Consider the following 57,671-nt stretch of genomic DNA (forward strand, 5'->3'; position numbering starts at 1 on the left):
TTTTGATGTTGTGATCACTTTATGCGATAAAGCTAATAAAGAATGTGCCCTTTTTCCAGATTCTGATGCATTAATTCATTGGGATTTTAAAGATCCTAAGCCACTATCTGGCTCTCAAGGATTTTATGATGTCTTTGATGGTTTAAAAGCCAAGATAGCGTTATTTTTAATGCTTAATGGTGATAATCAATCTGACACGATTGGCGCAGTAGAATTATTTAAAATTATGAGTGATCCACTACGGTTACGAATTTTAATGTTGATTCATGATGAACGTGCTTTATCTGTTGGAGATTTAACCAAAGCATTACAAGTTAGTCAGCCTAAAGTTTCTCGTCATTTAGCATTGTTACGAGATAGTGGTGTATTGCATGATCAGCGAGAGGGTGTTTGGATTTTTTACCATTTTCCAGCTGATCTACCCCAGTGGATTCAGCATACACTTGATACAGTCCGTAATGGGCAGCCAGCATTGATTAATCAAGAGAAAATACGTTTAAGTGCAATAAAAAATAGAAAGAAACCACAATCAATTAATTAACGTTATAGCAGAGTAGGAATTGTGACTGTTATGGATAATCAACATCCCGTTTGGACTTTACCATTAAATGAAGCCGCACCTAAAAAAGGCGGTTTACTTTTAACGCCATGCCCAGGAACTAAAGGCGTAAATGCCATTACGAGTTTGCGTCAGCTAAAAGCAGCTGGTGCAACAGTGGTGCTAACAGCTTTAGAAAAAAATGATTTACCGGATCAAGGCGTTGAATTATTAGCCGAAGCATGCAAATTATTGGGAATGCAATGGTTTCATGTGCCGATTGAAGATGATTGCGCACCTTCTGCTGACTTTGAGTCGACATGGCAACGCGCCAATGATGCAGCACAAATCGCGCTTAATAATGGTGAATATGTTGTTGCACATTGTAAAGGTGGTTCAGGTCGTACAGGGTTATTAGCTGCCCGTATTTTACTTGCTCGTGGTAAGCCTTTTGAAGAGACAATCGCTGCAATTCAGGCACAACGCCCAGGTGCATTTACGCGTCAACCACACATTGACTATATCGCTCAGTGGAATAGTGAGATTGCGCGCTAATTACTAATAGGAATTTGATATTAAACCTCGCTTATGCGAGGTTTTTTCGTTTTAGGTCTGCTTAACAATATTTACCTGCAAAAGGTTTATTTTATTTACCATTGTTGTTATATTTGAATTTCCATATATATGGAAATTCAAATATAAATCAAGTAAAAGGAAACAATGATGACAATAAAAGTAGGCATTAATGGTTTTGGGCGTATTGGACGTTTAGCATTGCGGGCTGCGTTTGATTGGCCGGAGGTTGAGTTTGTATTAATTAATGATATTGCTGGTGATGTTAATACATTGGCACATTTACTTGAGTTTGATTCAATTCAAGGCCGCTGGGAACATGCGGTGACGACTGATAATGACCAAATAGTGATTAATGGCCAATCTATTAATTATTGTCAGCAAGCGAAAATCGAAGATGTTGATTGGTCGGGCTGTGATGTTGTATTAGAAGCCACCGGTGTGCATCGTGATACTCAGTACCTTAACCAATATTTACATCAAGGCGTAAAGCGTGTTGTTGTGTCTGCGCCAGTAAAAGAAGAGGGTGTATTAAATGTGGTTGTAGGCGTTAATGATCATTTATTTGATGCTGAAAAACACCGAATTGTTACTGCAGCATCTTGCACAACTAACTGTATTGCACCAGTTGTTAAAGTTATTCACCAACACCTTGGTATCAAACAAGCATCATTTACAACTATTCATAATTTAACCAATACCCAAACTATTTTAGACGCACCGCATAAAGACTTGCGTCGTGCTCGTGCGTGTGGAATGAGTTTAATTCCAACGACGACAGGATCGGCAAAAGCCATTGTTGAAATTTTTCCAGAATTAGCCGGTAAAATTGATGGTCATGCGGTACGTGTGCCACTCGCTAACGCATCATTAACAGATATTATTTTTGATGTTGAACGTGACACCTCTATTGAGGAAGTTAATCAATTATTAAAAGCAGCATCAGAAAATGAATTGGATGGCATTTTAGGTTTTGAAGCAAGACCATTAGTTTCTATTGATTATCGTGGCGACCAACGTTCAACTATTATTGATGGGCTATCTACCATGGTGGTAAACCAACGCATGGTGAAAATTTATGCTTGGTACGATAATGAAATGGGTTATGCCACTCGAACTGCGGAGCTTATCCGTAAAGTTGGTTGTTAATCAGTTAACAATAAATAGTGTTAGTTAGTAAGAGAGTATTTTTATGTTAGCAAAGCTAAGTCAGCTGCCTAATGGTGTACGTCAATATATGCTAGTGACGTTTAACTATTGGAACTTCACTTTAACAGATGGCGCATTACGCATGTTAGTGGTGCTACATTTTCACCAACTAGGTTATAGCCCATTAGAAATCGCATCGCTATTTTTGTTTTATGAATTCTTTGGTGTGGTGACTAATCTTATTGGTGGTTGGCTTGGTGCGCAGTTAGGTCTAAATCGTACCATGAATATTGGTTTATTTATGCAGGTAGTGGCGTTGTTAATGCTTGCTGTTCCATCTGCAAATTTAACCGTTATATGGGTAATGTTTGCTCAAGCGCTATCTGGTATTGCAAAAGACTTAAATAAAATGAGCGCGAAAAGCGCGATAAAAACCTTAGTGCCAAATGATCAACAGGGTGCATTGTATAAATGGATAGCCTTACTGACGGGGTCAAAAAATGCGCTTAAAGGTGTTGGCTTTTTCTTAGGTGGTGCGTTGTTGGCATTAATTGGGTTTCAAGGTGCAGTTATTGCAATGGCATGTGTGTTAGCAGCCGTGTTTATTTGCAGTTTATTGTGGCTTGATAAAGATTTAGGTAAAGCAAAAAATAAAATTAAATTTAGTCAGATCTTTTCAAAAAGTCGCAGTATTAACATATTATCAGCGGCTAGAATGTTTTTGTTTGGTGCGCGTGATGTATGGTTTGTGATTGCATTACCGTTATATTTGGGCCAAGTTTTTGGTTGGGATCATGTCTTAGTTGGTAGCTTTCTTGCTATTTGGGTTATTGGCTATGGTTTGGTTCAAAGTATTGCTCCACGCATAACAGGAAAAGCATCGGGTATTGTGCCTGATGGTCGAGCAGCTTTAGCGTGGGCGAGTGTATTAGCACTTGTTACTGCGGCGATTGCATTAGCGATACAAATTAATTGGTACCCTCAATTTGTTATTGTGATTGGTCTAATGATCTTTGGTGCTATTTTTGCGATTAATTCTTCATTACATTCTTACCTAATTGTGAGTTATGCCAAGGATGATGGTGTGAGTTTAGATGTTGGGTTTTATTATATGGCTAATGCAATGGGGCGTTTAATTGGTACACTACTTTCTGGTGCGATTTATCAACTTTACGGGCTATCGATGTGTCTTTGGGTTGCGTTTGCTTTTATCGCCATCACAACAGTAATTTCATTATGGCTACCTCGTAATCATCCAAATTCTGTCGCGATTTAAACGCATTTAAAAACGGCTTTTAATCGTAAAGTGATATTTATCAAAAGATATTAAATAATAACTATGATTAATAGTTGTCATCTTTAACTAGGCAGGTCTATACGGTATATTAGGCTAATTATTATTATACATAGTATCAAAGATAATTATTTGTCCGATATATTGCGTAGGCCGCTGATTACTTATGGTTACAACACTAAAAGCCTTAAAACGAAATAGTTATGGCGGTGAGTTTATACAAGAAGCACTTGCTAGTGTTTATGAAATGTTTAAACCAGTGCATTGCTATATTGCTTACTTTGATAAAGTACATCAAAAAGCGATTTCATTAGCCTATTATGTGGATGGCCACCTTTCAAATACAGTATTTAGCTATTCGATAGAGAATGCACCTTGTATAAAGTTGATATCAGAAGGAAGTTCCCTTCACTTATCGCATAATATATCGCAGACATATCCATTTAATCAGATTATAACCTCCCATGTTTTTCATTCTTATTTAGGATTACCGGTATTTTCTCGCCAAGGGGAAGTGATAGGTGTGATTGGGTGTTTATTTGACACGGATTTTTTATTTTCTGAAGCATTACACCAAGAATGGTGTGATGTGATTGGTCATATCCTTGGTTCCGATGTTGAGTATCTTGCTTTATTGTCATCACAAAAAAAATTACTTCGAGAAATGGAACAATGCCAACAAGAAGCGAAACTTGGTAATTGGCAACTTGATTTGGTGACAAAAAGTTATTATTGGAGTAAAGAAATCTATCGTATTTTTCAATGTGAGATAAACAATTTTATACCAAATGAAAAAACGATTAATGATTTTATTCATACTGATGATCGAGTTAGAGTAAATGAATTAAAAGATGCAATGCTAAATAGTAGTAATGTTAGTTATTGTATTATATATCGTATTGTATTAGCGAGTGGAAAAACAAAATACTTACGAGAAAATTGTAATATTTTAAGGAACATAAATGGTGTTGCAACTGTAATAAAAGGGATACTGCAAGATATTACTGATTTTTACCATATTAATGATAAATTAAATCAGGCGTCTAATAAATTAACAATGACCTATAATGCCGTAGTTGAAGGTATTTGGGAATATGATTTAAAAACAAAAAAATTAGTCACATCACCAAAGTTTTGGGATATTTTATCCATTAATCAAAACCACGCTAAAAATATTAGTGATTATTTAGCAATGGTTCACAAAGATGATCGACCAGCCGTTATTGAGGCATTCTCAAAATTACGTAATGGTGATGCGATATCTATTGACGTAGAATTCAGATTACAGTTAAAAAATAAGCAATCAGAATATCGCTGGCTTAATTGTAAAGGTAATGTGATTGAATCAAACAACAATCACAGTAGTGACAGTATTGTTGGTGTATTAATTGATATCACTGATACTATAGTTGCCGCACAACAATCAACGCTGGCAAAAACTGTTTTTGATAATACTTCTGAATGTATCGTTATTACCGATCAAGATAATAATATTATATCAGTGAATAAAGCTTTTGAAACAGTAACGGGTTATAGTAAAAACTATGTAATTGGTAAAAACCCACGCATATTAGCATCTGGTTATCATGATTTAGCGTTTTATGAAAAGATGTGGGATAGTCTTGAAACAACTGGAACATGGCAAGGACAATTGCATAATCGTCGTAGTGATGGTGCTATCTATCCAGAAGAAATGACGATAAATAAAATTGAAGATGATCATAAAGTCGTCAATTATGTCGGTGTTTTTCATGATATCAGCTCGCGGAAACAAACTGAGAAAAAGTTGAGGTTATTGGCTGATAACGATATGTTGACGGGATTAATGAATCGCCGACGATTTGTTGAGAAAGTTGAAAAGCAAATAAATAAAATGACTCATCCAGAGAAAGGGGGCACAACGACTGGCGTTTGTTCTTTATTATTTATTGATCTTGATGATTTTAAAATATTTAATGATCTTTATGGTCACGATTTTGGTGATGATATTTTAAAACGTGTTGCAGATATTCTCAGATCTACAGTATGTGAGAATAGTATTATTTGCCGTTATGGTGGTGATGAATATGCGGTATTAATCAAAGATAAAGATATTGATTATGCAAAATATATTGCACGTCAACTCATCGATATTATATCAAATCCTATTATCTGTAATGATATTGAAATAAATCTTACTATTAGTATTGGAATATCGGCATATCCAGAAAGTGGTACGACCCATCAAGCATTATTAAAAAATGCTGATTATGCAATGTATGAACAAAAATGGCTGGGACGTAATGGCCTTTGTGTTTATGACCAACAATTACAATCTGAATATATTGGTAAGTTGAAATTACGCGATAAACTAAAATATGCAATCGATGCTAATAAAATTAAAGTATATTATCAACCGATTGTCGACTGTAGAACAGGTAAAGTCTGCAAATTTGAAGCGTTAGCACGTTGGTATGATGATGTTGATGGATTTATTTCTCCAGGAGTATTTATACCTATCGCTGAACGCTATGGCTTAATTGGTCAGTTAGGTCAACAAGTGTTTGAGCAAGCTTGCGCTGATTTAGATCGTATTCATCGATGTGGATTTGATGACATTATTTTTTCCATTAATCACTCGGTAAAAGAATTCTCACAGCATAATCAACAATACATTTTTGATACTATTAATAATTATCATTTACCTTACAGCGCGATTATGATTGAAATAACAGAATCGACGGCATTGGATGACGGTAAAAATATCATTGATACACTTGCGGCATTTCGTTCTCGCGGTATTGCTATTTCGTTGGATGATTTTGGTACTGGTTATTCATCACTTGCCGCTATTATTGATATAAAACCGGATATTATTAAAATTGACCGTAGTTTTATTATTGATATTGAACACTGTAAAGAAAGTAAGATGTTGGTATCACTGGTACTTGATTTGAGCCATAAGTTAAATGTTGAAGTTGTTGCTGAAGGTGTTGAGACTCAAGCGCAGTTAGATATTCTATCTTCGATGGCTTGTCGCTATATTCAAGGTTATTATTATAGTCCGGCTGTGGCTATTGATGATGCGATTGCGATACTAAAAGTGCGTAACCATAATGTGATCGATAGAAATATACAGTAAGCAGCACCATGACTATTATTTGTAAAACTGAAATGTTATAACAAGCATTCTTTTGATATATAGATTGTTATTTGGTAAGTAATGCAGACTCTTTTTTTTGATTTTGATGGTACTTTGGTTGATTCGGAAACATTCCATGCTGAAAATTGGAGTGCCTATTTAGCAACGTATGGTGTAACTCTTACCGCCGATGATTTTATTGCCTATTATGCCGGTGTGACTTGGCCTAAGATTGCCAAACATTTTATTGAACATTACCAATTGAATGTTGATATCGTGACAATTACCACTGAAATGGAAGCATTAACAGAGGCTAAAATTCGCGAGCAAGGAATTCCTGCGTTACCAGGTGTTGATGCCATACTCAACACATTTGCGGGTAAAGTGCCAATGGCTGTGGTTACCGGTGCACCACGAGATTATGTTGAAGGTGTATTAAAGCAACATGGTTGGTTCGATCTCTTTGAGCATGTGTTTAGTGGCTATGAAGTTGCTAATAATAAACCATCCCCCGATGTTTATTTGCACGCTTGTCAAATAATGAAAGTTGAATCGCATCAAACTGTCGCAGTAGAAGATAGCCGAACTGGCTTACAAGCAGCGAAAAGTGCGAATATTTGTTGTTTATTAATTAACCCCCATTCGTCATTAATCGAGATTGAGGCTGATCATAAATTCACTTCTATGGTAGCTGCAACACCGTTATTAGATTCGTTATTTAAAGCTAAATTAGCATTGAGTGCGATGTAAAATAGGCTATTGTTTTGCGGCAACAACTGGCTATGTTAAATTACTCAGGTTGAAATAATTCAAATAGGTTAATGATGGAAAACGAAGAAATAATGACTGGTGATATGCTGGTTGAAACAGTTGAAAACCAGTTGGCTGACGGTAATCCATTAGTGGTTAAAGAAACATTAATGCGTTTAATGATGACAGGCACGGCTCGAGATGAAGCAGTGCAGATGATTGCTTGTGCATTATCAATTGAAGTATTTGATGTGATGAAAAATGACGGTAAATTTGATTTAAAACGTTACCGTGAAAATCTTGTCGCTTTGCCTGATATGCCTTGGGAAGATGATCTGTAATAGAGACTTTCTGTTGCAAAAAAACCGTGAGTTAATATCACGGTTTTTTTGTATCTACTACTATTAGTTATTGTTGATAGCAGGTGATAATAGATAAATACGAACGATTAAATTTGAGTAAGGGTTTTTGCTTGGTGCAAAGTTGCGATCCTTGAAAGCATCGCCAGTGAACGTTGATGTTCTTGCTCTGTTGCTGAAGTACAAGCATCACTGACAATATGAACACAATAATCTCGATCATGGGCATCTCGAACTGCAGATTGAATTGCCCAACAGGTACTCACGCCACAAAAATAGACATCGGTAATGGCATTTGCGCGTAAAACACTATCAAGTGCAGTGTTATAAAAGGGGTTGACGCGTGATTTTATTACCACAGTATCATCTGCTGTTACTTGTAGATCTGGATGAAATTCAGTACCCCATTGACCTAGTTCTAAGGCGCGATATTGTTGTGCTTTACCAAACATTGGTGAGTGATGTGGCAATTCGAGGTAGTTAGATTGAAAGCCGACTTTGACAAAGATACAAGGTAGACTATTTTTCTTTGCCCATTGAATGGCAATATTTGCATTATTGATCACATGGTGAGTACTAACTTGTTCTGCACAGCTAGGTATTTTACCATTCTTATCGACAATATCATTAATGAAGTCAATGATAACTAAGGCTTTATTCATCTTATCACCTTTAAGATCAGAGTTTGGTTTTAGCGAATGCTAATAAGCATACGATCAAATCTTAAATTTTAATATTATGAAATCTTAGATATAAAAAAAGCTTTTAGTCTTACAACTAAAAGCTTTTTAGGCTAGTAGCGTTATTTAGCATAAGCAAAAATAACACTGCCACCTTTGATGGTATCAATAATTTTCTTGGTCAAATATGTTGGTATAGCAGGGCAGCCCCAACTACGACCAAGATAACCATTACGTTTTATGAATGACTCAGACACATACTTAGCGCCATGGATAACGATAAAACGTTTTAAAGCGTTATCATTTTCACCTCGTGTTAGCCCATTAAGCTTTAATGAGTAACCATTACCGCCATTGTATGTCCCTTCAGTTAAGAATGTACCTAATGACGTTTTATGTGAATTGACACGATTAGAAAATCTATCTGCCACTAAGCGACCACTGTTTTCGCCGTGTGACACATAGGTGCGATAAAGTAATTTATTTGACTTTAAGTCTATAACATAAAAACGCTTTTCAGTAGAAGGCATGCTGTAATCAATAATGGTTAGCAGCGATTTCTTTTTTCCACGTGTTTTGTTATAAGCAATAAATGCTTTTTTGAACACATTAAAATCAATTTTGCCTTCTAAGTCGGCTTTTTGGTAGACATAGTCAGCAACAATGTCTGCATTTTTACGTTCTGTATTGACAATATGCGCAGACGCACTTAATGGTAAAAGACACACCATTAATAGAAATAGGTAAATAACTTTTTTCATTTCATTCTTTCTATTCTTAAACAGGTTGCAGAGATTAGTAGCAATTAAGCGAGGTTGCACTTTATCATAAATAAGAATTAAAAAAGAATAATTAAATGTTAGGTTATAAGCGCTTTACTCATATTAATTGGATGATATTTGCTAATTTAATGATTAATTTAATTATTGATAACAAAGGCTTATTAATATGAACATCATTTAATTAATAACAGTTGGTTAAATGAATGCGAAGCTAAAAAAAGCTCGTTAATTTTAGCCGTTGATGATTTTAAGTTGCTGATTGTGAATGGTTTGTGTGTTTTTTATTTTGATTTTTTAATATTTAATAAAAATTGAAAATAATAATGCGTCGAGGTTTTTTTTAGGTGATTTTTTAAGTGAATTAAAACGACAATAAATAAACCTGAATATAAGATGAAGAAAAATAAATAATAGCTATTCATATTGTTCAGTATAAATAATAGCGCAGATATTGTTAATAATATCTGCGCTAATCTATAGATTAAATATTACAAACTTTACTCCAGCTACCATCACTTCCTGGAATAGAGGCTGTATACCAATTGGCTTTGAAAACTACGCCGTTATGGATAATTTGATCGCCTGAACCAGCATGACTTGGATTGCCTTGCCAATCAGTTTGAGGCCAGTTAGGGTAAGTATTTAGGCCATCTGAATCACAGTTGCCGTTATTACCACCTGTATCACCACCATTATTATCACCGCTACTGGCATTTAAATCACCGATAGGTAGACTTGGTTGCTCAAACTTAAACGCGTACTCATTACCATCAACATTGATTGAGTAGTTAGCAGGACCTGAGATTGGTAGGTAGTAAATGAAGTCTAGTTCGTAGCTTTCACCTGCTGGTAGTGCTTTCCACTTAGGCAAAGTAAAGGCAACACGGTGCATTGTTCCGTCTAAACCACCAACGTTATCATTACGTGTATGACCAGAAGAGATAACTTTCAAGCCACCACCAGATTGATCTTTCGCGTTATCTGGTGCTGAAACTGGAATATCAAACTGGAACTCTGTGCCACCCGGTAAATCACTGCCCGTGTTGTTGGTAAAGGTTACGGTTGGGTTGATAGGGTAGTTTTGGTCACCAACTTTGAAGCCGCTAACGTTAACTGCAATATCAATTGCTTGAGTTGGAATTGCACCAGTTGCGATTGTATTTCCATATGGGGTTGCAGACTTAAACTTATCGTAGATAGCTTTCGTCATAGCGTTACCCATGTGGTATTCACCGTTACCAGAAGCACATGCTTTTTCAGTTACGTCAATAGTGTTAGTACGCTTACCGTTAGCATCGAATAAATAACAGTTGTAGTCGCCAGCAAGCTCCCAGAACATGATACCACCGATTTCTTTATCGATGACGTAGTCAGCTTTCACACCAACAGAGGCTTTATCTTCCGTTGAGATAAATACGCTCTTCTCTGCGTTCCATAACCATGGTGCAACAGCAACATTATCGTAATTACGGGTGTACGAACCAACAAGTTTATCTTGTGGGTCATTTACAGGATCTAAGCCATAAGCGGCTGTATACGAACCGAAGATACCTTTTTCAAGGTTTTTCGCATGCCACATTGGGTTAGAGCCGGCACCCATTTCTTTACCATTTGGATCAAGATCGTGCCACATGTTGTCGATACCGATAGCACCGTAACCACAGTTGTTCTTCTCGCCTTCACCAGTACCTGCCTGACACTCAGACTGATTAGGTAGTGCTGCACGACCCCATAGACCGTTATCGCCACCTTTAACACCTTGCCAACCACGGGTGTAGTATGGAACACCGATATTGATACGACCAGCAGGCATTGAACCACGGAAGTAATGGTAAGCCCAATCAGTATTGAGGTAGCCAATACCACCGTATGCCGCAGTGCCGTAAACGTTCCACTGTGCTAACTCTGAATCTTTACCTGTATCGAATAGCGCAGCATTATGACCAACGTGGTCGTTCCAAGCACCGTGTAAATCGTAAGACATGATGTTTACATAATCTAAGTACTGTGTAACATCAAATGTTTCCATACCACGTAGTAGGTAACCAGATGATGGTGCTGCAATCGTTAGCATGTAGTGAATATCATCTTCAGCAGAAGCAACATCCAGTTTTTCACGAAGGACTTTCATCAGTTCTTGGTAAGAAGCCCATAGGTATGGACGACGTGGTTCCATGAATTCTTTATCGTATGGGTTACCCGCACCCGCCATAGATGTTGGGTATTCGTAATCAATATCAAGACCATCGAACTTGTACTTACGTAGCATTTCAACGGCAGATGTTGCGAATTTTTCAATGCCAGCATGGTTAATAGAACCATCAGCATTTGTCGTCATAGTGTAGAAGCCACCATCTGGTGCTCGACCACCATCAGTACCAAAGTGACCACCTGTTTCAGCCCAGCCACCGATAGAGATTAATGTTTTAACATCGTGTTTAGCTTTTGCTGTTGCAAGTGCACCGAAGTGACCTTTAAAGCCAAGTGCTGGATCGATTTCAACACCATCCCATTCCATACCAACTGCTGCATTGCTTGGATCTGATGTATCACCGATGTTAACTTTGCCATCAGCACCAATGCTTACGAATGCGTAGTTAATGTGTGTTAACTGTTCCCATGGGATATCATTAACTAAGTAGCTACTTTGAGGATCATCGCCTGCACGCCAGCTTGTGAAGTAACCAATAACACGGCGAGGGTGATCGGCACCCATCATTTCACGTCCATCTTCATCATAGATAGAACAGTAAGGCACATTTACGCCTTCAGTTTGGTATAAACCGTCAGGACGACAACCATTTGATACAACAGCGCCATTAACAGCAACAGAGCTTACGGCTGAATCAGATGTTTTGTTTTGGTCATCAGTTGCACGAGCAAAGATTTTTGCATTGCCAGCTTGAACCGTTGTGTATTCAAGAGCATAAGGGGCTGTAGCTGCGGTGCCAACCAGTGCGCCATTTACGTAGAAATCAACTTTTTCTACCGTACCATCAGTATCTGCTGCGTCAGCAGTAATAGTAATAACTTCACCTAACTCAACACTTGTCGCTGAAACAGCAACAGATACGGTAGGCGCTTCGTTAACTGGCCCTTCAGGTGCGACATCGACGCTAACACTTGCTTGACTACTTGCTGCATTTTTATCATCGTAAGCCATCGCTGAAAGGCTATGTACACCTTCTGTTGCTGTCCATGCAAACTCGTATGGTGCTGTTGCTGTCCATGCAAACTCGTATGGTGCTGTTGTTGTTGAGCCAACAACTTGTCCGTCGACTAGGAAGTCAACTTTAGCAATAGTACCGTCAGTATCGGTTGCATTTGCTTTGATTAGAACAGTTTCACCTGTTGTGATAGCAGACGTTGCTGTTGGTGCTGTAAGACTTGCTGTTGGTGCCGCATTTTCTACTGGATCAACAGGTGGGTCGATAGGTGGCTCGCCACCAGAACAAAGATCGAGTTGAACCCATTGTGAGTATTGACCGTTGTTGTCTTTTGGTGAGTTATTCTGTGTCCAGTAATTTGCTTTATAAGCAACACCCGCTTGTTGAACTTGATCGCCGCCCGTATAAACGCTGTCACTTTTCCATTCTGTAATGTCTGTACAATCAACAGCAGCTTGTGCGTTGAATGCAAATAAGCATGAGAGGCTAAGGGTACTGAGCGTAAACATTCCCTTTGTTGCTATTCCTTGTTTCCCGCGATTCATATGTGATCCTTTGGTTTTATTATTGATACAGCACCAGTAATAAATCTGAGTTTATTTACTTTTTACGTGCCATAAAAAAACTATAAGTGCAATTAGCATATTTGTACGAAGCAATGCTTGGATATTCATGTGAGATCGCGGAAAATGTTGCAATAATGTAAAATTTTACTGAGGTGTTGAATTAAGCGCACTGTAATTGAGTAGATTATTAACTGAGGCGATGGTGAATGCTTAATAGGGATGATGTTGATGGTTGCTATTAGGAAACAGATTTAGTTGTCTTGATGGGATTGGTTTCCCCTTTGTTATTGGTTTTGAGTATTTTTAACAAAGGGGGGAACTATTGATGTTGTTAACACCGCATGTGCTATTAATTGAAAATGTTAGTTGTTGATATTAGCTTTGAATTTTTCTTGGGTAGCAGTATCTGCTTTGCTATACCAGTAATTTAACATTTTGGCAATGTAGGCTTGATCGATATGCCCATCTTTTTCTGCTGGACTAACTTGCTGCTGCGCGCGTTGCATTTCATTGGCGGTAATTGCTGTTGCTAATGCTGCAGGGGCTTTACTTAAATTGTACTGCGCGATTTCTTGTTGGTAATCACGGTTAATTTGTAGACCTTCTTTGATCAAAACATCGTGTTTAAAAGGTACTTCACTGCCATTGGCAGCTAATAAATGTAGCGTTGGTTGACGGTTAAATTTTTGAGCTTGGTAAGCACTTGAAATTTTAGGTAACTGAAGGGTGTAGGTTGCATCATTACCAGAAAATGTCATAACAACGACTTCTGAACGAAATAAGTGAGTATCGCCATTTTCACGGTAGTTTTTATCGTAACGAAACGCGATTTGGTTACTACCATTATTTAAAGTTTGGGTTGCATTACCTTCCGTGTTAACACCATTGACGAGAACCAGTTCAGCAGATTGTGGTAAGTTAAGTGTTACATCAGCAAATGATGAGAAGCTAATGCTACACGCCGCTAAAGAGAGCAGGGCTGTACGTAGTTTCATGTCGATTCCTTTTGAGTGCGTAGAATGAATAATGTGTATTAGGTATAGTAATGCTATTGTATTCTGAACATCACTGTATTGACAAATAACTATCGAAATTAATAGTCAATAACGCTTTTAGTGGTATAAAAAAACCCAGCGCAGGCTGGGTTTGATGTGCATTTATATTCAGCGATCTGTTACTTTACGTAACAAGCAAAACCTTTAAGATAGAAACCTTCAGGGTAAGCACTGTCTAGAGGGTGATCAGCCGCTTGGCTGAAACGCTCAATGAACTGCACGTCACGGTGAGCATCAATGGCAGCATCAGCAATGATTTTTTGGAACAAACCGTTATCCATCAAGCCAGAGCAAGAGTACGTTAATAGCATACCGCCTGGTTTTAGAATTTGCATTGCTAACATATTGATGTCTTTGTAACCACGACAAGCACCGACTAGCTGAGATTTAGATTCAGCAAATTTAGGTGGATCCATGATAACGACATCAAATAGTTCGCCACGTTCACGGTATTCACGTAGTAGTTTAAATACATCAGCGTTTACAAACTGTGCATTCTCAATCGGATAGCCGTTAATTTCTGCGTTAAGTTGTGCGGTATCAAGTGCTGGTTGAGAAACGTCAACGTTAACCACTTCACTAGCGCCGCCTTTTAAAGCGTATAAACCAAAGCCACCAGTGTAGCAGAAGCAGTTTAGAACACGCTTACCATTAACATATTTAACCGATGCTTCACGGCTATCACGCTGATCAAGGTAGAAACCTGTTTTGTGGCCACCGACGATATCAACGTTAATCTTAACGCCATTTTCTTCGATAGTAACAAACTTAGGTGGCTCTTCGCCGTGTAGAACACCTGTACGTTGTTTTAAGCCTTCTTTTTTACGAACAGAGACATCTGAGCGCTCATAAATATTACAGCTTGGGTAGCATTGTTGTAATGCTTCAATCAGTACTTCACGCTGTGCTTCAGCACCAGCACTCAGTAACTGACACACTAAGTAATCTTGGTAGCGATCAATTGTGATACCTGGAAGGCCATCAGATTCAGCTGCAATTAAACGGTAGCCAGTAAGACCATCACGAGCCGCTAAGACATCACGCAGACTTTGTGCGGCATTTAGGCGGTTAACAAAGAAGTTAACGTCAATGGCTTCATTTTTGTTGAATGTCCATACGCGAACGCGAATTTGAGACTGTGGAGAATAAGCACCACGTGCTAGCCATTCGCCTTTGTTATCGTAAACATCAACGGTTTCGCCGAGTTCAGGTTTTCCTTCAACACGGTCAATACCGCGAGAAAAAATCCAAGGGTGGCGACGGCGTAGTGATTTTTCACGGCCTTTTACCAAATAAATAGAAGCTGTCATGACATGCCCAGTATGGAGTTCGAGTGGGGCGTATTATGTTGCTCTGGCTAGGTAAAATCAAATGAAAACGTCTAAGTCGGCATATAAACCCGCTATTGGGTGTTAAATAAACGATGGCGGTTGCTAATAACAACTCTTGCTTTTGTGAGTCAGAGAGCAGTTTGCTATGCAGGGTTAACTAAAATAATACAATAGGCAATATAAAAGATGTGGAGGTTATTATGGCTCGATGTTGTGTAAAAACGCGCGTGGTAGGGCATGTACAAGGTGTTGGCTTTCGGTTTCATACTGCTCATCAAGGGCTGATGCTTGATTTAACTGGGTATGCAAGAAACTTAGCGGATGGCAGTGTTGAAGTGCTTGCGTGTGGGGAACAAGTGAATATTGATAGTTTGTTGGCTTGGCTACAACATGGGCCTAAGACAGCGACGGTTGAAAACCTCACTAGTGAGGCATTAGCGTGGCAACATCTAACAGGATTTAAAATGAATTAATGGCGAATAAAAAAAGAAAACCAAACATAAAGCGTGTTTGAGGCTATGTTTGGTTTTTTAGCATACTAACTTAAATACACTTCACCGGTTTTGGTAACCCAGCAAGTTTTGTTGCTTGCTTTGCGGGACCTTTTGGAAATAAACGATACAGATAACGCGAGCTGCCTTTTTCTTCACCATATTGTTTTGCCATCGCTTTTACAAGCATACGCACCGCGGGTGAAGTATTAAATTCAAGGTAAAACTCTCGAACAAAGCGTACTACTTCCCAATGCGCTTCTGATAATTCAATCGCTTCTTCTGCTGCAAGTAATGCAACTAAATCTTCCGACCAATCATCAACATTTTTTAAATAACCTTGGGCATCAGTGTCGATTTGTACACCGTTAAATTCAAGCATAATAGACCTCTTTATTGCTAACGCAGCAAGAATAGTGATTCGTTGGTCAGGCTGCAAGTAAAAAACAAAAAGCCTGCATCAAGGCAGGCTTTTCAGTTTTTATGACTAAACAGGCTAATTAATAGCGAATGCTTAGTTATCGTTGCTGTTCACTACACCTAGGATCTGAAGCAAGCTTAAGAATAGGTTGTAGATAGAAACATACAAGGTAACGGTTGCTGAAATGTAGTTAGTTTCACCGCCACGAATGATTGACTGAGTTGTCAATAAAATCGCTGCTGATGAGAATAATACAAACATACCGCTAATCGCTAACGATAGCATTGGCATCTTTAGGAAGATGTTCGCAACAACGGCAACGATAATGGCAATAAAACCAGCCATTAGCATACCGTTAAGGAATGATAAATCACGCTTAGTTGTTAATGCATAAGCAGAACAAGCAAAGAATGTCAGTGCTGTACCGCCAAGAGCTGTCATTACAACGTGGCCCATGCCTGCGCCAACATACATATTTAGTATTGGACCAAGGGTATAGCCCATAAAGCCAGTTAATGCGAAGACAAAAACAAGCCCTAAGCTACTATCACGGTTACGTTCAGTTAAGAAAATTAAACCGTAGAAGCCAACAAGAAGAAAGATCCAGTGTACAGGTGGAACATTCATCACCATTGCTACGCCAGCCACACCAGCAGAGAACAACAATGTTAGCGATAGTAAGAAATAAGTGTTACGTAAAACCTTATTGGTTGACAATACGCCTGCGTAACCGCTGTCACGATTAACCATACGTTCGTTCATAAGTGCTCCCCTTAGGGTAGTGATGTTAATTCAATTAAAGCTATATATGAGGCTAAACAATATAAATTGCAAGTCTAAGCCAAGCTTTAGCGCCATTTGTTTGCCATGAAGCACATTATAAGTGTTTGAAGATTAAAATACTTACGGCAGCAGTGACTATTCATTGTTAAGTTGTAATCAAATGTTTCATTAATTATGCTTACATTAATGGTGGCATTTTCTGCAATTAGTGCAATATTTGTTGTAAAAAAAGTTGGGTGCGGTCAGATTTTGGATTATCAAAAAAGTCTTGTGGATTATTTTCTTCAATGATTTCGCCTTGATCCATAAAGATAACCCGATCGGCAACTTGACGAGCAAATCCCATTTCATGTGTGACACATAGCATTGTCATTCCCTCATTGGCAAGTTCAACCATCACATCTAATACTTCGCGTACCATTTCAGGATCTAACGCAGACGTTGGTTCATCAAATAACATCACTTGCGGGTTCATGCATAATGAACGTGCGATGGCTACTCGTTGCTGTTGCCCGCCTGAAAGTTGGCCGGGGTATTTATGGGCTTGATCAGGAATTTTTACTCGCTCTAAATACTGCATAGCGAGTGCATTCGCTTCTTTTTTGGGCATTTTTTTAACCCAAATTGGCGCTAAGGTGCAGTTTTCTAGCACTGTTAGGTGAGGGAATAGGTTGAAATGTTGAAAACACATACCGACTTCTTTACGGATCAATTCGATATTTTTTAAGTCTCCAGTAATATCTTGCCCCGCAACTGAAATTTTTCCTTGTTGGTGTTCTTCTAAGTAATTGATACAGCGGATCATGGTGGATTTTCCTGAACCAGAAGGTCCACAAATTACGATCTTTTCACCTTTGCGTACTTTTAGATTAATGTTTTTAAGCACGTGGAATTGACCATACCATTTATTTACGTCCGCTAATTCGATAACCCATGGTGTATCATCGTTATTGGCTGTGGTGTCATTAGTATTTTTCATTATGCAATCCTTGCTAATGTTAGTGTCCAGTATGTAGTTTATTTTCTAGATAGATACTGTATCTAGACATACTAAAGCAAAAAATCCAGAAAACGAAAGCGACAAAAACATAGCTTTCAGTGGCAAAGCCTAACCATTCAGGATCGCTGTTAGCAGCTTGCCCAACCCCTAAAACATCAAACATACCAATAATGAGTACGAGACTGGTGTCTTTAAATAACCCGATAAAGGTATTTACAATCGAAGGTATAGTGATTTTTAACGCTTGCGGTAAAACGATCAGATAAGTTTTACGCCAATAGCTTAATCCTAACGCATCTGCCGCTTCATATTGACCTTTAGGTATTGCTTGTAGCCCACCTCGAATCACTTCTGCCATATAAGCAGCACTAAATAGTACGACGCCAATTAAGGCTCTAATGAGCTTATTGGTTTCTAATTCAGAGCTTAAAAACAGCGGTAACATCACTGATGCCATAAACAAGACGGTAATTAATGGTACTCCACGCCAAATCTCAATATAAACCGTACAAATGCTGCGAATAATCGGCATTTCTGAACGGCGGCCAAGGGCTAATACAACCCCAATAGGTAGCGAGACCACAATACCAACAATGGCGATAACCAAAGTAATCAATAATCCGCCCCATAAATGGGTTTCAACGATAGGTAAGCCTGCAATACCGCCGTAGAGTAAAAATCCAGCAATAAACGGATAAATATTTACGAAAAATAGCCAAATCCAACCACGATAAGGGGTTTTCTCATAGGCGAGTAAAGTAATGAAAACAGCTAGGGTGGCGTAAAACAATTTTGGTCGCCATAATTCCGCGCTGGGGTAGAAGCCAAACATGAACTGATCAAAGCGTACCTTAATAAAAGTCCAGCATGCGCCACTTAATGTACAGGCTTCACGAGAATCTCCTTGCCAGTTTGCATTGATAAATGCCCAATCAACAATGCCCCAGACGCCAACAACTGCAAAATAGCCTAAAATAAGGGTAATAATCGTATTAAAAAATGAAGAAAAAAGATGTTGGCGTAACCATCCTATAATGCCCACCGTATTTGCTGGTGGGGGTAAATCGGGAAGAAATTGATGTTTACTCATGGTTACCTCTCAACCAGTGCCATTTTTTTGTTATAGATATTCATTAGCAGAGATGTGATTAAACTTAAGCTTAAATAAACTGCCATCGTCATTGCGATAATCTCAATTGCTTGTCCCGTTTGATTTAGGGTGGTACCTGCAAAAACAGACACTAAATCAGGGTAACCAATCGCCATCGCGAGTGAGGAATTTTTAGTTAGGTTTAAATATTGGCTAGTAAGCGGAGGGATAATGATCCGCATTGCTTGGGGGATCACAATTAATCGCAACGTTTTATTACGACTTAACCCTAATGCTTCTGCGGCTTCTGTTTGACCATGACTGACGGCATTAATACCTGAACGAACAATTTCGGCAATGAAAGCTGCGGTATAAATACTTAATGCTAGTAACAGTGCAGCAAGTTCAGGTAAAACGGTAATACCACCGCTAAAATTAAATCCTTTAAGCGCAGGGTAGTCGATACTGATTGGTTTGCCTGCGATAAAAAAGGCCAATAGTGGCAGTAAAATAATAATCGCGAGGCTTACGAGTAATACTGGCGATTGTTGACCAGTATTTTGCTGTTTTTTGTTGGCGTAATACTGGTAGCCCATCGCAATAATAAAAGCAGTAATGAGAGCGAATAATATAATACCGGAGCCTTGTTCAAAAATAGGACTTGGAATCGATAATCCGCGTACATTAAGAAAAATACTGTCGCCTAACTGTAAGCTCTGTCTTGGTGAGGGGAGAACCTGTAATACGGCAAAGTACCAAAAGAATATTTGTAGTAATAATGGAATATTACGGAAAATTTCAATATAGAAAGCAGCAAACCGGCTGACTAACCAGTTAGGAGATAGACGGGCAATACCGATAATAAAACCTAAGATCGTTGCTAGAATCACACCGAGAACGGCAATTAACGCAGTGTTAAGCAAGCCAACAAAAAATGTGCGGCCATAGGTGAATGTTTCATCGTAATCGATAAGGGTTAAACCAATACCAAATCCAGCTTCTTGATTAAGAAAATCAAAACCTGTCGCAATACCACGGGTTTCAAGATTGGTTAAGGCATTATTGATGATGCTATAAAAGAAAAAAGCCAGCGCCGCAATCGCAATAACTTGAAATATGACGGCACGAAAAGTGGGATTATAAAAAATATTTTGATGGGGAGATCTTGTTTGTGATCTCTTTGTGGGTGTTTCCATACAACATCCTCATATCCTTTGAGATGTACAGAGGGAGCCATTACAGCTCCCTTTTTTATTATTAAACGCTGTTATTAACGAATAGGTGGGGCATATTGAATCCCCCCCTTAGTCCACAAAGCGTTTAAGCCACGTTCAATTTTAAGTGGTGAATTAAGACCGACGGTACGCTGGAAGCTTTCACCATAGTTACCCACTTGCTTAATGATTTGGAAACCCCAATCATCATTTAAGCCTAGTCCTTTGCCTTTTGGTCCATCAAGACCAATTAAGCGGCGAATATTTGGATCTTTTGATTCTTTTTTTAGAGTATCGACATTGGCTGATGTGACATTGAATTCTTCAGCATTAATCATGGTAAATAGTGTCCAACGCACAATATTAAACCATTGGTCATCACCTTGACGAACCACAGGACCTAATGGCTCTTTAGAAATGATTTCAGGCAGAACAACGGCTGATGTTGGATCTTTAAGGTTTAGACGCAGAGCATATAAGCCTGATTGGTCGGTGGTGAGTACATCACAACGTCCAGAATCAAAGCCTTTTGATGTTTGCGGTGCGGTATCAAAGACAACGGGTTTATATTTCATGCCATTAACACGGAAGTAATCGGCTAAATTAAGTTCTGTCGTGGTGCCTGATTGTACACAAACAGCGGCACCGTCGAGATCTTTAGCACTCTTTATGCCCATATCCTTTTTGACCATGAAGCCTTGTCCATCGTAATAACTGACGCCGGTAAAGTTGAGGCCAAGCGATGTATCACGGTGCAGTGTCCAGGTGGTATTGCGTGACAAAATATCAATTTCACCTGATTGTAAGGCGGTAAAACGTTCTTTTGCTGTGAGGGGGATGTATTTAACTTTGGATTTATCACCTAAAGTTGCAGCGGCAACCGCTTGGCAAAATTCAACATCAAGACCTTCCCATTGACCTTTGGCGTTAGGGTTTGAAAATCCAGGTAAGCCAGCACTAACGCCACATTGGACGTATCCCTGTTTTTTAACTTTATCAAGCGTGCTATCGGCGGCATTTGCATTCATTGCAAATAGGGTGGCAGATGTAGCAAGTACAGCTAAGACACCTGTTATTTTTTTAGCCATTAGTACCTTCCTTGTCTGGTCAATAGTAAAACTACGTTGTCTTAATAGGTAATACTATTAATAAGTAATTAACAATGCATTAACAATCACAAGTATAGAAAAATATATATAAAGGTCTAGTTTTGTTGGAAATAAATAGCGGTAAGTGGTGATTATGAGAGGTAAGACAACAAGATTTGTAATATCAGAGGAAACAAAACCCAGCCTGATACTGGGTTTTGCTTTTAAGCTTAAGCGTTATTATGCGGTAGCAAGTTTTTTCTCTAGTGCTGCTGCATCTACTTTTTTAGTGATAACAGACAGTACAACGGCAACAGCGATCATTACCGAACACACAGTATAAGCTAGGGTGTAAGTACCTGTCGTATCAACTGCAAATGCTGCCACTACAGGACCGATAAAGCCACTTACGCCCCATGCTGTGTAAAGTACACCATAGTTAGCGCCGTAGTTTTTAAGGCCATAGAAATCAGCAATAATTGATGGGAAGACCGCAAGTAATGTGCCGTAACCAACACCCGCTACTGCAGCACCGATAATTAACGTGAACTCAGAGTCAAATGTAGCGAACATCACCATGTTAATGCCTTGCATTACAAAAGCAATCATCAGTGTTTTTACGCCACCAATTTTGTCTGACAGAATACCAGCTACAACACGGCCACCTGAGTTAAAGATCGCTAGAATAACAACGAGGTAAGCAGCGTCAGTGATGTTTGCTTGCGTTGCTGCAATCGAAGTGATGTTACCAATGATCATCAAGCCTGCAGCTGAAGCAAATGCATACATTACCCATAGAGAATAAAACTGTGGCGTTTTTAGCATGCCACGCCAGTTAATATCAACAGGTTTTTCTGATTTCGCTTTATAACCTGCAGGTGCTTCTGGTACATAACCTGCTGGTGGGTTGTTAATGGTAAAAGCCAGTGGAACAGCAATAACCAATACAGCAATACCTAAAACAAGGAAGCTTGTGTTAATACCATACTCAGAAATAAGTGCAGATGTTAGTGGCGCTAAGTAAACAGCTGCCAATCCAAAACCAGCTGCGATTAAGCCGTTAACTAAGCCTTTTTTCGATGGGTGGAACCATTTCATCGCTGATGGGCTTAAACACGCGTAGCCAAAACCAATGCCACTACCAGTCATAATACCAAATGTTAGTACCAGCATCATTGGTGTGGTTGCAAAACTTGATACGATCATGCCTAAACCAACCATCACAGTACCAAGAATAAGTACACGGCGTGGGCCCATGCGATCTTGCAAAATACCAGCAACTAATAGTGATAATGCAAAGGTAATAATAGCAACTGTATAAGGCAGTGATGCATCAGCATTCGACCAGCCTAAATCAACAACGAGTGCTTTTTTAAAGACACTCCAAGCATAAAGGATACCCATACATAAGTTGATACAGAAACCCGCTACAAGGATCTGCATAGCTCGATCAAATTTTTTCATAGAAAACTCAGTTAATTAATTCTTAGCGTTGTTATGAATGATTGAAACAACAACGATAAGCGAATGATTTAGTGTAATGACTAAAGTCAAACTTTAGAAAGAGCGCGGAGTGTAACAACATCGAAAAAATAAGATATTGGTCAGACATTCCTTGTTACAAAACAGCAAAGATAAATAGATAATCAGCGAGGAAGTGAATATATAAAAAACAAAAGGGGCAAGATAGAGCGCTACTTTTATGGTAACACTGTCTATCTTGCCCCTTTTTATTGAAAGGTTAGCTGTTTTAGTGGTTAGTGACCAAGAAAACTAATGTAACCTTGCAGTACAAGTAGGTTAGTGATGTCAATAAAGAAAGCACCAACGATAGGTACAACCATAAAGGCTTGTGGTGATGGGCCATTACGTGACACTAATGAACCCATATTCATCACTGCTGTCGGTGTTGCACCCATACCAAAACCACAATGACCACCGGCAATGATTGCGGCGTCATAATTACTTCCCATTACTCGGAAAGTAACAAAGTAGGTAAATAAACCTAGTACAAGGGTTTGAACTGCAAGAATAATCAACATTGGCATTGCCAAGTCCATGAGTTCCCATAGGTGCAAGCTCATCAGTGCCATTGCTAAGAATAATGATAAGGATATCGTGCCAAGCGCATCAACGGTTTCTTTATTAATCTTATAACACTTAGTCCCTTCGCAGACATTAGTAATAAACACACCAATAAACAATGCATATACGAATTCAGGAATGCGTAATGCACTGATACCCAGGCCGTCGATAAAGTCTTTAAAATGTGATGCACCAGCAACACAAACCAATAAAATAAATAATACTTCAATGGTGTTTTTAGACGTAATACGGTCTTCTTCACGATCGCTATAGGTGATCAAATCAGGGTGTTCAATGTGATGATTACCACTTTCACCAAAATCAGACTTTAGCTTATGTTTGTTGATTAATCGCTGTGCAATTGGACCACCGATAATACCACCCATGATCAAACCAAATGTTGCTGCTGCCATTGATAGTTCTAAGGTATTTAGGCCGTAATCGGTAGCAAAAGTTTGTGACCAAGCTGCACCTGTACCGTGACCGCCTGAAAGCGTGATCGAACCGACAATAAGTCCAAGTAATGGATCTAAGCCTAATGCTTTACTCATCCCTACACCAACAGCATCTTGAATAATGATAAATACTGTTGCAATTCCTAAAAATAGAAATACGCGTGAACCGCCTTTCATTAGCAGCTTATAGCTAGCGGCAAGGCCGACAGTTGCAAAAAACATTTGCATTAACGTGTCTTGCATACTTAATTTGAAACTAATGTCAAAACCTTGAAAATGGAAAAAGGTAATAATAAAAGCAATGACAAGTCCGCCAACAATTGGCTCTGGAATATTATACTTTCTTAAAATCTTGACTTTAGTATTAATAAAGTAGCCAAGAAAAAGCACGATTATTGCGATGAGCAATGATTCGAGCTCATTAACATGAATTGTTGTGTTCATTTAAAATCTTCTTTTTTACTTCTTTGATGCTAATTTTAACCCCAAAAAGACATTCTTACCATATTGCCTTCACTGCATTACTGTGTTAGGCACTTCTCGTTTTTAGTACTTAGCTATTTAGATATTATTAAGTAGTCGTTTTTATATATGGTTTACTGTTAAATTGTTGTTGCTTGTTGTTAATTTTTAGTTTGTTTGTTGTTTTGGTGTTTATTAGTAATATAAATATCATTCAGAAGGTGTTTTTTACTTTCCTTATGGCTGTTAGTTTTTAAGAATCATAGTGTTATATTTTGTTGTTGGTCTTTTTTTACTATAGGGTACAGCATTCCTTTTATTTAGAGGCTGTAATGCAAAGGTTAAAATGAAAATTTAGTTGCCGAGAATGTAATATAAAATAAAGTATTAATTCTCGTAATTTGAGAAATGAAGCTTAAGAGGTTAAACAGGATTAATCAGCTGTTGAAAAAAAAATATAAAAATAACGAAAAAAGTTATTACACACTGTTCAAAATGGTGTTTTGAGGCTTTTTTTGCAACTATTAGCCATTAAATGTGAGTAAATATTTTATTATGGGGGCATATTTTAGAAAACATATTGCGTTTAAGCATGATAAATAAGTTGCGATATAACATGTTGCTTATGAAATATTATCTCATTAGGTGAGAATAATAGCTGAACATTATTTTTTCGCTATTTATAAATGATAGTAAAGAATAGTGATTTAAAAGCAGTAGGGGGTAGCCTTAATCGTAACGATATAAGGTATCATTACTATTAAGGCTATGAAGTGAGAACGATATAACGTTGAAATACTGGCGTGAGTAATAAGGTTTGTTTTTGTGTGTAATAAATTATTCAGCAGCGTATTTTTTTAGCTTTAGGTCTTTTTTAAGTTGTTGGATGTATGCAATACGATCGGGATCCGCTGGGCGAGAATTATCTTGGCGTTGTTGCTGTGCTTGTGCCTCACTTGGGAGTACACAACGTCCACGAATACGTTGATGGTATTGTTTTGTTTCTTGTTCTGCGCGCAATGTGGCTTGTTCTTGTTCTTTTGCCATCGCTTCACGTGCTTTGCTTTGATCGGTTGCATCAACAACAACATACGTATTGCGCTTTTGCATTCTATTTGGCTGTTGACCAAATTGTTCCCGTTGCTTAATAAAGTTATCTAAGTGATCACTAAAACTCATTGTGACGTCCTACTCAGTAATCAAAAATCATCCACTTATAGTTAACAATAAAATGGCGTGTAAGATTAATAATAAGCTACAACGTTGAATAAGAGAACCTATTATACAATGTTATCTGGTATTTGTTGTTGCTGAGGTAAATATTGACGATTGAAATGACAACGAGTTAATGGTTTATTGAAATAATACCCTTGGAATTCTTCAATGCCAACGCTCTCAAGGAAGTGAATTTGTTCAATATTTTCAACACCTTCAGCGACAACGGTTAAACCAAGATTATGGGCAAGATCAATAATAGCCTCAATGATAGTAATGCTATCTCGATTATAAGGTAATTCTTTTACGAACTCGCGGTCGATTTTGAGAATGTTAATAGGGAAGCGACTAAGATAAGCCAGTGAAGAGTAGCCAGTACCAAAATCATCGATAGCGATTTTAATGCCAATTTTTTTAAGTTCGATTAATTTTTGATAGGCTAATTCAATATCTGTCATTAATACACTTTCTGTTATTTCAAGCTCTAAATAGGCAGGGTTACAGCCGGCTTTTGCTATTGCTTCTGTTAAAATTGTCGTTAAGTCTGACTCCAGTAATTGTTTTGCAGAAATGTTGATCGCCATACTAATAGCCAACCCTTGTCGTTGCCATTGTTGAAGTTGAGAACAGGCCTTTTCAATTAAAAAAGTCCCCGCTTCAAGGATGAGACCTGATGACTCAAGTAAAGGAATAATATCAACCGGAGCTTGATAGTGGCCATCTTTATCGCGCCAACGTAATAATGCTTCAACACCCGTTAATGTATGTGAGTGTGCTAATACTTTTGGTTGATAGTAAAACTCATAGCGATCAGTATTAATCGATTTACGTAATTCGGATTCTAATTCTAATTTATGAGCCGTTTCTATTTCCATTTCAGGGCTGAAATAGCAATATTGGTTTTTTGTTTTATCTCTTGCAGAGCTTAATGCAATATTTGCATTTTTAAGGATTTGTTCTGCAGTTATTGCTGTATTCGTTTGGAATGAAATACCAATAATCGCAGAGGTTGAAATAAGTTTACCATCGTAACTAATGGGAGCTTTAATATTATTAAGTAGCCTTGTTGCTAAGTGGTTAATACTCTTCTTTTGTTGAGCTGATTGAATAATCACACCGAATTGATTGTTATTTAATCGAGAAAGCAGATTAATATCTCTTAGATTTGAACGAATGCGTTTTGATATAATGACTAAAATGTTTTCGATATTATCATTACCTAATGAATCATGTAGTTTTTTAAAAAGGTCAATCTCAATAACTAATACTGACATTTGTGATTGATTCTTTTTAGCTGCTAAGATAGTGTTATTTACTTCAGTAATAAACATAGTTCTATTAGGTAGAGTTGTTAATTGGTCATAATGAGCAAGATGGTGTAAACGGTTTTCATAATTTATACGTTCAGTAATATCTTTACTGGTTGATATATAGTTACTTATTCTATCATTTTCATCACGTATTGGTGATATTGTATTATCAAGATAATGAATAGTATTGTCAGTGTTTTTTTGGGAAATAATGCGTTGAATGGTTTGCCCTTGGTTTAACTTAGATTGGATATCATCTATTTTTTCATTATCATTTATATAACGTTTAAAAATGGTTTTACTATTTAAGCCAATGATATTATTTGATATTTCACCAGTGCTTTTTTCATATGAGCTATTTACATATTCAATAAAACCAAATTTATCAGTGATAATAACGGCTTCTTCACTTTGTTCTACTGCGCGCGATAATCCTTTTAATTTTTGTTCACGTTTGACCCAAGAGGTGACATCGATAATATGTAGCATGATATGGTCATCGTTATTATTAATTTTTGTGGCTATTATCTCTAAATGTTTAAATGGGGGCGTATTTATTTTTAATTGTATTTTTTTCTTATCATTAAATCCGAGTTCATCAATGCTTTTTAATAATCTTACAATATCTGTTTTGGTGTTAATAGCTGATATGTGTGAAACGATATTTTTATAAAGAGCATCTTTTTTTAACTCTAAAATCGTGATGGCTGCTGAATTTATTGCTGTTATTTTACGTTTCTTATTGATTACGATAATACCAGAGTCCGTATTTTCTATTAAAGAATAATAGCGGTGAAGAGTTGTATTTCTGACACTGTTAATGCGACGTATCTCATTTTTTTGTTGATTAATATACCGAAGAGTTAAAATTATACTAATAGTACTAAGAATTATTATTATAAATATAATGAGATATTTATTAAACAGCTGCTGAAGATATGCTGTACTACTAGTATTTGTTAGTTTAATTTCTGAAATTAATATCCACGGTGATAGATTACCTAATCTAAAGTCAATGTTTGATTTTAATTGTTTTGGTATAAAAAGAGGAGAGTAAGTATAAAGTGTATTATTTTTAATTATTTGATTATGATTATAACTTTGTATTTTTTTCCATAATGCAAAGTGGCCATTCTTAAACTTTAGGACATTATTAAAAATAGAATTTTTATTGTTATCTATATTAATTAGCGTGTTACCGCTATTATCGATAACCCAAAACTGCTGTGTTAATGGTTTATTATTTAAAAATGCTGTTAGTGTGTCTTTTTGTTCAATTTTAATAACCCATTGGTGATTATTAATTGTAATGTGCTGATAATATGCGATGTGGTTATTTTCAAGGGATAGGGCACTAATATAGGTCTTGTTCGGTGGTAGTGAAAAAGTATGATCTATATTGCTCAATTCAGTGGTAGATAGTACGGGTTTATTATCTACAACAATATTTTCAGATTCTGGGGTTGCGATTATTTTTAATCGATGACTATTCTTATAATCAATCAGAGTAATGCTATGAATATCAGGGTTATTTGTTAGTATATTATTGGTAAATTGAATAAAATCGTTACGTTGGCTAGCGGTCAGTATTAGCTGCCAATGTTGTTGGCGTAAATGAGTATTTAGCTGATTTAATTGGCTTATTGTATGTTCTATCTGCTGAGTAAGTACTTGTTGTTGCTGTAATTGTTGGTGGCGTTGAGCTGTTTTTATTTTATTGATTGTTTCATCATTATTTTGTTGGCTGTTAGTCAGTGCGCCTATCACGGTTAAAGTAAGTAATAGTAGAGTGAAGAGTAAACTTATCACCAGCGATTTTCGCATAATATCCTTATTTAGTTAATGAGTTCCATTACACACATAGACTAATTATATGCTATCTGACACATAAAGTTAAGATTGTGTGTGAAATTTTATGACTATAATGTCACTGTTGGATGGTGTTGAGGCGAAGATATAAAAAAGCCTTGAGGGGGAACTCAAGGCCTTGGTAAAACGAAAACTTAGCAGTATTAGTCGTTAGTTGCTGTTGCTAAAGTTGGTTGTTGTTCAGCTGCTAACTGACGCTCATAGCGGTTGTATTTCCACCATGCATAACCAAGGAATATTACAATACCACCAACGTTATAGAAGATAATAGTCATAATATCAGCTCCTGTTGGGAAGGTTGATGCTAAGAAACCAATGCTAAAAATACCTATTAGTATTGATACCATCACAATACCGGTTGTGCGTGAGCCCATTTTAAAATCACGTGGTAGGTGATCCAATTTTAGACGTAGGTTTAAGTAAGCAATCATAATAAACAGTGGTGGTAACATTGACGCTGCTGCTGTCATGTTAATTACAGTACTCATTAGTTCTTGTACTGAATCTGAACCTAACATTGGTACAATAAGCAGTGGAATAACAATAAAGAATTGTGCCCATGCTGCACGTGCTGGAACGCCATTTTTATTTAGTTTGACTGTTTTCTCACCGAAAATACCAGCAGGAATTTCAGAGAATTAAAACGGGCAATTAAAATGTAAAGTATTGCTTTAGGTTAATATTTAAATAAAACATGTTTAGTTCAAAGTCTTAAGTTAAATAAATGTATTTGTTCTTTACAAATAACGTTAAAGTGATTAACTTTAGTGATGGATACGAAAAATAATTAAGAGGATTTTGTTTTTGTATGGAATATTGCATTAGTAAATATCTAGACTCTACCACTGGTAGATATGAGATTATGATCGTTGATAATCTTTGCAATGTTATACCTACGTGTTTTTATTTAAATAGTCATCTACATCATTCGTATGGTGATAAAACGAATGCTACACGAGAAACGTATGCGTATATATTGATGTTTATATATAGGTATTTTCAGGCAAAAAATATAAATATTGTGAATAGAGTATCATCGGGGCTATTTCTAACGAATTCAGAAATCGATGATTTTGCATTTCACTGTAAGAGGTTGGTTGATAAAGATCAAAATAGTGGTAGTGGTAATATTTTAAATCTGGCTAGTTTTTCAGATAAGAAAATTGATAATTTAATGCAGGCAACTGCCCACACGGAAAATACTGCCTCATCTCATACAAGACGACTGCGATTAAAACTTTTTTTACGTTATGTTCAATTTCTGACAAAGTATCATCACTATGACTACTATGTACCAGAATCAGTAAATCTAGCATCAGCAAATTTTGAAAAATCCATTTTGGATGTAATTAGTGAGATTGGTAATGATGATACAGTTACCAAAGATCCCTGTAAAAAAGTTATAGGAGATGAAGAATTTTTTAAACTCCTGAAGATAATCAAGCCTAGCGATCCAGATAATCCGTGGCAAGGTGCAAAGCTACGAAATAGCTTAATGATTTTATTACTAATAGAAACTGGAATTCGTCTTGGAGCGATGCTCAAGATGAAAACTTTCGATATTGTATATGATTGGGATAACCCACGGATAATGATTACCCGAGTTACTAATAGAAGGCAAAAGGGGAAAAGGCAAGATAAACGCAGAAAAGCGCCAGCTCAAAAAACAAAAGCACATACATCAGCCATATCGTCTGAACTAGCAAAGTTACTCAAATTATATATTGAAACAGAGCGTATTAAATACCCTGAGTCAGAAAACCACGAGTATGTTTTTATTGCCGAACAGGGTTCCACAGCAGGAAAACCCTTATCTAAGGACGCTGCTTATGGCGCTGTTAAAACTCTAGGAAAAGCTGTTGGTTGTCATCTACATCCGCACAAATTCCGTCACAAATGGAATGAGATATTTAGCACAAATGCTAAAAAGCTTGGTTATACAATAAAGCAAATTGATGATTTACGAAAATATGCGATGGGCTGGTCAGAGAACAGTCAGATGGCTGGAACCTACAATAGGTTTGAAATTGCGATGATGATACACGAGATTTCAGCTAAAAATCAAAATGATACAGTTCCAGCACAAGGATATATCTAATGGCCGTAATAACAAAAAAAATAGAACTTGTGCAATTAGAATTAAATTTCAAGGGGCAGAGTGAATATCGAGCCAAAATCAAATTGTATAATATTAATATTTTTACTGATAAGTGGCAGCTTGGTACACAAAACAATTTAAACCTTGATTGGATGTATGAATCTGGCTACGACGAGCAAACTTTTTTGGATCTGCGTATTGCACTTGCAATAATGGCTGGAAAGCTTGCTTTTGCAAGCCTGAGAGATACATCAAGCTTCTTAAAGCTTATTGGTATTAATCTATTATCTCTAGTTAAATTTAAAATTTTCTGGTTGTCATTAACTGATGCTCAAAAATTGGGTGTGGCAACAACAGTTTCTCGGCTAATTAAATATGGAAGTCTTACTCAATTTAAAGAGATTAATAAATTTACCCAGAGTAACCGCCCTAAACAATCTAAAACTGAAAATATCTTAGATCTAGAAAAAGGTGTTTATTCTGAGTTCGAGTTTGACTCAATCAAAGAACAATTGCGTTTAGCTACAGCTAATTTACCTGAAAATAGCATGCTTTTGGATGATCTTCGTATATTCTCGTGGCTAATGTCGAGTCAACTTTTGATAGCTCTTGTTCGTAGAGGTTGTCAACTCAATCAATTAAAATTTTGTGACTTTCTTCCTGTAGGTCAATCGTTTTCTAGTCAACGTAATGCTAAACCTGAGTGGACACCTATCTCTGAATATCTATTTAGTGACGTTGAGTGCCTCCACATTCGAATATTTAAAGGCAAGAATGATGCTTTTCGAATTCAAGCAGAGAGAGATTCTCATCGTCTAGAGCCGAATTTTTCTTTACTGGTAGTTAAATACTTTAAGCAATATGAGTTAATGTTAATGAAATCATTGGAAAAACAGGGGATCCTTTTAACTGATGATGAACGAAAAGAAATTTTGATGAGGTGTCCAGTCATACCCAATATGGAATTATTTAAAATAACCTTTGGTACAAAATCCAATTTATTCAAATCATTAGGGATAATGTCGGATGCGTTCCATCAAAATTCCGCTTACCTCCTTCAGGGTATTAGTCAATTTTTCACAAAATTGGATGCAAAAAGTGATCGTGTTCTTGATAAAAAACTCGAATTAAAAAATAACAGGTTACGGCACACCATGTTAACACTAGGTGCATCGATGGGGCTATCAGTTTCTTATCTGGCTAAAATTACTGGCGTTACAGAACTGGCAGTTCGGCCGTACATTGAACTTGATTTCGCAGCGCGTGTGCAGATAAATCAAGCGTTTGCTGATAACGATGTCTTAAAGCGATTTGGTGCAACGTCGGTTGAAAACCTAAAAAGAGAATCGGGCTTTACAGTCGTTGATGAGTTTGAAGAGGAGATAGGTATTCAGGCTAAACCTGCCAACTGTGCTAGTTGTGAGTCTAAACTGGGTGCGCCTCTAGGTTGTTATCCTTGCGATAATTTTCGACCTTTTGATGATGCTGATCATCAACGCTATCTTGATAAAGCGTTAACCAAATATGAGTTCAACAAGATTGATGGAAATAAAGCCACAGTGAAAAAACTGCGAAAAGTCATTTTATATATTAACGCTACAATCAAGGCATGTGATGAAATTAACACAATGACGAGAGGATTAAGTCATGAATGAATTAAACCCCTATATAACACGTCAGTGTGTGTTGATTAATAAATTAATGCAGCAAGAATTGGTCGGATTTACAACTGGAATAAATAATAGGCAGGCTGATTGGGATGATGTTGCATTCAAATTTACCTACCCAAATGGTAGAACTATTAATTTGTATTGTCTAAATAATACAGTAGGGATCTATCACCAATCGACAGTAAAAAATTATTCATTATCACAAGTGTTACCGAAGGAGTTGCGGCACTTAATTATCGCCTTTGCTATTGATACAATAGCGGGTAAGAATAGTCCTCATAAAGTAAAAGATAAAGTTGCTAAAGCAAGGGAGTTTCTTTCTGTTCTTAACGATAACCCTTCGAACCTGACACAGTCAAGCTTGGATTCTACATTAGATAAATTAAATAATACTGTAATTTTAGGTGCGTTTTTTAAATGGTTGCATAAGCAAAAACTGATACCATCAAGCATTCAATTACCACCTGCAAAATATAGAGAAATGCCTTCAGGTAGTGATACGGTTGACAGAAGAAAAGCAAAAATACCGGACACTAAATTATTACTTGCGCTTGGAGCCATTTTTCATGATGAGATTCCGTCAGAACGAATAAAATGGAATACGCATTCTACAGCTAATCAACGTAACGCCTTTAGTTCAGCAATGGCTGCGATTGCAATGGCATCACCTAATAGGGCTGTTGCAGAACAGACAATTTTGGAGAAGCAGCGATTAAAAACACGATCTGAGAAAGTTAATGGAAAAGAAGAGGTTATACATTATCTTGATTGGAAGGGTTCTAAGGGATTTGTCAATAATAGGAAACATTTTTTAGGTGTAATGTCCGAATCGGTAGATCGTAGTTTAGAGTATATGGCGGTTGTCTGTGAACCTGCTCGTGTGTTGGCTCGATTTTACGAAAATACACTATTGCCATTAAATATTGTTTTGGGTGAGTTCACTCCATCTCTGGCAAATATGAATGCTCTTGATCCTGACATGAATAAGCCTATTACACTAATTCATTTAGGATATTTATTAGGATTTTATGACAACGGTGATGGAAACATCCGAGTATCACAAAACACAAAAGGATCTGAAAAAATAGTTACTGGTAATTGTGGTAAATATAAAACATATTTAAAAAAAATACCTGATTTAAAGCCAGAAGATGAGTTAATGATTGTACAGTCATGCCCTTATAACAAGTATTTACATGGCGTTCAATTGAAAAAAGGTGCGATGCAGATGATTCACTCTAATGGTAACGATGACAGCATTAAAGTGATTACAGTATCACAATTCCAAAATTTCATGGTTAAATATGCAGTTAGTCAACTTCAAGGTTTTCCTATTGGATTGAATAATAGTTCTAATGGTAAATGTAAATACAAAAATGCTCTCTTTGCATTTACCGATAATCAATTAGTTAGAAGGAAAAATGGCGTAGGAAGAGGCCATCATTATTTGATTGTATCGCTATCATCTCTTGGAGTTTTATTTACAAAAGATCTAAAAGGGGGGGATAACACAATATTTTCTGATTACGGGTTTGCCCCTGAATTTGAAATGACGCCACACCCATTACGGCATTGGCACAACGATATTGCGGAGCGTCAAGGCGTCCCACATGCCTTAATAAACTTATGGTCTGGACGTAAGGACCCTAATCAAATTATGCATTATATCCACCGTACTAATGCAGAAAAATCCTCTGAAATTGCAGATATTTTTTACCCGGAGTCAAATGAGGATATTTCAATTAAGGCGATTGGTAGGGATCAGTTTGAAAAAGCAACCAAAACGGCAACTACAGTTACGAATGTGGGCATTTGTACTCAAAATCTAAGTGAATCTCCTTGCACGTATTTGAATGATTTTTTTACTCAGTGCACATTATGTCCGTCATCGTGTCATATTGCTCATGATAAGAAATCTCTGGAACTACTCAAACGGGATTTAGTCGCACAAGAGTCACGTTTAAATATAGTCCAAGCAAAACCTCAATTCTGTCAACGAGAGGGACTACAACGGTGGTTTACTACCCATTATCATAATACAAACATGTTGCGAGAATTAATTGCTGTGATGGAAGATGCAGAGATCAAGGTTGGTTCGATTATCAGAATTTTATCACATAAAAATATGATTCGTATTACTGATGTTGAGAGAAGGATTATCACCGAAAGAAAATTCGCTTTACCAAATGCGGAATCTGCACTCACAGAGGCAATTGAATTTAAATCTTTTGATGAAGATAGTGGAATAACTGATTTTATGTCAGATCTTTTTTAGGAACAATTAATGGCTCGACCATCATTAGACACAATACAAATAATTAAAATACAAGCAATTATTAAGTCTTGGGCTTCTAATAAGTTAACATGGGAACTTCTTGTTCTTCGTATAAAAAATGATATGGGGATAACCACGACTCGACAAACACTTATAACCTATGATGCAATTAAAAATGAATATGATCAAAAGAAGGATCAGTTGCGAGGGAGGCCATCATTACCAATGGAGGCAGCAAAATATCTTAGCAAAAAGGAAAAGGTTCTGATCGCCGCACTTGTAGAACGAGACTCTAAAATCAAGGAATTAAACGCTGAGATTGAGTCTTATGAAGTGAAAAACGGTCAATTGCAGACTTTTATTAAAATTTTGGCTGAGCAGGCAACTAGAAATCCTTTATTAATTGACATTCTTCAGAGAACTCGGAATGAAGTGCTTAAAAAATAAGAGGTGAAAATGTCTAAGAAATTGAGTGGAAAGCAAAAAGGAGAAGGCAATTTCATAAATTTTTTAGCATGGAAAGAAGCTCAGACTGATGACGGTTTCAGGGCAATAGTGAACCTGAAGGATGGTGTTTTGGGACGAAATATAATTGCGAAAGCTTGTGGGTTTGGGGTATCAGTATTACGACAGAATCCAAAGGTTAAAGCTGCACTAATAGAGCTAGAGAGTCAGTTAGTGGCAAAAGGAATTTTGCCTACAAAAGTTGAAAAAGAAAGCTCTTTAAAAAGCAATGATTCTAAACTCTTAGACCAAAATAAGCGAAAACAAAGCCAGTTGGTTGTTCATACACATAGGTTAGAAAGTAGGATTACCGAACTTGAAGCCGAAAACGAAGCTTTGAGGCGAAAATTAGATAGATTTGAGGCTTTAAATTCATCCTTAATTGACATCGGATGGGCACCGTTATGAAACAAGATAGCAGTTTTAGCATTAGGGTTACCTCAATCTCTTCAGTTAGAGGAAGTAATGTTATTTTCCACGGAGTGCTCATAAAAGACGGATTTAAACGTGCGACTAATAAAAAATATCTAATGGTTATTGCGCCTAAATGCTTACTACCAATGATGCCAATAGCGGGTCAGCATTGGTACATTATAGGAAAAGCATTTGAGGAGACGGTTGAGCATAATAAAATCTATTTTAAAAAACTCACAGTCAATGCTACTCGTCTGAAAGTTATAATGCCTGAGTGTGGAGATCATTTTGTTAATTTTATAGCAAAAGATCCAGAATTCGGTGGTATCGCGGAGGTAAAGGCTAGATTATTGTGGTATCACTTTAAGACTGAAGTTTATAAAATTTTAAACGAAAAAAACGTCGAACGCTTGACTGAAGTATTATCTTCTAAAATCGCGAAAAAGATGATTAATGGATGGGAGAAATACTCTAATCTCAAATGGTTGCATTGGTTTTCTGAGCATGGAGTTTCCCCTGAGATTAGTGCAAGAATCATTAAGCATCATAGTGAAAAAACTATCCAACGTATCCAAGGAAACCCTTACGTATTGCAAACATTTGGCATGTCATTTAGTGCTGTTGATGTGATGGCAAAACAGTATTTTTTTGTAAAGGATGACGATCCACGCAGACTTATTTCAGCCGTCAGGGAAGCTCTCTATAAGCGAACTAACTCTGGGCATACCATTGCCGAATATCGAGATGTAAAAGCTATTTTGAATCGAGTGCTGAACAACTCTGAACTTGCAAAACAAGCTTTGATGCTATCGCACGAAAATATTGATTTTATTATCGATAATGATGGCAACTACCACCCTACGGGCACATTGTTAATGGAAAAAACAGTGGCATACCGATTTCTAGATTTAGCAAACAAAACAGATTTTTGGGGTGGTATTCAGGATGAAGCTTTGGCTTTCGCTATACAAGATTTACCTTTTCCTCTTTTAGAAAAGCAAGTTGAAGCTGTTTGTGATTGTATGGTCAATTCAATTTCTATTTTAACTGGTGGCGCTGGTACAGGGAAAACAACAACATTGCGTGTTATTTTAAGATCTTACCAAAAGATGGGTTATAAAATATTTCCTATGGCGTTATCTGGGAGGGCTTCAAAGCGAATAAGGGAAAGCACTGGATTTCCAGCTAGCACCATTGCTGGTTTTTTGAAAAATGCACAGATATTAGATGATGACCTCGCAATTATTGTTATTGATGAAGCTTCTATGGTTGATTTACCAACTATGTATAAAATTATCATGAAACTACACTGCAATGTTCGAATTTTGTTATCAGGAGATCAGGCGCAACTATCACCTATTGGTTATGGACTTATTTTACATGAAGTAGTTAAAACTAATATCATTAAAAACAATGAATTGAACATTGTTAATCGGCAAGTAGGCTCAACAGGTATTCCAGAATTTACTTTACTCATACGCAATGGCATTATCCCTGAATTTAAAAGTGAAAATATTACATTCCACGAAACGCAATCATCTGATTTAAATGAGAAAATAGCGGGTTTGTATGCATTAAATCCAGCTAAAACGCAGATTGTTGCCGCAGTTAAAAATAATGATGTGGGTGGCATAAGACAGATAAATACACTGTGCCAGAATTTGTGTAACTCTAGTGGTCAGCGATTAAAGTTTGGCTACTTTGGTGAGAACCAGTATTTAGATATTCGAGTGGGTGACCCAATTATTTTTAATGAGAACAATTGGGATGAGGATATTCAAAACGGCACGATGGGGCGTTTAGTTAGTGTCGGAGGGAATGATGATAAAGGAACCCCTGTAATCGGCACTGCGACGATTGACGATGGGCGTACGATAAAATTAACAACAGAGTTAGTATTAATAATGGACCTTGCTTATGCAATTACAGTGCATAAGAGTCAAGGAAGTCAGTTCCCTAGAGTCATTGTCGTTTTAAGTAATTCTCGCATGATAGATCGTTCGTGGATTTATACCGCTTTAACACGCGCAGAAGTAAATATTGAAATTGTTGGTACTAAGGTGCAATTTGAACAGGCTATTATGCGTATTAGCTCAGCAGAACAACGTAAAACGTATTTAAAAACATTACTCGAAATATCAACAACTAAAAGCTAATTGAATTTTGTAGTAGTAAGTACCCATAAAATAAGTTAATGGGGGTTTTTAGTTTCTTGATTACCACCATTTCACATCTAACGTAATTTTATTATTTACAATTCATGTGCTTGGCTAGAGAGGCATGAACCACGAAAATGCCCCGAAACAAGTTACGACTCATTGCAACGCATTTTCAAACGAGTAAAATGTGCATTAGATGAGCTAATACAACTAATGTAAAGCTTTAGGTAAGGTGTAACCTCCTCCCAGTTGTTGGGAGAAGGTTTGCTCTATAATTTATTTTGTGAGTAGCGAACTACTCATCATCGTCTTCATCAAAGTCGATGTCATAAGGGAACAACACGACTTCATCCTCAGGTATTACTGGCTCACATTTCGCAAGCTCCTCTGGAACAACAAAAGTCGTAGCCATAACGACAGTTTTAAAGTTGTTATCTGTAATCCACTCAGAGTTCCAAACATGCTCATGAGGCACTGCGTGCACACCTGACACGATGGAACAAAGTATCTCTCCATACTCTATATCAGGATTGATGTTGTAAGAGATGCGCTGAAGCCAGATGTCTAGTATTCCTGTTCCAAGTATGGATTCAAATTTATCTTTAATCAGCTCTAGCAGTTCTAGTTTCTCGTCATCGTCTGTGACGAATTTAAGGACATTACTCAAAACTAACGCACAAGAAGCAAATGTTCTTGGATTATTAATCATCATGTCTGCGATGATGCTGACGATTGGTCGAACATCCTCTTTAATCTTCGTCATTCGCTCTAGACGCTTATTTATCTTCGCAAGGTATTTATCTAATTGACCTGAGTTCTTATGCTTTCTGGAAAAGACAGCTAGTTTCAAGAGGGTTTTTTGGATAGTCGTAGCGGCAACGGTTTTGCCGAATAGCATCAAGGCTTCTTGCTTATCAGGCTTCATTGAGTTGAAGATTATGTCTTCAGATAGAGAGGTTTTAGAAGCGTTTAGCTGTAATCCTAGCCCCTGAAGAATCGCAGTTAGATATCTCGCAATTTCCTCTGCGTCTTCCTTGCTGTTAGTAAAGACTCGATAGTCATCTCGGTAACGGATGATATGGTAGTCATCAATAAGCTCGTCATCCAGTTTTTGCGCCAGTAGATCATCAGCGTAGCCAAGAACAATCTCAGCAATAAAGTCCATCAATACTGAACCTTGAGGTATGCCATTTGTCTGTCCTTCTCTCATCTGACGCAAGGCGTAATCAATTCGATTACCAAGATTAGCATTGTTACCTCTATTGGCTTTAGCGACCTCTCGCGTGTGTATAGCCCAAGGGATTGAATGGGTATATATCGACGGATAAAAGTTAGCTATATCTGTCGTAAAAAGATATTTAAATTCAAGTGCTTTACTTATAGACTCCTGCTCAACGTCTCGCCACCAACCTGTGACAGTTTCAGCAGTGTCAGATGTATCTTCCTTTTCTGCTTCTCTAGGTAAACTCGCACAGACTATATTTTCATTACCTTGAAACTCATCAAACCGTTGAATTAATAGTTCCCACTGATCTTCTTCAGTAATCTTGTGAACCAAGTGGGCGTAGATAGCTGGATGAATCAACTCGAATGGTCGCCATGAATAATGACCGTCTTTGTTTGTCTGTAATGTGTAGTTAGCGCTTTCATAGTCACATGCTTTTTTATAACCAATGTCGTTGATGCCGTTTTGTTTTCTATCAAGCGCATCACTTACAGCTTCAAGAAGAGGTTCAAAATTGAAGTAAATTGGAAGCGGGAAATTGCAATAACTAGTGTCCTTTAAGAAGAAATCTCTTGCATCTTGTGCTGTCATTTCAGTAATTAGTGCCATGAATACGTTCTCGAATATCAAAATGTCGACACTATTTAATACTCATTTTGTACCTATGTCTCATGTTGCACTTTAAAGTGAGTTGAAGCTCAAATATCTAGTTAAAAAACGGTCAGGTAACACAAACACGGAAGTGCCCTCGTTGTGTTCTAGTCGACCAGTACCTAACTTAAGTACCGAGCTTTGGTCCAGCCTAATCTTTGTCCCTTATAGAGTTAATGCAAGAGCTTTCAGGTATCCAGATAATGCTTTCTTTAGCGAAGCTTATCTGAAATGTACTTAACTCGAAAAGCGCAACTATCTGTTAAAGTTTCTTTCATATTGGTAATCAGTGATAATATTCTTCTCATAAGCGACTTACATAAAAATGGGATGAAGATGCCTCTCGAACTACCCGCAGAACTTCAGTTTGCAACTGAATATCCTTTTGCTATCCCCGACAATGTTTTTAAAGAATTGCAGACACTAATGGGAAGAGTTAATTTCAACGAAAGATGTGAGGAAAAAAACCTCATTGAAATCTATAAGAAGCACATGGCAAAGCCAGCAGGAATAGAGTTTAGTAGAAGTTCTAATACTGACTGGGCAAAAGGCGATCTGGAATGGTACATGACAGACGCAAGTAATAATGGCCCGGGATTTATTGCTGCTATCTACAATGCATTTGAGCAGCTATCTCTTTTCGAAATCACCGTCCCTACAGACGCACACATAAACCAAATTCTATCTAAGCATGGGATACCTTGTCATATCAACAATGGTGAGTTGGTAATGGCAGGAAATGTTCAGGTGCCAGAGCCTTCGCAATCTATGTCTCAAACAGTCATTAGGGCACTGCAAGACGCAAAAACTCTAATGCCAGCAAGTGCAATTGATCGTGTACATACTGCGCTTCATGCTTACATTGTTAGCCTTTGCCAAGAAGCTAATATTCCATTGGATTCAGGCGTTACAGCACAAAAGGCTTTCAAAGAACTGAAGAGCAATCACCCCGCACTTCAGCCTCAGGGAAATAGGCCATCAGAAGTTGCAAATGTTCTTAACAGTATGGCTGCAACCATCAATGCTCTGGGGACTATTCGTAACCACGCAAGTCTTGCGCATAATAACGAACTGCTTCTTGAACCAGAAGCGCAGGCGATGATTAACGCAGCAATAACCATATTTCGATACATCGAAGAATGTATGGCTAGATATAACAGAACTAGTGTCCAGTCACGTCCTGAGCTATGGGGTGATATAGAGTGGGCGTAATGTGTATACGCCCAGTATAGTGTCTACTTGATGGACTATTGGTGGCAAAAGGGAAAAACAGTCGGGTAAAGTATGGATTTTGGAAAATATAAAGAAACGAGGCATCTTAAGCCTCTACAAGTTCCTAGCAAAGAAAAGTTACTTCTCGATGTGTCGAACATCGAAGACAGCTTCACTGGAAGATCCGATGCTAGCATTGCAAACACCTTCATATTTGAAGCAAGACATCTAATTGTCAATAGTCTTGCCTTATTCGAACAGGGTTATTTTGATTGTGCCTTTTACTCTTTACGTCAGTCATTAGAAGTCGCAATGACGATGATGTATCTCTATGACACTGAAGAAGAAGTTAGGAAAAGAGAACTAGATAAATGGAAGTCTGAGCAACACTTTCCAATGTATGCAGGTATGATCAAACACTTGGAATCAAATGAGAGCGAATTTAAGGACATTAAAAGTAAACTTTCAGAGTTTTTTGACAAAGCAGAGAAAGTTAAAAAGCGTCTCAATAAGTACGTCCACAAACAGGGTTTTGACAAACTTTATGTTAGTAGAAATCACCCATTAATTCGAATCAAAAACAAATATGATGATGAAGTGTTTGTCGATGAATTTGTTGGATACGTAGAGAGTTGTATTGGGACTGTAGCTGCAATGAGGTTAGCGATAGATCCAATGCCAGTGTTACTCAATGATGAAGAGATCTATGCTAGAACAGGTGACATAATCACTTACCCATATTCTGACGAGTTCATTGAAAAATATATTGGCTTTGATGCAATTGAAAAGTACAAGCAGACATTAATGTATAAATTGCACTATGACCATTTTATGCAAGAAGAGAAGCAAAACGAAGCGGTTAGCTGGGTAATCAAAGACAAGTTTGTTGATGTCAGAAGAGCTGATGAAATTCTAGAGCAAGGTCGTCTTCTTTCACAAGTAGAATTGTTAGGTGTTATTGCGCTACAACTTATTGAGAGTGCAACTAAATTTTATACTTGCGGAGGATTCGTAATGTACTTCTCAAATAGAGATACATTAAGGCAGAAGCAAGAATGGAGTTCCCAGCAATTTGACAGTTTTCTTGAGACAACGCCCAGCACCAATCTCCCATTTGATGAGGTGTTTATATCAGCTTTCAAACTCCCAGCAGGCGAAATTTTTCTGGAGCATAATGAACTAATTTCGGAAAACGACATTTACAACATTGAGCATCTTATCAGCTCACTTAAACAGAAAAACCTCAGCCTTTAACGTTTCAAATTACTTTTCTTAATTACAGTTGTTTAATTCATCAACCCCTTAGCAATACAACCGCCCAAACATATGCATTTGCGTGGTGATTGCTGTATTACTATATTTCTCAGACGTTAACCAACCTATGCCCAACTGTGGTTATATTAGATCTTGGTGCTGCCATGGCGCGTGATGATTATGAAACTAGACATAAATGCCAAAAAGGGTATTGAGAAAGCAAAAGCAGAAGGCAAGTATCAATGCCGCCAACCTAATTTAGCGTTACATCACGATATTCTAGATCAACTGACGTTAGGATTGTTATTCGCAGATTCAAGAGAAGTTAGGCTGTAGTAGGGCGACGATAGCAAAAGTTGTTAAAAGACAATATAGCAAGGAGGTGAATACGTCAATACTGTCGTTATCTTTAGTCTTGAAACAAAAACCTTTCACTTTATTAAACGTGTTGTTTATTAGATATGTGATGTTCCTTATATATATATGATTAATTAACCGCTAAGATGAGATAAAAAGTGGTTAAGTTATTAATGTTAATGAAAAATAATAATGTTGATGTTGCTAAAAATTGAACTGTTATTTGATGTTTTATTAATAATTTTTAATCAATCAGAACACAGGTTTGATAATGAATAAAAATTCGTGGCCAATGTTATTTGACCACTTCACCCCACATAGTTTGAGTGTCGGTAACTAAAGTGAAAATACTAACGTTTATTTCTACAAGTCACGAAAATACGAGTGCTTTGATTAAGGCCTTGCACTCGCTTTTTGCGTCTTCAATAAAAAACACAGGTACCAACCCCTATGGTATCGGTTTTCCTGCGATTCAGTCGGATACAGTAGGCCAATTCATCATGGTTTATTGTCCTGAAGACGCTGATGTTATTTTGGTGCACCCTGACATCTTATATTTACTAGCTAAGAAAAAGGTATCTTGTGCTGGGGTTAAATCAATCTCTGACATTACTCCAAAATACTACCGAGCATTTATTCGTGACCGAAAATTAGAAAGAGGTGCGCCAGTTCAAGCAATGAAGCGTATGGTGTCATCAAATAAAGAAGAAAAAGAACAATTGGCTAAGGCATTAATTGGGCGCTATTTTCAATCACCTTTACCTCAAATTAATTTATCGAGTCAATCAAGCCAGCGCGTTTTTACATTAAATATCGGCGTTCAAGATAGTCATACATCATCTAATCAAGAGGTATTATCTTTTAATTCGTATGGCTTAAGTAGTTATAAGAATCCAATGTATTTACCTGTGGAGTGCATGGAATGAATTTTATTGCTAATAGCCACCAACAAACATTACTCGCTCATACACAGCAAGTAACTAAAGTCGCTTCTTCTATTTTTCAATCATTGAATGTAGCGTTTGATGATTCTATGAATGGTGAAATGGTAGATAAAGCGATTGAAATAGCGTGTAAATGCCATGATTTAGGTAAATTGTGTGTCGATTTTCAAGCTTACTTACAGCAAGATAATGCTTATCAACCTGATATCGGAGAAGGTGAATTATTTTCTACAAAGAATCCTCTTCACCATGAAATTAGTTTATTGCTATTTGATGTTTTATGGGCGCAATTAAAAGAGACGATAGAGCCGCTAGTGTTGCGACAAGCAAAACATCGTCAACTTTGTAAAATGATCCGTTATTGCATCTATTGGCATCATGCCGAGCCTGTTCGTGACGTTGACCCTACTCAAATATTGCAAGAGTACGTTGAAGACAGTGATGTATTGAGTGCATTGAGTAAGAATACTACATTGTTTTGCTCATCACTCTTCCCCGAATTAGCTCTAGATATTACAGAGGATAATATCCTCGATGCTGTAGATAGGTTTAAAGTTCCTTCATTTTTTACGTTATCAACCAGCGATAAAGGTGACTATACTAACTGGCGCAAGAGCTTTACCGAAAAACTAGACGAAAATGTGTATAATTTCTTAACCCGCTTCTGTGTGATTGCGTCAGATCGTCATGTGTCTCAATTTGATGTGGCTGAAATCGAAACGCCTTATGCCTATCACCAATTTGATGATGCCTCGTTACAACTGGCAATTACTCGTTATATAGAGAGTCCTGAGTTATCAGGTCAACGCACTAAAGATCAAAAGCAAGCAGCACATGATCTTATCGATTTTGATGGTAACGTTATTGTAGGGGCGGCTGGTTGTGGAAAAACGCGAACAGCGTTAATGGCATATCAATACCAGCGTGATGCTGGTGGTGAAAATAAAGGCATTTTATGGATATGTCCTCGTGTTGCTGTGGGTTTATCGGTATTAGAAGAAATTAAGGAATCAGTACCTGATGTTAAAGTCGGGTTGATTTCAGGTGAGTTAAAAGGCGTTTGGCAAGGTGAAGAAGAAGTAGATGCTGATCTACTTGATGTAGATATATTAATTGTTACTGTCGATCAAGTAGCGAAATGGCTAACGACAAATAGTGCTCAACCTAATTTCATCGCCTTTATGCAACGTTATGTTGTATGGGATGAATATCATGAATTGTTTGCTATTCAGACGTTATATTATATCTCTGCGCTATTAATGCGATTAAAAGAACATCAGGTTAACGCCCATGTCTTTATTTCTGCGACTCCTGAACCATTACATTTACGCTTAATTTGTCGCAGTGATGCGAGTTGGCAATATCCTGTTATTTTGCCATCATTTAATACCAAGCCAGTACACTTGCATTTCGAAACTGAAGCAGAAACGAATAACAAGGCCACGCTTTATATCTTCAATACGGCAACTAAAGCTCAAGAACATGCATTAGAAAGTTGGTTGAGTGAACGTGACGATATTGCCTGTTATCACTCTAAATTTATGCCAAGCGATAAAAAACAACTGACGCATTCTATTTTGGCGCAGTTTGGTAAGCATTCTACCTCTCTTGATGCAACGTTATTTGCAGGTCCTATTGCACAAGCCTCGTTAAATATCTCTCGTCAGTTTATGACAACTGAGTTGAGTCATCCTGCGAATATCGTGCAGCGTATAGGACGTAATAACCGTTTTGCTGAATACGATTGTGCGACAACCACATTATTAGCCTCTAAATATCAAACAAAAGAGCATGTGAGAAAATTCAGTACTGAAGGTACAGTTGTCAATACGGGTGCGTATAAACTGAAGTTTACGCAAGACCGTATTATTTCAACGCATGAGGCTTACTATAGCCAATATAGTTATGATTTCTTTAGTGTACTCATTGCCAATTTCAGTGACGATAATAATAAACCAAAAACATTAACAGGTAATGTCATCACATTAACGTTAAATGAGCTAAACGCATTTTATTTAAAATATCACATTGATGCGACAGGAAAGGATGGTCTTTTAGTGCGTGAAACGCGTGAATTTATTAAAGATTCAATGCGTTGTTTGCAAGTATTAAAACTCTTTAAACCAACTAAATTAACCATTAAAACCGCCAACCATTCAGAAGTTCGTGTGTCATACCGTGGTGCAAGTCTATGGGCGACTATGGCACATATCACCATGTCAAAAGCAGAGATGAAAGTTGGTCAATTGATTGGCTTACCTAGCGATAGTGACCATCTGGTTTCTATTAATGAGCGAGATGTAGCTGATATTAATTTGGAACAAAATCTTGCTCAAACAACTGAGCCTGAATTTAAGTCATTAAAGCAAAGCGTGAAATACCGAGCTAAATATGCGGGTAATCGCGTTAGTAGTCATCTTTTAGTGCTTGCTCGGTCTATCGATAATCCTTTGGTTTGTTCTTATTCTACAAGCGAAAACAGTGCTGGTCTGTACTACATCACCGCAAATAATTCACAGGGAAAACCCTTAACTCTTGGCTTTAGAAAGCTAAAAGATGGTCGTCGCTCTTTAACATTAACAAAATCAAAGTGAGTTAAATCATGAGTATTAATTATATTGAATTTACCCTTCAAGCATCGGGCTTTGGCTGTGTAAACACTAACGGTAATGTGAACCCATATACAGGTAAACAAGGCGGCGATGATGGCTTTAAGAACCGTATTTTTGCTAAGCAACGTAATGGCAAAATGTATATCTCTAGCAACTGTATTCGTGGTTACTTTTTCGAACCTGATGCAAAAGGCATGATGCTGTCTAACCAAGGCGGCTTTAATAATAATAAAAGCGATAACGGTGAGCTTGTTATTAGCAGTAAAGACATGCCGATGATCTCTCAAAAAATTGCCAGTTCTTATTTAGGTCTTATTCGTGGCTATATGCTGACTGAAAAAGGTGGTGATGCGATTAAACGTAATTCCCCATTAATGGTTACTGATTGGATCAATGACAAAGGCGAACCTAATAAAAATGAAGTAATGGTGAACCATTTAGCATTAGATGAAGACGGTAAAAAAGAAAGTAACTCATTATTTTATCAAGATACATGGGGTGACACGCTTTACCACGGCATGGCTGTGCTTTCTATTGAACAAATGCAGTTCATTGAAATGGATAACCGCTTAGGTCATCAAGCGGTGCGTTTTAGTCAGAATCCGAAAAAAACGAAGGTTAACGATGATATTGAAACCTTTAAAGTACAGTTGATTGAGAACCTGAAAAAAATTGGCTCACGTTGTGGTATGCCTGAATCGAAATGCGATGACATTGATGTGACTTATGGTCGCTTCATGAAAAAAGACATGCTTTTTTCTTACCCCGAAGAAGGGATTTTATTAAATAACGCTGCCCTTCATGCCTTAATTTTAGAAACAAAGCGTCGTTTGGATACGTTCGCCATTGTTAAATCAAAAGGATTTGTACGTACAGATAAAATTAGCGTGTCTATGCGTAGTACGTTAACCACAGAGGGATTTGAACAAGTATTAATGCCAGATACTATCCCTGATTATGCACGTTTCTATGCATCCGTAGAGGAAAATAACGAGGCGTAATCATGTTAAAAGTGACCCTTGATGTGCATTCTGGCACACAGAAAATCGTGATGCCTGATAAGGTAAAAGGCAGTTATATTGAAAAGTTTAACCTTAACTTTAACCCTGATAATCGGCCATTGTTCTTACAAGGTATTTTATTGTTTCTGATGGGGGAGCGAGTCTCGTTGCACGTTGTCAATCAAGATGCGGGTGATGATGAGGTGTGGGCAAAGCAAAAGCTGGGTCTGTGTGCATTTTTAGATAAACTTGAACTTAAAGGTTGCTTACGTCCACAGGCTTCAAACTACAACCTTATTACCTTTGAGCAGCACCGTAAACATGGTGTACCTATGTATGCGATGCAGCAATTTGAAGGGAATACATTAATACCTATAACTGAATCTCGTTTAAATAAACGCTATGCAGAGTTCATCGATAATGGGTTGTTTGATGTGTTTCGTTTAATGCCTTGTGCTGTAAAACCTATATATAACGGCTCAAAATTAGCAAATATCATCACACAACCTGTTAATACTGATGTGTTGTTTAAAAGTGGTAATTGGCTGTTACATAAAAATACGCTGGTGGATTTGTTAGCAACAGTGCTAAACGATAAAAATAATTTTATTAAAGGCAATTTAACCTACCAAGCAACAGATGCAATGTTAGCAACACTGAATCAAATATTTACTCCTGTTTCTACAGAGCATGTTGCACTGCGACCTGATGGAAACAGTTATAACCACATAATGGAGCATATTGAAGGGGTTCAAAATGCCATCGCTTTATTTAAGGTGAAGCAATTGGGTTATGACCTTGATATGAGTGCTCGAACACCTGAACAGCAACAATGGATTGATAGTGTTGATGAGTCTAGTAGTCGTACTGCTGCTGTATTTGCTTATTTTATGTGGCAATATTTGAGTATGTATCAACAACTCTATTTGCAAGAACAAGCCAAAGGAAAAGATGGCGCACCAAGCTGTACTAAGTTTGGATTAAACTGTTTAGACTTTAAGGGTGAAAAAGGGTTAGAAGCCTTAGCTAATTGGCTGCAAGATCCTAAGAAAGCATTTAGTGATAAACCTTCGCAAAATAGTAATACCGAGTATTACAAAGGGGTTTTTGATGCCTCTAAATATGGTGTCAGTACACGATCACCAGTGCTTACACAACGTTATGATGGTGTGTTTGAACTGTACATAAAAAGTGATGTAGAAACTGAAAGATTGATTATGGATAAAATCAAACACAGTGGGCGTCATTATTTACGTGTAGGTAAGTTATGTTTAGCTGAATTAACGCAATTACCTGCTCGTATTCCTTCAAATTATTGGGAAACGGTTGAAGATGATGCAGCCAAGAAAGGTTAAGTGAAATACCCTTTTTTATTCTGTAGTTGTAACTTGTTGATTGTTAATGGTGTATTTGTTGCCCTTTAAAAAAAGGGTAAACAAGCATTATTTACACAACATTATGTTTTATAATGTTTTTATGGGTTTAATATCCTGTGTCCCGCCACATAGGCGGCTTAGAAGGTAATGAAGTGGCTCAATCACACACTCATAGCGTGTCCCGCCACATAGGCGGCTTAGAAGTAACACTTTTAAAGTGCTTTGTTCAGAAGGTTGTGTCCCGCCACATAGGCGGCTTAGAAGTACTTCTCAGGCTGCTATTGATATTGTTGATCGTGTCCCGCCACATAGGCGGCTTAGAAGACATGGCAGCCCTTAAACAATGCTTTATATATGTGTCCCGCCACATAGGCGGCTTAGAAGTATTTGATCTTGTGCGGTGGCATTAACACCACGTGTCCCGCCACATAGGCGGCTTAGAAGAGCTAAGGCCCGCACGTTATACGGCAGTCATTGTGTCCCGCCACATAGGCGGCTTAGAAGAAACGCAACAACACACGCTATATGCCCGTGTCGTGTCCCGCCACATAGGCGGCTTAGAAGAGCATCAATATCTACACCGCTATCTAGTGATAGTGTCCCGCCACATAGGCGGCTTAGAAGTTCAGGGAACTGAGTGTCAGCTTCTTCATGCCGTGTCCCGCCACATAGGCGGCTTAGAAGTCGAATGTATAATAGCGGTCGAAAAATTCATAGTGTCCCGCCACATAGGCGGCTTAGAAGAAGTCGCTAGGATTCGGTGTAAAATCAACAAAGTGTCCCGCCACATAGGCGGCTTAGAAGTGTCTGCTCAGCCATATCATCTTGTGATATACGTGTCCCGCCACATAGGCGGCTTAGAAGTCAGAGGATGCCGATTCACTTGGACTCGTGTCGTGTCCCGCCACATAGGCGGCTTAGAAGGATAATTGAACGTAATGATTTGATATTAATAGGTGTCCCGCCACATAGGCGGCTTAGAAGACAAGAAGCCGAAGCAACTGGAGTCCTAAGAAGTGTCCCGCCACATAGGCGGCTTAGAAGGTCATCCGATGGTCAGTCAGTACAACTTACAAGTGTCCCGCCACATAGGCGGCTTAGAAGGATTGCTGAGCTGTCCAGTGACTCACAGTGCTGTGTCCCGCCACATAGGCGGCTTAGAAGGCTACTGCGATGCATGTAAACCTGCTCAACATGTGTCCCGCCACATAGGCGGCTTAGAAGGTGTCGAAATTGGAGTACGCCTTCATGCTTGAGGTGTCCCGCCACATAGGCGGCTTAGAAGGTTCTGTGTTGCGTCGTCGTAGCCACGCTGATGTGTCCCGCCACATAGGCGGCTTAGAAGTGGTTGGGAACAGAAATTCTCTGATACGCAAGGTGTCCCGCCACATAGGCGGCTTAGAAGGACCGCATCGACACCGTCGAAACCGTTTTTATGTGTCCCGCCACATAGGCGGCTTAGAAGAAATGCAAACATGGTGTTACATGCTAAAGAGAGTGTCCCGCCACATAGGCGGCTTAGAAGACCAATCACTGAAGCGGAACTGTAGATATGATGTGTCCCGCCACATAGGCGGCTTAGAAGAATGCCGAATAAATCATATGCATCAATCCCCAGTGTCCCGCCACATAGGCGGCTTAGAAGTAAAGCTGGCGTAACACCGGCAGCATTACATGCTTCTTGTATTGTGTAGCCTTTATTTAGGACTAAATTAGCAGTATTGTGCTTGAATGCGACTGAATAAGTTGTTCGAGCTTTTTTCATTATGTACACCATTTTGATATTAAGAGTATTTTATCCTATTTAGGTGTACAAGTTCATTAAGCCACAACAACATACGTCGATAAGAAGGCAAAGTGTAGAAACTTTGCCTTTTTTATCTTAAGTTTATAGCTTTTTTATCTGAGCATTACTTTGTTTAAGTATGCGTTTAGGTGTTGTACCTTTAGGTAGACAGGGCACTGTGAACGCTTCGTTAATATTACCTGCTGATGGGAGTGGCAGCTTGTTGCCATCAGTATCCTTTTTAAATTGAGCTACTCGTTTTACACCTATCTTATTACCAGCTACTGGAATATCTAGGTGACGATTCCAACCTTTAAATATCGCAGATAGTTTACACAGGAGAGCATAAGATGTTGATTCACGTACTAGTGATTGCAGATAGTTGCGAACTTGATACTCGATATCCTCTTCTGAATTTAACCCTAAACCAGAGATCACTCTTGTTAGGTAAATCTCGGGTGTAACGGGTAAACAATCAAACTCCAGCTCTTTGAGTTGTTGTGTTATTAAATAATGTGCAAATGCGTATATCGGTTCTGAAATTTGGCTTTCTAGCCTATGTCGCTTAACAACGGTTGACGCAAAATCTACTGAGAGTGCTAACTCTTCGTGTTCCTCAACATAGCTGAGAATTTCAGCAGGTTGAAAAGAGGTGCCTTGGGTTCCTCTAAAATTGTATTTATTTTTTGTCATATCAAACGATTTTGCTAACATGGCTACGCGAGATAAGATCGGGGCACTGACTTTTACCCCTGACATTTCTAAGACTTGCGCCCTAGAACGCATGTTGCCAACATCGATATGAGCAAAAGATAAATCATCGGTTACGCCATATGTGACGGTTGATATGAATCCTACTCCAGCTTCAAGGCATGCCTGTAATCGGTGATGTCCGTTTAGAATTTCGCCATCATCAGAGATAATTATTGGCTCTCCAGTTAGGCACCACCGTCCTGCCTTCATTGCCTCAGCATATTTGCATACCTTTATTCTGCTAAGTTTTCTGTTTTTATTTTCCTTATTCACCGCACCACGTTGCGAAAATTGCAGCATATCTCTTGCCAGTTTGGGGGAAATAAAAATCTCTATGTGTTTGAGACTGGTTTTAACGGAATAGATCCCAGCGTAGTACCTAGATTTGGATTTAAAAATGTCATAAAGCTGTTTGGCTGAAAGGGTGTTATGTGACTCTTCGACAAGCTTTTTAGAGCTAGCTAAATAACTAGTGTTTTCTTTATCTTCAAATCGCTCAACTAGACTGTCAATAACTGATCTTTCTAGTGAGTTGTCGCTAATCTCATCATACTGGGTGATGGCTTCGTTATCATTCATTTGAGTATCCAGAGAGTTATTTCATTAATAAGATAACGTCCTTGTCTTTTGTCTTAAGAGACATTCCGGTTAATTTAAGTAATTATCATTGATCGGACGTACGTGTCTGATCAAGTGTTTTTTTTGATTTAAACTACGCCGAAGATTTATTTTTATATGTGAGAGTGAGTTTGTCTAAGCTAAATTTAACTGGACGGTTAGCTTCCCGTGCAGGCAAAACTGTAAAAAGTTTAGTTACTTATTTGCCAGCAATTGAGCTTGAAAATTATTTATCTGTTACTCGCGTATACCCAGATCTAGAAGTTTTTTATGATGCAGCGAAGAATAAAACTAATTTAAAAAAAGTAATTGATATTCAAGAAGATATTAAGAATGAACTGCTAGCAGGAGCAGTTGGTTCTCCGTTGTCATTGACTGTCGTTTTAGAAGCTAGTCCAACGCTTATTACTACAGGTAAGCGTGGAAATATTGAGTATGAACGTGCATCTACATTTGTTGTTGGTAATGTTTTATTTTTAGTAGCAATACTTAAAACACTAGGAATAAAAGCTCCTCTTTTTTCATCAAGACTTAGCTCATCTGAAATTAAAAAAAACAGTATTTACCGACAAATGTTAGCGAAAGATGAAGTAATGGTAACGTTTGTTTTTGATGATGAAAATGGTCTTAGTGAAGATCAAGTTAGAGAGTTTTTCTTTAAATATAATCGCCAACATTTAGGTTTACATTTGACGCAGTTTTCTAGCCCAGATGAGACATTCCCATTAAAACCATTTATTAGTAAATTGACTAAGGACTTAAATTTAGAAGGGTATGGCGGTGTATCAACAAGGTCTAAACATGTTAAAGCATCTGATAGTTATTTAACGACAGAATATATTCTGTTTAAGTTTCTTGTCGGTTCTGTAGCTGGCCCACAAGTACAGGAAACAGCTATGATGTCTAAAGATGTAACTTTTGCTTCAGGACTAAAGGTTTTAGACGTTCTTGAGGATGGATACATTAAATATATTGAGGCATTCCTAAGGGGGTGGCTTCAGCCATTAGAGAATAATAATAAACTTACAAGAGTTGGATTTCGTTTATCTGCTCAAATTTGGCAAGCTTTATCCTTAGTTGTACACCAATTAGTCATCGGTGGTGCTTCTATTAAGGATCTTACACAAGCTGGCTTAATTTTAGGGGAGCTTGACTATAATAAGAAAGCTACACATTGGCACAATTGCAAGGTGATGGGTCTGGACTCGAATGGGCGCCTGTTTAAAAATACAGCTAGTTCAACACGTGAATTTCGAAATGGTTTAGCCCAATACTTTTTAACTTTAGCCACTAGCAATGTTAATACTTAAGCCTAGACTTTTTAGGAATGATATAAATACTAAATTATAATAAAACTTATTTTTATTCGATTTTAGTTATGCTTTATAAATTAGTTTTAATAAATAAATTTGGTATTAATATTTGTTCAGATAGGGGCTAAAGATGGAGGAAAAATGTAAAGGATTTTGAAGTGAAATAGGTAGCAGTGTCGAGATTTCTGGTATTGAAATAGTTAAAAAACGAAACTTAACAAAAGTGATATGTTTTTGTAAAGGATTATTGGTAGCCATTTCGGCTTAAGCCTTATGGTTACTGCTATCTTACTCACTCACTCACTGGTTAAATACTAGAATGTCCGTTTTAAGCAGAAGAAAATCTTAACTGGTGTTGCTGTCCACATTAGTAGTGAGCCAAGCATTGCTGTAAACGACACCACGCCAACGAAACGGTTCATCATGATTTCAGATAGGCCGTAATGACGCGCTAAACCTTCAAATACTTGTACTGAACCACCAGTAAACTTCAATGCTTCACGTTCAACAAATACATTCATTAGCACTGATGAAACACAATATAAGCCACCAATGAAAATACCAGCAAAAATAATTACTCTTACAAAGGCTTTATGACCACCTTTAATATCGTTAACGTAAACGGATACTGATTCTGCACCACCAGCCGCCATGAATATCCAGGCGGTGACACCAAAGAAGGCCCAGTTAATTTGTGGTGTTAGTGCTTCAATAGTAATCGGATCAGCTGGTTCAATTCCGCCGACTACTGCGGCACCTGCTAAGATAATATAAGACAAGGTTAGCACTAGCATAAATGATGAGGTTACCGAAGTAATCGGACCTAACATTTTAGCGCCATTGGTTGAGACATATGTCGCACCAGCAAACAGAATGATACTTAATATGGTGGTGGTCGTCGGTGTAAATATGTACTCATAGCCCAAGAACGCATAAGAGGCATAGGCAATAACGCGTGGTAGCAATGAGGTGAAGAAAAATAAGTTTACAAACCAATAGGTGTATGCAGCAAGAAAAGCCCAACGTCCACCTAGAGAACTTTTAACCCACGCATAAACGCCAGCTTCAGAGTTCTTATTGAGAGAAACAAACTCTGCAATAATTAAACAAAAAGGAATAAAGTAAAGCAAAGTAGCAATAAAGAACATAGGAGTAGAGGATAAGCCAATTTCAATATTGTTATTAATGACATTATTGAAACTGTATACCGCAGCAAAGGTCATCGATAGTAGACCAAATTTCCCTATGGTATTACGTTTTGATTCAGACATGAGAATCTCCGATGGATCACGTTTAGTATTGTAGGATTTCTATGTATTGAGCAAATGAGCTTAATCATAGGTTATTGTTTTTATGCTTTTGTTGTTTCTTTTGTGTGACTTCTGTTATTGCATAACCGCCAGCTATTACTAACTGGCGGCTGTGTTTAGTTATTTATTTAGGAAGTAGCCGTCCTCAATCGTGACACGTAAAACAACTTTCTCAAGGTTGTCTGCAGCACTGAAGCGGTGTGCTTGGTGATTTTCAAAGATCACCATTTGACCTGCTTCTATGCGATGCGATAGTCCTGTGCCTGTAAAGTATTCACGATCAGTTTCATCGCTATAGGGCAGGGCTGGCGTCAACGTACTTTTATCTGCGCATTCAATTGTTTCACTGCCAGCAAGGTAGTAATGAACATCAAAATAACGACGATGACCGACAAATTGTTGATCCGCTTTAGATGGTCCGTGTTGAAGTCGGTAAGCCAGTGAATCCCCTACTGAATGGAACACATTTGGTTGAATATTACTGATGTTTTCAATTGCTTCGACACAGCGGTTCCATTTACGGCCATCACGGTATAGGCTTTTGAATTGATCTAGTGATGCTAAAGTAATCATTATTTATCTCCGCCAATAGCTGTTGCTGTAAATGTTTGACTTGCCAAATAACGGCTATCACAATCCGCTTTACTAAAAGGCACTAAGCTTACTTGGTAGCTAAAGTCATTAAAGTAAACACGGTATGAATCAAGAACCTCTGAACCCCATGAGTTAGAACCTAAGCCCATAACTTGATGATCAAGATTGACTGTAATGTAACCACTTGGTTCTAGTTCATTAATATGTTGTGCCTGATGAATATGTTGATTGGTGTAATGCCATGCGCTGAAATTAATTTCTTGCTCTGGTTTAACCAATAAACCCACACCATGACGGTTTGTTAAGCTTGCCCAACGTACATGCTGACGGTTGCCATTATTTTGTGGGAACGGGTAGTTCTCAAACATATTGCTAACGGTGGTATTGTAGATATCAATAATGTTGCTTTGACGGCTATCTTGATAGTTTTCCTCTGGACCTCGACCGTAATATTCAACTTGGTCAAATTGATTATTAATGCCTAAATCTAAGCCGATAGCAGGGATCACATGTGGGTAATCTCCATATTTGTTGCCACTTAAGGTCATGTTAACTTGGCCTTGAGGACAAATTTCAAAACGGTATTGGCAACGCATACCAAAATCTAATACTGGTGGTGCAACAATACTGTTAGTGGTAACAATGACCTTACCTGCAATGTGTTCTACATTGATGCTACGGAAATGCTCTTGCATAATTTGCAGATGGGCTGGGTGCCATAAGCCTTCATATTCTTGCTTATGGTTATCAATCATTGGCTTGAAGAAACTCATTGCAGGCGATGATGCAATTAGTTCATTATTTTGGCGTAGCCATGAGGTCAGCTTGCCATCGACCTTAGAGAAGCGCAGCGCAAAGTCATAACCGCTAATTTCCCAATCAAGACGATTTTCAATAATAGTAAGCGGCATAGCATTGTTATTTTCAAACAGGTTGGCATGGGCAGTATTTGGTTTTGCTTGGTATTGGAAAATGCCCAGTTCATGGTTAGCATCACTGTAAGCTGTACGTGATTTCTTACGAATGGATACATTCACAAACGTTTCACGTTGGTCCATCACAGGCAGTGCTAATTCAATATCACGTGATTCTCCTGCCGCCAAACCTGTAACGGTAATTTGATTAAAGGCTAATGTATCGCCTTCAGCACGTACTGCAATATCAAACACCACGTCATCTAGAGTAGAGAACCAATACTTGTTAGTAACAGTAATAATGCCTTTGGTGTGATCTTTAACTGCGATTTTTACTGGACAAATAACTTGTTTGTATTCACGTAAACCAGGGCCTGGTGTTTGATCAGGGTAGATCAAACCATCCATGCAGAAGTTATAGTTATTTGGGTAATCGCTGTAGTCACCACCGTATTTATATACGTCACGGCCATTTTCATCTTGCTCATAAATGCCATGATCACACCATTCCCAAACAAAGTGCCCCTGAATATGGTCATGCTTGTAGAACACGTTTTGGTATTCAGTTAGGCCACCAGGTCCATTACCCATTGCGTGGGCATATTCACAAATAATGCGTGGCTTAGCGTGTGGGAACTCACCAAACTCATTCATCATTTGAGCTCTAGAGTACATAGTACTAATGATATCAACCACTTCTGCATCACGATCTTCTTCGTAATGAACCAAGCGAGTATCATCAATCGCTTTGGTTGCTGCGTACATTGAACGAATATTACAGCCGTAGCCAGATTCGTTACCTAATGACCACATAATAATAGAAGGGTGGTTCTTTTGAGCGTGAATATGACGTTCAATACGTTCAACAAACACTTGCTCCCATGCAGGATCGTCAGTGATCATGCTGAGATTACCAACGTTAGCGAAACCATGCGTTTCAACATCAGTTTCAGCCATTACAAATAAACCGTATTGATCACACAGTTCGTAAAAACGAGGATCGTTAGGGTAGTGTGCTGTGCGTACTGCGTTAATGTTGTGTTGTTTCATCAATACGATGTCTTTCTCGACACGATCCATTCCAACAGCGCGGCTGTTAAGGTGATCGTTATCGTGACGGTTAACCCCGTGGAGCATTACGTATTGACCGTTTATTTCAAACAGACCATTGCGCACTTTAATATCGCGGAAACCAACCCGCTGTGGAATGACTTCAACCACAATACCGTCTGCATCGCGTAACGTTAAAAACAGGTGATATAAATGTGGGTTTTCAGCCGTCCAATGGATTGGATTTGCCATTTTGATTGCAAAATCAGTATGGGTTGTTGTGGCAATAGCTAGTTTGGAAACGTTACCATTTTCAACTAAAACATGACCGTCGTAGAGCGCATAATCAAGGCTGTAATCACTAACAACGGTGCCGCTGAGGTTTTCTAGCTCAACTTTACAGCTTAAAGTTGCTGCTTGGTAATCATCATCAAAATCAGTACGTACAGTGAAATCACGCACGTGAACAGGCTCTTTACCAACTAAATAAACATCACGGAAAATGCCCGCCATCCACCACATATCTTGATCTTCGATATAGGTTGAATCAGCCCATTGCATCACACGTACAGAGAGTAAGTTCTTACCAGGATGAGCAAACGCTGAAATATCAAACTCAGCAGTTAAGCGACTGCCTTTACTAAAACCAACATAATGGCCGTTAACGTAAACTTCAAAATAGGTTTCAACACCATCGAATTTAATGATGGTTTGCTTTTCAGTCCAACTATCG

Annotated in this window: 41 protein-coding genes, 2 pseudogenes and 1 CRISPR repeat array (2 of these 44 cut by a window edge); of the genes and pseudogenes, 22 read left to right on the forward strand and 21 right to left on the reverse strand. The window is 37.9% G+C overall.

Translation table 11 applies throughout. The annotated features are described in order from the left end of the window. The 7 genes from G6R09_RS12060 to G6R09_RS12090 form a co-directional block, all read left to right on the forward strand. Positions 1-541: the 3' portion of a metalloregulator ArsR/SmtB family transcription factor gene (locus tag G6R09_RS12060; RefSeq protein WP_082955756.1), read on the forward strand. 233 nt of this gene lie to the left of the window's left edge; 541 of the gene's 774 nt are visible here — the last part of the coding sequence; its start codon lies beyond the left edge, outside the window; its stop codon occupies positions 539-541. Positions 542-571: 30 nt separating this feature from the next. Then, complete coding sequence (locus G6R09_RS12065; protein WP_163922669.1) at positions 572-1,093, forward strand: dual specificity protein phosphatase family protein; 522 nt, start codon at positions 572-574, stop codon at positions 1,091-1,093. A gap of 168 nt (positions 1,094-1,261) precedes the next feature. Continuing rightward, a complete protein-coding gene (locus tag G6R09_RS12070; protein ID WP_163923023.1) occupies positions 1,262-2,260 on the forward strand; it encodes an ArsJ-associated glyceraldehyde-3-phosphate dehydrogenase in 999 nt (332 codons plus the stop codon). A 43-nt stretch (positions 2,261-2,303) separates the two neighbouring features. Beyond that, a complete protein-coding gene (gene arsJ / locus G6R09_RS12075; protein WP_065168628.1) occupies positions 2,304-3,536 on the forward strand; it encodes an organoarsenical effux MFS transporter ArsJ in 1,233 nt (410 codons plus the stop codon). Between the two features lie 184 nt (positions 3,537-3,720). After that, positions 3,721-6,675: an EAL domain-containing protein gene (locus G6R09_RS12080; RefSeq protein ID WP_163922671.1), complete on the forward strand. Its 2,955-nt coding sequence runs from the start codon at positions 3,721-3,723 to the stop codon at positions 6,673-6,675. An 81-nt stretch (positions 6,676-6,756) separates the two neighbouring features. Then, a complete protein-coding gene (locus G6R09_RS12085; protein WP_163922674.1) occupies positions 6,757-7,425 on the forward strand; it encodes an HAD family phosphatase in 669 nt (222 codons plus the stop codon). Between the two features lie 74 nt (positions 7,426-7,499). Then, positions 7,500-7,766 carry a hypothetical protein gene (locus G6R09_RS12090; RefSeq protein ID WP_060997445.1) on the forward strand — a complete coding sequence of 89 codons (267 nt, stop codon included), beginning with the start codon at positions 7,500-7,502 and terminating at the stop codon, positions 7,764-7,766. 107 nt (positions 7,767-7,873) lie between these two features. Here G6R09_RS12090 and G6R09_RS12095 read toward each other — a convergent pair whose 3' ends face one another. The 5 genes from G6R09_RS12095 to G6R09_RS12115 form a co-directional block, all read right to left on the reverse strand. Beyond that, a complete protein-coding gene (locus tag G6R09_RS12095) occupies positions 7,874-8,446 on the reverse strand; it encodes an isochorismatase family cysteine hydrolase (protein WP_065168624.1) in 573 nt (190 codons plus the stop codon). Between the two features lie 140 nt (positions 8,447-8,586). After that, on the reverse strand, positions 8,587-9,225 hold the full coding sequence (locus G6R09_RS12100; protein ID WP_065168623.1) for a murein L,D-transpeptidase catalytic domain family protein: 639 nt from the start codon (positions 9,223-9,225) through the stop codon (positions 8,587-8,589). Positions 9,226-9,727: 502 nt separating this feature from the next. Beyond that, entirely contained in the window at positions 9,728-12,958 is a 3,231-nt protein-coding gene (locus G6R09_RS12105; RefSeq protein WP_163922677.1) for a chitinase C-terminal domain-containing protein, read from the reverse strand. A 383-nt stretch (positions 12,959-13,341) separates the two neighbouring features. Further along, positions 13,342-13,974, reverse strand: coding sequence for a DUF2057 domain-containing protein (locus G6R09_RS12110; RefSeq protein WP_163922680.1), 633 nt, complete (start codon positions 13,972-13,974; stop codon positions 13,342-13,344). 179 nt (positions 13,975-14,153) lie between these two features. Beyond that, entirely contained in the window at positions 14,154-15,344 is a 1,191-nt protein-coding gene (locus G6R09_RS12115; RefSeq protein WP_065168620.1) for a class I SAM-dependent methyltransferase, read from the reverse strand. Between the two features lie 221 nt (positions 15,345-15,565). Here G6R09_RS12115 and yccX point away from each other — a divergent pair, with 221 nt between their 5' ends. Then, entirely contained in the window at positions 15,566-15,838 is a 273-nt protein-coding gene (gene yccX / locus G6R09_RS12120) for an acylphosphatase (RefSeq protein ID WP_065168619.1), read from the forward strand. A 70-nt stretch (positions 15,839-15,908) separates the two neighbouring features. Here yccX and tusE read toward each other — a convergent pair whose 3' ends face one another. The 11 genes and pseudogenes from tusE to G6R09_RS12175 form a co-directional block, all read right to left on the reverse strand. Next, on the reverse strand, positions 15,909-16,238 hold the full coding sequence (gene tusE / locus G6R09_RS12125; RefSeq protein WP_065168618.1) for a sulfurtransferase TusE: 330 nt from the start codon (positions 16,236-16,238) through the stop codon (positions 15,909-15,911). A gap of 132 nt (positions 16,239-16,370) precedes the next feature. Beyond that, positions 16,371-17,039, reverse strand: coding sequence for a Bax inhibitor-1/YccA family protein (locus tag G6R09_RS12130; RefSeq protein WP_065168617.1), 669 nt, complete (start codon positions 17,037-17,039; stop codon positions 16,371-16,373). A 226-nt stretch (positions 17,040-17,265) separates the two neighbouring features. Continuing rightward, positions 17,266-18,039 (reverse strand): amino acid ABC transporter ATP-binding protein, encoded by a 774-nt coding sequence (locus tag G6R09_RS12135; protein ID WP_065168616.1) that lies wholly within the window; start codon positions 18,037-18,039, stop codon positions 17,266-17,268. Between the two features lie 19 nt (positions 18,040-18,058). After that, entirely contained in the window at positions 18,059-19,150 is a 1,092-nt protein-coding gene (locus G6R09_RS12140; RefSeq protein WP_065168615.1) for an amino acid ABC transporter permease, read from the reverse strand. A 2-nt stretch (positions 19,151-19,152) separates the two neighbouring features. Continuing rightward, a complete protein-coding gene (locus tag G6R09_RS12145; protein ID WP_163922683.1) occupies positions 19,153-20,346 on the reverse strand; it encodes an amino acid ABC transporter permease in 1,194 nt (397 codons plus the stop codon). 74 nt (positions 20,347-20,420) lie between these two features. Then, the gene (locus G6R09_RS12150; RefSeq protein ID WP_163922686.1) at positions 20,421-21,452 is read right to left on the reverse strand and encodes an amino acid ABC transporter substrate-binding protein; all 1,032 of its coding nucleotides are present in this window, start codon (positions 21,450-21,452) and stop codon (positions 20,421-20,423) included. 240 nt (positions 21,453-21,692) lie between these two features. Beyond that, a complete protein-coding gene (locus G6R09_RS12155; RefSeq protein ID WP_163922688.1) occupies positions 21,693-22,916 on the reverse strand; it encodes an OFA family MFS transporter in 1,224 nt (407 codons plus the stop codon). A gap of 293 nt (positions 22,917-23,209) precedes the next feature. Beyond that, the gene (gltS, locus tag G6R09_RS12160) at positions 23,210-24,436 is read right to left on the reverse strand and encodes a sodium/glutamate symporter (RefSeq protein WP_065168611.1); all 1,227 of its coding nucleotides are present in this window, start codon (positions 24,434-24,436) and stop codon (positions 23,210-23,212) included. Between the two features lie 855 nt (positions 24,437-25,291). After that, positions 25,292-25,633, reverse strand: a complete 342-nt coding sequence (locus tag G6R09_RS12165; RefSeq protein ID WP_060997460.1) for a hypothetical protein — start codon at positions 25,631-25,633, stop codon at positions 25,292-25,294. A gap of 101 nt (positions 25,634-25,734) precedes the next feature. Beyond that, complete coding sequence (locus G6R09_RS12170) at positions 25,735-28,803, reverse strand: EAL domain-containing protein (protein ID WP_065168610.1); 3,069 nt, start codon at positions 28,801-28,803, stop codon at positions 25,735-25,737. 188 nt (positions 28,804-28,991) lie between these two features. Next, positions 28,992-29,486, reverse strand: a pseudogene (locus G6R09_RS12175) (amino acid permease); the annotation flags it as partial. 170 nt (positions 29,487-29,656) lie between these two features. Between G6R09_RS12175 and G6R09_RS12180 the strand changes: the two are divergent. The 6 genes from G6R09_RS12180 to G6R09_RS12205 are packed head-to-tail and all read left to right on the forward strand — an operon-like array spanning position 29,657 to position 37,965. Next, positions 29,657-30,946 (forward strand): site-specific integrase, encoded by a 1,290-nt coding sequence (locus G6R09_RS12180; RefSeq protein WP_163922690.1) that lies wholly within the window; start codon positions 29,657-29,659, stop codon positions 30,944-30,946. Next, positions 30,946-32,601, forward strand: a complete 1,656-nt coding sequence (locus tag G6R09_RS12185; protein WP_163922692.1) for a hypothetical protein — start codon at positions 30,946-30,948, stop codon at positions 32,599-32,601. Before G6R09_RS12180 ends, G6R09_RS12185 begins: the two co-directional genes overlap by 1 nt. Further along, complete coding sequence (locus G6R09_RS12190) at positions 32,594-34,891, forward strand: hypothetical protein (RefSeq protein ID WP_163922694.1); 2,298 nt, start codon at positions 32,594-32,596, stop codon at positions 34,889-34,891. The genes G6R09_RS12185 and G6R09_RS12190 overlap by 8 nt, the downstream gene beginning before the upstream one ends. 9 nt (positions 34,892-34,900) lie before the next feature. Continuing rightward, on the forward strand, positions 34,901-35,338 hold the full coding sequence (locus G6R09_RS12195; RefSeq protein ID WP_163922696.1) for a hypothetical protein: 438 nt from the start codon (positions 34,901-34,903) through the stop codon (positions 35,336-35,338). 9 nt (positions 35,339-35,347) lie between these two features. Next, positions 35,348-35,803 (forward strand): VPA1267 family protein, encoded by a 456-nt coding sequence (locus tag G6R09_RS12200; RefSeq protein WP_163922698.1) that lies wholly within the window; start codon positions 35,348-35,350, stop codon positions 35,801-35,803. Then, positions 35,800-37,965: an AAA family ATPase gene (locus G6R09_RS12205; RefSeq protein ID WP_163922700.1), complete on the forward strand. Its 2,166-nt coding sequence runs from the start codon at positions 35,800-35,802 to the stop codon at positions 37,963-37,965. Before G6R09_RS12200 ends, G6R09_RS12205 begins: the two co-directional genes overlap by 4 nt. A 298-nt stretch (positions 37,966-38,263) precedes the next feature. Here the strand turns inward: G6R09_RS12205 and G6R09_RS12210 are convergent, their stop codons facing one another. Then, a complete protein-coding gene (locus tag G6R09_RS12210; protein WP_163922702.1) occupies positions 38,264-39,802 on the reverse strand; it encodes an RNA-directed DNA polymerase in 1,539 nt (512 codons plus the stop codon). Between the two features lie 273 nt (positions 39,803-40,075). On the opposite strand from G6R09_RS12210, the gene G6R09_RS12215 reads away from it, so the two are divergent. From G6R09_RS12215 to G6R09_RS12245, 7 genes are all read left to right on the forward strand, one after another. Next, on the forward strand, positions 40,076-41,056 hold the full coding sequence (locus G6R09_RS12215) for an abortive infection family protein (protein ID WP_163922703.1): 981 nt from the start codon (positions 40,076-40,078) through the stop codon (positions 41,054-41,056). A gap of 72 nt (positions 41,057-41,128) precedes the next feature. Next, positions 41,129-42,310 (forward strand): teicoplanin resistance protein VanZ, encoded by a 1,182-nt coding sequence (locus G6R09_RS12220; RefSeq protein ID WP_163922705.1) that lies wholly within the window; start codon positions 41,129-41,131, stop codon positions 42,308-42,310. A gap of 180 nt (positions 42,311-42,490) precedes the next feature. Then, positions 42,491-42,646 carry a hypothetical protein gene (locus tag G6R09_RS20015; protein WP_373423717.1) on the forward strand — a complete coding sequence of 52 codons (156 nt, stop codon included), beginning with the start codon at positions 42,491-42,493 and terminating at the stop codon, positions 42,644-42,646. Between the two features lie 362 nt (positions 42,647-43,008). Further along, entirely contained in the window at positions 43,009-43,593 is a 585-nt protein-coding gene (cas6f, locus tag G6R09_RS12230) for a type I-F CRISPR-associated endoribonuclease Cas6/Csy4 (protein ID WP_163922707.1), read from the forward strand. Continuing rightward, positions 43,590-46,205, forward strand: coding sequence for a CRISPR-associated endonuclease Cas3'' (locus tag G6R09_RS12235; protein WP_163922710.1), 2,616 nt, complete (start codon positions 43,590-43,592; stop codon positions 46,203-46,205). The genes cas6f and G6R09_RS12235 overlap by 4 nt, the downstream gene beginning before the upstream one ends. A gap of 8 nt (positions 46,206-46,213) precedes the next feature. After that, positions 46,214-47,224, forward strand: a complete 1,011-nt coding sequence (cas7fv, locus tag G6R09_RS12240) for a type I-Fv CRISPR-associated protein Cas7fv (RefSeq protein WP_163922712.1) — start codon at positions 46,214-46,216, stop codon at positions 47,222-47,224. Positions 47,225-47,226: 2 nt separating this feature from the next. Further along, complete coding sequence (locus G6R09_RS12245; RefSeq protein WP_163922713.1) at positions 47,227-48,579, forward strand: hypothetical protein; 1,353 nt, start codon at positions 47,227-47,229, stop codon at positions 48,577-48,579. A gap of 137 nt (positions 48,580-48,716) precedes the next feature. After that, positions 48,717-50,245: a CRISPR direct-repeat array (repeat unit 28 nt; unit sequence GTGTCCCGCCACATAGGCGGCTTAGAAG). Positions 50,246-50,488: 243 nt separating this feature from the next. Here the strand turns inward: G6R09_RS12245 and G6R09_RS12250 are convergent. Further along, a complete protein-coding gene (locus G6R09_RS12250) occupies positions 50,489-51,718 on the reverse strand; it encodes a chromosome partitioning protein ParB (protein WP_163922716.1) in 1,230 nt (409 codons plus the stop codon). A 170-nt stretch (positions 51,719-51,888) separates the two neighbouring features. On the opposite strand from G6R09_RS12250, the gene G6R09_RS12255 reads away from it, so the two are divergent. Continuing rightward, positions 51,889-53,067 (forward strand): hypothetical protein, encoded by a 1,179-nt coding sequence (locus G6R09_RS12255; protein WP_163922719.1) that lies wholly within the window; start codon positions 51,889-51,891, stop codon positions 53,065-53,067. 338 nt (positions 53,068-53,405) lie between these two features. On the opposite strand, the pseudogene G6R09_RS12260 reads toward G6R09_RS12255, so the two are convergent. The 3 genes and pseudogenes from G6R09_RS12260 to ebgA all read right to left on the reverse strand — a co-directional run. Next, positions 53,406-54,341: pseudogene (locus G6R09_RS12260) on the reverse strand (amino acid permease); the annotation flags it as partial. Positions 54,342-54,500: 159 nt separating this feature from the next. Continuing rightward, positions 54,501-54,953, reverse strand: a complete 453-nt coding sequence (locus tag G6R09_RS12265; protein WP_065168608.1) for a beta-galactosidase subunit beta — start codon at positions 54,951-54,953, stop codon at positions 54,501-54,503. Continuing rightward, positions 54,953-57,671, reverse strand: partial view of a beta-galactosidase subunit alpha gene (ebgA, locus tag G6R09_RS12270; RefSeq protein ID WP_163922722.1) — the 3' portion only. 359 nt of this gene lie beyond the right edge of the window; the window shows 2,719 of its 3,078 coding nt (coding positions 360-3,078); its start codon lies beyond the right edge, outside the window; it ends in the stop codon at positions 54,953-54,955. Before ebgA ends, G6R09_RS12265 begins: the two co-directional genes overlap by 1 nt.

Source organism: Photobacterium sp. Alg240-V54 (assembly GCF_900537155.1).
Taxonomy (GTDB): domain Bacteria; phylum Pseudomonadota; class Gammaproteobacteria; order Enterobacterales; family Vibrionaceae; genus Photobacterium.

Excerpts from the sequence above, each read along its gene's own strand:
- G6R09_RS12065 (WP_163922669.1), top strand. The coding sequence starts at position 572 with ATGGATAATCAACATCCCGTTTGGACTTTACCATTAAATGAAGCCGCA.
- G6R09_RS12070 (WP_163923023.1), top strand. The coding sequence starts at position 1,262 with ATGACAATAAAAGTAGGCATTAATGGTTTTGGGCGTATTGGACGTTTA.
- arsJ (WP_065168628.1), top strand. The coding sequence starts at position 2,304 with ATGTTAGCAAAGCTAAGTCAGCTGCCTAATGGTGTACGTCAATATATG.
- G6R09_RS12080 (WP_163922671.1), top strand. The coding sequence starts at position 3,721 with ATGGTTACAACACTAAAAGCCTTAAAACGAAATAGTTATGGCGGTGAG.
- G6R09_RS12085 (WP_163922674.1), top strand. The coding sequence starts at position 6,757 with ATGCAGACTCTTTTTTTTGATTTTGATGGTACTTTGGTTGATTCGGAA.
- G6R09_RS12090 (WP_060997445.1), top strand. The coding sequence starts at position 7,500 with ATGGAAAACGAAGAAATAATGACTGGTGATATGCTGGTTGAAACAGTT.
- G6R09_RS12095 (WP_065168624.1), bottom strand. The coding sequence starts at position 8,446 with ATGAATAAAGCCTTAGTTATCATTGACTTCATTAATGATATTGTCGAT.
- G6R09_RS12100 (WP_065168623.1), bottom strand. The coding sequence starts at position 9,225 with ATGAAAAAAGTTATTTACCTATTTCTATTAATGGTGTGTCTTTTACCA.
- G6R09_RS12105 (WP_163922677.1), bottom strand. The coding sequence starts at position 12,958 with ATGAATCGCGGGAAACAAGGAATAGCAACAAAGGGAATGTTTACGCTC.
- G6R09_RS12110 (WP_163922680.1), bottom strand. The coding sequence starts at position 13,974 with ATGAAACTACGTACAGCCCTGCTCTCTTTAGCGGCGTGTAGCATTAGC.
- G6R09_RS12115 (WP_065168620.1), bottom strand. The coding sequence starts at position 15,344 with ATGACAGCTTCTATTTATTTGGTAAAAGGCCGTGAAAAATCACTACGC.
- yccX (WP_065168619.1), top strand. The coding sequence starts at position 15,566 with ATGGCTCGATGTTGTGTAAAAACGCGCGTGGTAGGGCATGTACAAGGT.
- tusE (WP_065168618.1), bottom strand. The coding sequence starts at position 16,238 with ATGCTTGAATTTAACGGTGTACAAATCGACACTGATGCCCAAGGTTAT.
- G6R09_RS12130 (WP_065168617.1), bottom strand. The coding sequence starts at position 17,039 with ATGAACGAACGTATGGTTAATCGTGACAGCGGTTACGCAGGCGTATTG.
- G6R09_RS12135 (WP_065168616.1), bottom strand. The coding sequence starts at position 18,039 with ATGAAAAATACTAATGACACCACAGCCAATAACGATGATACACCATGG.
- G6R09_RS12140 (WP_065168615.1), bottom strand. The coding sequence starts at position 19,150 with ATGAGTAAACATCAATTTCTTCCCGATTTACCCCCACCAGCAAATACG.
- G6R09_RS12145 (WP_163922683.1), bottom strand. The coding sequence starts at position 20,346 with ATGGAAACACCCACAAAGAGATCACAAACAAGATCTCCCCATCAAAAT.
- G6R09_RS12150 (WP_163922686.1), bottom strand. The coding sequence starts at position 21,452 with ATGGCTAAAAAAATAACAGGTGTCTTAGCTGTACTTGCTACATCTGCC.
- G6R09_RS12155 (WP_163922688.1), bottom strand. The coding sequence starts at position 22,916 with ATGAAAAAATTTGATCGAGCTATGCAGATCCTTGTAGCGGGTTTCTGT.
- gltS (WP_065168611.1), bottom strand. The coding sequence starts at position 24,436 with ATGAACACAACAATTCATGTTAATGAGCTCGAATCATTGCTCATCGCA.
- G6R09_RS12165 (WP_060997460.1), bottom strand. The coding sequence starts at position 25,633 with ATGAGTTTTAGTGATCACTTAGATAACTTTATTAAGCAACGGGAACAA.
- G6R09_RS12170 (WP_065168610.1), bottom strand. The coding sequence starts at position 28,803 with ATGCGAAAATCGCTGGTGATAAGTTTACTCTTCACTCTACTATTACTT.
- G6R09_RS12180 (WP_163922690.1), top strand. The coding sequence starts at position 29,657 with ATGGAATATTGCATTAGTAAATATCTAGACTCTACCACTGGTAGATAT.
- G6R09_RS12185 (WP_163922692.1), top strand. The coding sequence starts at position 30,946 with ATGGCCGTAATAACAAAAAAAATAGAACTTGTGCAATTAGAATTAAAT.
- G6R09_RS12190 (WP_163922694.1), top strand. The coding sequence starts at position 32,594 with ATGAATGAATTAAACCCCTATATAACACGTCAGTGTGTGTTGATTAAT.
- G6R09_RS12195 (WP_163922696.1), top strand. The coding sequence starts at position 34,901 with ATGGCTCGACCATCATTAGACACAATACAAATAATTAAAATACAAGCA.
- G6R09_RS12200 (WP_163922698.1), top strand. The coding sequence starts at position 35,348 with ATGTCTAAGAAATTGAGTGGAAAGCAAAAAGGAGAAGGCAATTTCATA.
- G6R09_RS12205 (WP_163922700.1), top strand. The coding sequence starts at position 35,800 with ATGAAACAAGATAGCAGTTTTAGCATTAGGGTTACCTCAATCTCTTCA.
- G6R09_RS12210 (WP_163922702.1), bottom strand. The coding sequence starts at position 39,802 with ATGGCACTAATTACTGAAATGACAGCACAAGATGCAAGAGATTTCTTC.
- G6R09_RS12215 (WP_163922703.1), top strand. The coding sequence starts at position 40,076 with ATGTACTTAACTCGAAAAGCGCAACTATCTGTTAAAGTTTCTTTCATA.
- G6R09_RS12220 (WP_163922705.1), top strand. The coding sequence starts at position 41,129 with ATGGATTTTGGAAAATATAAAGAAACGAGGCATCTTAAGCCTCTACAA.
- G6R09_RS20015 (WP_373423717.1), top strand. The coding sequence starts at position 42,491 with ATGAAACTAGACATAAATGCCAAAAAGGGTATTGAGAAAGCAAAAGCA.
- G6R09_RS12235 (WP_163922710.1), top strand. The coding sequence starts at position 43,590 with ATGAATTTTATTGCTAATAGCCACCAACAAACATTACTCGCTCATACA.
- cas7fv (WP_163922712.1), top strand. The coding sequence starts at position 46,214 with ATGAGTATTAATTATATTGAATTTACCCTTCAAGCATCGGGCTTTGGC.
- G6R09_RS12245 (WP_163922713.1), top strand. The coding sequence starts at position 47,227 with ATGTTAAAAGTGACCCTTGATGTGCATTCTGGCACACAGAAAATCGTG.
- G6R09_RS12250 (WP_163922716.1), bottom strand. The coding sequence starts at position 51,718 with ATGAATGATAACGAAGCCATCACCCAGTATGATGAGATTAGCGACAAC.
- G6R09_RS12265 (WP_065168608.1), bottom strand. The coding sequence starts at position 54,953 with ATGATTACTTTAGCATCACTAGATCAATTCAAAAGCCTATACCGTGAT.